Here is a 57010-nt window from a genome sequence, read left to right as displayed (position 1 = left end):
GCGTCGTGACGCTCGAGGCGGTGGACGGTCGAACCCGGATGACCACCGTGTCCAGCTTCGAGAGCCTGGACCAGCTGGAGAAGATGATCGAGATGGGCATGGAAGAGGGCATCAAGGAGGCAATGGGCCAGATCGACTCGATTCTCGAGCGGTCATCGGTCGAGGCTGATCGCTGATTCACCCCCTGATTGGTTCTGATCGCTGCCCGCGGTTGGGGCACTCCCAGCGGCACTCGCCCTGCACAGGGCGGGTGCCGCTGCCGTTTCGCACATAGCCAGGGTTTACTGACGTCCCCGGTGGTGGCGTAGCAGGCTGGTAGCGGAGGTGTTGGGATGCTGGCGAAGGACAGTCTGGGACGTAGGGGAGAGGCGCTGGCCGCGTCCTACCTTGAGGGCACCGGTCTGCAGTTGGTGGACCACAACTGGCGGTGTCCGCTGGGGGAGATTGATCTGGTGGCGATCGAGGGTTCGGTGCTGGTGGTGGTTGAGGTGAAGACCCGGTCTTCACTGAACTTTGGCCACCCGTTGGAGGGCATCAGCGCGGTCAAGCTTCGGAGGCTTTATCTTCTCGGGTCGCTGTGGGCTGAAGCCCATAAGTTGCGGTTCTCGGAGATCCGGGTGGATGCGGTGGCGGTGCTCGACGACGGCACCGGCGAACCGCAGCTGGAGTACCTCAGGGCGGTGAGCTGATGCCGCTGGGACGCACCTATGCGGTGTCGTTGGTGGGCCTGAACGGCTACATCGTCGAGGTGGAAGCCGACATCGGCCAGACCCTGCCGGCCTTCGTGATCCTGGGGCTGCCGGACGCGTCACTGAACGAGGCCCGGGAGCGGATCAGGGCCGCCGCGCGGAACGCGGGGCTACCCCTGAGCCGCCGGAAGATCACCGTGAACCTCATCCCGGCGTCCCTGCACAAGCGGGGCTCAAGCTTCGATCTGGCGATCGTGATGGCGGCGCTGGCAGCGGCCGGCGACGTGCGCGGCTGTGAAGACACCGTGTTCATCGCCGAGGTGGGACTTGACGGCAGACTCCGTCCAGTCAGCGGAGTGCTGCCCGCGGTGATGGCTGGAGTGAAAGCCGGACATACCCGGTTTGTGGTCGCAGCCGGAAACGAGGGTGAGGCGGCGCTGGTGCCCCAGGCGACGGTGAAGGCCTTCGCCAGCCTGGCCGAAGTCTTCATCGCCTTTGGTGCGGACCCAGCCAAGGTCACCCTCCCGGACTCCGCACCCGATCCCGTTCCGGCGCCCAGCACCACTGCGCGCGGTATCCCAGCGGCACCGAAGGACATGGCCGACATCGCCGGACAACCCACTGCCAGGTTCGCCGTGGAGATCGCGGCCGCCGGTGCCCACCACATGATGATGGTCGGCCCGCCGGGCGCCGGGAAGACAATGCTGGTCGAGCGCATGCCCGGGATACTCCCTGACCTCACGGACGAGGAAGCCATCGAGGTGACAGCCATCCACTCTCTCGGAAGGGTGCTCTCCTGCAAGGGTCTACAGCGCAGGCCCCCCTTTGAAAGCCCACACCACACGTCGTCTACCGCAGCGATCATCGGCGGGGGCAGTGGAATACCACGGCCCGGCTCCGCCTCACGGGCCCACCGAGGCGTCCTCTTCCTCGACGAGTCCAGCAATGGAAAGTGCACCTCCTTCTTGAAGGAGGTCACTGATGAACACCAGCACGAAGAAGCCGGGACCGAACGCGCGGCCGGGCCGGGCAACGCGGGCGGTGGTCTATCCCGCGTTTACTCAGACGGGTCCGGAGACGCTTGCCGAGGGCACACGGCCGATCTACCTGTACCTACGTCTGTCGAAGTATCACAAGGACAAGGCAGACGCGATAGAGCGCCAGCGACTCGATCTGACTCGAAAGCTCGCTCAGGACGGGGGCTGGACAGTGCTGGGCGAGTACATCGACAACGACTCAGCAAGTTCTTCCGCGGCGAAGAACCGCAAGGGATGGCGCCAACTCAACCAGGACATCCAGGCAAGGAAGGTGCCGGCGGTGGCGTTCTGGAAGCTGGATCGCACGAACCGGATCGCGGCCAAGTGCATCGAGTGGATCGGAGAATGCCAGCGCGCGGGCGTTTACTTGGTTTCGCACCAGGACAGCGCGGATGAATTGAATACCGCGACCGCCGGGGCGAAGCTGGTGACCGGGATCAAGGCCCTTCTCGCAGAGGTTGAGACCGATTCGATGAGTGAGCGGCAGCTCGCAGCGAAACGCCATCTTGCGGAGGCGGGATTCCATCACGGTGGCACGGTGCCGCTGGGGTGGATGGCCGGTCCGCGGGTAGTAGATGAGTTCGGGCGCTCGGGAGTGCGCCTGGTACCACACCCGATCGAGTATCCGGCCTTGCAGGCTGCGGTTGACATGGTGTTGGCAGGCAAGAGCCTGGTGCAGATTGTCCGCCACTGGAGTGAGCACTACGGGATCACCACCGCGACCGGGGGACCGGTCTATGAGGCGACGGTCTACCGGTCGCTGGTCTCACCCCGGATGATCGGGTATCGGATGCGCCAGGTGCCTGAACATCAGCGTGGGGTCAAGCTCGACCTGCTGGACTACATCGCGCGTGACGCCTCGGGCGCGCCGGTGATCGGTCAGGAGCCGGTGTGCGATCGGGCGACGTGGTTGCGGGTGCGGCGGCTGCTGGAGGAGGCGAAGACGTCGCGGACGCGGCGACCGTGGGGATCGCATGAGTGGCTCCTGACCGGTCTGTTGCACTGCCAATGCGGGGAGAGGCTGTACGGGCATCAGAAGTACCGCAGACGTGCGTCAGGCGAGCACGTAGAGGCGTTCGCGTACCGGTGCCAGGCCAACCGCCTCCGGGGTCCGGGGAACTGCTCGGGAGGGTGCACGATCGATGCGGTCAAGGGTGAGGCTTTCGTGCTGGGCTGGTTCTTCTCTCAGATCACCGACGACGCGCTCGCGCAGGCGCGTGCTCGACGCCGCGCGGCACGCTCAGACGTCGGCATCAACGACGTGCTCTCTCAGCTCGACGAGGCCAAGGCTGAGCGTGACGCGCTGCTGTCGAAGCAGGGTATCGGCGAATATCGGGGTGGGATGGTGACGGTGCTGTTGTCGCTCATCGAGCACGCGCAGCGGCGGGTGGATGTCCTCCAGCGTCGTCTCGACGCGATGGAGCTTGAAGAGTTCCCCATCGAGGACGGCCCGGCTCTGATCGCGTCGTGGAAGGAGTGGGCGATCCCGGAGAAGCGTGCATACCTGCGGCGGATGATCCACCGGATTGATGCGCTGCCGGGTAAGGCGGCGACCGAGGAACGATTGACGATCATTCCGGTCGGGTGAGGGCATCGGTCACGAGCGCGGCGTCGAGCATCGTCGCGATCTGCTCGATCACGTCCTGTGATGCGGGTTGGGTGGCGCGCCGGTGAGTGCCGGCGCACCACCCGGCCGCGAACGCGCCATACGAGGGCTCGGAGACGACCTGGGCAACCTCGTCGACGGGCGGACAGCCCGGTTCGCAGCTCATCGGTTGTCCCTGGCAAGCGTGGCGTAGAACTCCTCCTCGACCTGCTGGCGCCGTGCGACATCTGCCCTGACGAACTCCACGAACTCCGAGTCCCGGTCCGCGATCAGGGTTTCTTCGACCGGTTCGGCCGGTTGCTCGCCGGGCCAGGAGGTCTGCCGGGTTGGGCGGTCACGGTCCAGCCGGGTGCCGGAAGCGGCGACCCATTCGCGGAGCCGGTTGCGGGTGTCGGCGAAGTCGCGGTGCCAGCCGCTGGGCGCGGACCCGTTCTGGTCGGGGTCGTAGGCGCACAGCCAGTGGATGTGCAGCGCAGACAGCTCCCACACCAGCTCCTGATGGTGGTGCCAGAACGGCGGCACCACGGCGGCGGGCAGGCCGTAGGTGTGGCGGAGCCAGCTCACCCACCGGTCCAGTTCGGCCCACTCCTCCTCGGCCTCCTCGTCGGTGAGCAGATTCCAGTTGACCGGGTGTGGTGGTTCGGCGATCAGGCCGGTGTCTACCTGTGGGCGCTCGTCGTCGTCGTCCTCATCAAGCTGCTGCGGCTCTGGCTCGTCGAAGTCGGGAACGTCATCGGTGGTGTCCATGACCGGGCTCCTCACATCCCGATCGCTGGCTCGCTGCTCGGCGACGGCCGGTGTGCGCTCACGTGTTCAGGCGCGGACCGATCGACGGGCTTTCGGGTAGGGGTGTCCTGTTCGACGATGGCTTGGGTGCGTCGTGTGCGGTCCACCTCGTAGGTGGTGCGGGCGAGGTCGTGACCGATCTTCTTGGCGACGAACTCCTCGACGTCGGTGCTCTGCCCGTCGCGCTCCGTCTTGTAGGGGTGGATGTAACCCTCGGCGACGAAGTTGTCGCCCTTGGCGAACCGCTCGTGGGCTCGCTCGGCGGTGGCGCGGAAGGCTACGAGGTCGTGGAACGTTGGCTCCAGTCGAGTGAAGGTCCCGTCGCCCTCCCGGCGGAAGTGCTCCTGTCCGATCCGCGCGTAAAACCTCGGCTCACCCTTGGATGTGTAGTTGAGCTGCGGATCGGACGCAATGAAACCTGAGACGGACTGCTGAGTGTGGATAACCATCTGGCTCTCCTCCTGACATTCGTGGCGACCGCCCGTGCGGGGTCGCTCGTATGAGAGAGGTGCACAGCGAAGCCCACGGGCTTTGGTCAGGAATCGACTGGACGTTCCAGCCGCGCTTCGATCTCGGCGCGGTCTTCTTTGAGCTGCGTGGCGTCAGGGCGCGAGGGCCAGGCGCGCAGGTCGGTGATGATCGGTGGCGCGGAGCGCAGCAGGGTGACGCCGGTGCCGAACGGCAGTGTTCTGATCCGGTCGGGTGGGAGGATTGGGACGCGGCGGATGGAGCGTTGGTTGGAGCGGGTGCCGTGGTCGCCGAGGGTCACACTGTCGGTGTACTCGTCGCGCTCGCCCATGAGCGTGGAGAGGTCTTGGAGGTCGCGGGAGTTGGAGGCGCCGCCGAGGATGACCTTGACGATGCTGGCGTCCCAGATCGCGCCGGCGGCGTTGTCTGACCACTTGTCCCGTGCTTGGGCCAGTGACTGGAGGACGGGCAGCGTGGTGATCCCGGTGCCGCCGCCCTCAGCCATCAGCGTCGGCAGGGACGGGAGGGGTGCGAGGTTTCCGATCTCGTCCAGGGCGAGCAGCAGGGGCGGGTCGAGCCGGGCACCGGGCGAGCGGGCGGCCAGACGCCGGGCGGTCTCGATGAGGTCTTCGACGAACGCGGCCACCAGCGCGGCGGATGCGCCGGCTCCGGCGCCGGTGGCGAGGAGGTAGAGGGTGCCGCGTTCTTGGATGAAGGTTTCGGGGTCGAACGCTTCGCCGGGTCCGGGTGAGACGGCGTCGAGGACGCGGGGGTCGGCGAGGGCTCCGAGGGCGAGGGCGACGCCCTGCCAGATGCTGTCGCGGGTCTTGGGGTCGGAGTCGATCATCGCGCCGAGTGAGTCCGCCCACCCGGTGGCCGCCTGAGCGCTGTTGGTGAGGATCGCGGCGGCCTCGGCGGCAGCGGTGGGGTCGAGGGTCCAGCGGAATAGCTCGGACGGTGGCCGGTGGTCGAGGGCTGCGGCATGCAGGAGTGCTTGGAGGGCGGTGCGGGTTTTGCCTTCCCAGAATCCGCCGGATTCCACTCCGCCGGCCGAGAGTCCGGTGCCGGCTGCGAGCCCGGTGGCGCGGATCATCGCGGTCAGCGGGTCCTCACAGCCGCGGATCGGTGACCAGCGCATGCCTGCGGGGATGCCGTCGGTGAGGTGCTGGGGGTCGAACAGGGCCACCGGGCGTCCGTCACGCTCCCGGGCGCGGAGGGTGGCGGTGAGGTTGTCTGGGCGGGTGCTGGTGGTGACGACGGCCCCGGGCGCATCGAGGATGGCGTTGATGACCACGTGGAGGCCTTTGCCAGACCGTGGGGGTCCGATGAGCAGGATTGAATCCTCTACACTCGCCCACACGTCCTGGCCCTTGGAGGTGCCGATCCGGTAGCCCACATCACCAGGGGCCGGGCAGTCGAGGGATGGACGGAGAGTCGCGGCTCGGCGCAGCAGCGCTTTGGCTGAGGCGCTCTGGTTTACCTCGTGGGCGGTGGCGGTGCCGGCCAGGCGTCGCGGGTCCGTGTCGACCTTGCGGGAGTAGCGGCACAGCCCGACCCACACCCAGGCCCCTGCGGCGGTGAGGCCGGCGAGCAGGATCGCGGTGACGATCCAGTACGCGACCGGGCTGAGGCCGTGGGCGTCGAGCGCTGTGGCGGGGTCGTCCGGGTTGAGCAGGACCGCGAGTCCGGAGGCGGGGCCGGCGGAGGGTTGGGGTGTGCCGGTGAGGAACGCAGCCACGCTTCCTGCGGCGCGGAGGATGAGTGCGACGCCGAACATCCCGACCAGTCCGATGAGGGCGGCGTTGGTCAGCTCGTCGCCGAAGGAACCTGCCTGGCGCTGCTGGGGCGCGTTCACGGCAGCCGCCGGACATGGACGGTGCCGGAGATGCGCCCGAGCAGCACCACCTCACGGGTGCCGTCACGCAGCAGGGGGGAGATTTGGGTCTTGTCGAGGAGGGTGCGGGCATGGCCGGTGCCGGTGGCATCGGTGTGGGAGACGATGACCGCGACGGCGACGTCCTCACCGGGCACGAACCCGTCCCCGGTCACCTCGACCAGTTCCGGCGTGCGCGCCTTCGTGTCGTGCTTGCCGCGTTGCTTCTCCGGGTCGGCCTCGGGCGGCTTGGGCGGGGTGCGTCGGCCGGAGTGGATGATGTCGGTGAACACGCTCCCGTCGGTCTCACGGACTTCGATGCGCACCGCGGTTGTCCGGTCCTCGGTGATGGCATCCAGCAGGACTCCGAAGGACCTCCGCGTCCAAGCCTGTCCATCGGCCGGTGGAAGGAAGGGACTCCCGTCCACAGTGACGTCCAGTACCCCGGCCTCAGCGACGGTGACGACTGCGTGCGGCAGCATGATCGGGGTCTGCGCGGGTTCCCGCCAGGTCGAGCGGCGTGGGCGTTTGCGGTTCATCACTTCACCCCCTGAATGAGCCTGGAGCTGGTGTCGAACAGGTCCAGTTCAGCGGGATGCAGTTGGTGTTGGGTCACGAAGGCCCTGTCCTTGATCCGCCATAGTCCTTGCCCGACACCCAGCGAGGGGAGAAGTTTTTGTTCGGTGCCGGTGAGCCCGAGGGCCTGGGCGGTGGGGCCGAGCTGATCGGATTCCTGTCGGTACACGATCCTGGTCTCGGCATTGGCCAGTAGCGAGTTCGCCAGGGATCGCATGGCGGAACCGGCGTCGCCAACGTTGTCGAGGTCGGAGAGCTTGTGGAAGATCAGCATGTTCGCGATCCCGTAATGCCGCGCCAGCCGCCAGTGAGCGTCCATCCGTCGCAGTAGTGCCGGGTGGGACATGAGCCGCCACGCCTCGTCATAGATCACCCACCGTTGCCCACCGTTGGGGTCCAACAACGCGGATTCCATCCATGCGCTGGAGCACGTCATCAGCACCGAGATCAGGGTGCTGTTCTCGGTGACGCGGGACAGGTCCAGGCTGATCATCGGCAGGGACGGGTCGAACGTCACCGTGGACGGGCCATCGAACAGTCCGGCGAGGTCGCCGGCGACCAGGCGGCGCAGGGCATGGCCGACGAGCCGTCCGTCTTCGGCCAACCGGTCGTCGGCGCCCGCGTTCGGGTTGAGGATGCGGTCGACGACCATCGGCAGGATCGGCACGGTGTTCTCCCGCACCGTCTCGGTCAGGGCAAGGTCGATCGCGGTGTGCTCCAATGGCGTCAACCCCCGAGTCAGGACCGTCTCAGCCAGTGACCCGATGAGGTCACGGCGGCGGGACCCGACCGTGATCGCCCACTGTTCATTCGACAGACCGGAGGGCCGGTGGCCCTCGTCAAGCGGGTTCAGACGTGTGTTGAGTCCGTGGCCGAGGACGATCGCCCTCCCACCGACCGCCTTCGCGACCGCCGTGTGCTCACCCTTCGGATCACCCGGGACGTAGACCCGCCGCCCGAACGGAAGACTGCGCGTGTAGAGCGACTTCGCCAGGGACGACTTGCCAGAGCCGACGATCCCGGCCAGGACGACGTTCGGTGCGGTGATGATCCCGCGGGCGTAGAGCACCCAGGGGTCGTACACGAACGAGCCGCCGGAGTAGAGGTCTTGGCCGACGAATACCCCGTCGGCGCCGAGTCCTCCTTCGGCGACGAACGGATACGCCCCCGCTAACGTGGCAGAGGTGTCCTGATGCCGAGGTAGCCGGAACCTGCCGGGGGTGCGCAGCGCTGCCGGTCCGGGTTCACCCGCGGCCGGCAGATAGGTGGTGGCGCGTCGTTCGGCGCGCTCGGCATCAGCCTTTGCCCGCGCTGCGGCGTTGTCGGTGCGCCGTTGTTCGGCTCGGAGGCGGGCGGCGGCCTGCAGGCGCTGCTTGCGGAGCCGCCGGCGCTCGGAGGCCGGCGCGACCAGCACGGAGGTGTGCAGCCGCTCGCTCTCGGTCACAGCGACAGCCCCCGCCCAACAGATGTGGTCGAGCGGGCAGGACCGGCGAACCAGTCCTTCTCCGCCCCCGGCGATGTCTGCCCCGACTGCGGCAGGGGTAACTTTCGATCCGCGGCGGGGAGGGGGTTGGTGGCCTCGCGGCTGGGCGCCGTGGTCGCGCCGGTCAGAGACGGGTCGGGCGGGACCAGGTGGACGCGCAGCAGGCTCACGTGCCCCATCGCCGCGTTCGACGTGAGGGTGTAATCGCCCTCGACCACCACGTGGTCGAGGGGTCCCGCCGGGGGCTCGTCGTAGACGTACCCGTTCTCCAACGCGGCGGCGGTGGTCTCGTCCCCGTAGTCGAAACCCTTCAAGTGCTCGATCGCCGTGGCCGTGCCGTCGCGGTCGATCAGATCGAGTACCTCGTCAGCATCCTCGCCTTGGAGGAACACCACAGAGACCCATCGCCGCGCGGCAGTCTCACTCAGTGGCTCTTCTGTAAGGTCGGGTTCCGGGTGCCAGGCGATCCTGCCCGAATGACCGAACGCCGCATCGAGCCGGTCATGCACCTGATCCAGCAGGGTGCCGGCCTGGTGCAACTCGTCCGCTGCGGTCAGGGCACTGTCCGCCCCGGCGGGGTGGTCACCGTGATCGTCGTGGGCACGGTCACGGTAGGTCAGATGTGCGTTCGCGAGCTGGTCGAGCACCTGCCGAAGCGACCGCACCACGGCGGTCATATCACCGAACACGGCGTACGTGTCGGCGGGATTGTCGAAGGTCCGGCTCGCGTGGGCCAGGCCGCGCAGCGCTTCTGATGCCTCGGCGGCATCGGCGAGTGGATCGTGGAACGTGGGCATGACCGGCCTCCCGTGGAACGCGAGTGAGTCCCCGGATTCGGGGTCACAGGTCAGGTGCGCGCAACGACACAACGGGGCCCAGCGGGCTTGTCAGATGTGGCGGCAGAGCGGGAGCGCGGCAGCGGTGAATGCGGTGGCCTGTTGACCGACGAGCAGCCTGGTCTCGCAGGAAGTTTGGATCGCGGCTTGTTCGATGGCGGCGACGGCGGCTTCCAGCTCGTCGATGGTGGGGGCGGAGACGCTGATGAGGCCGGTGTAGCGCAGCACGCCGTGGCCGGCGGTCACGTCGGCTTCCTGCTGGAGGACGTCATGGTATTCGGCGGTGAGAGCGGCGTCTTCGATCTGCCCGATCTTCGCCCGCTGGGCGGCGTCGCTGATGTGCTCGACCTTCTTCTTCCTGATGTCGCGTGCGGCTTGGTCGGAGCGCATCGGGGTGCACAGGAGCGTGAACGAGCGTTGGACGCCGGTGGACAGCAGCACCGGGGACAGAAAGCCGGGGTAGACCATCGATCGCGGCCACTCGCTGATCCACAGCGTCGCGTGGTGGGCGGAGTCGGTACGTAGCCTTGCCCAGGACTCGTTGACTGCGACGGGGCCGGCGGTTGCGAGGTTCTGCCCCAGCTCACCGTGGCGTTCCAAGGTTGCTGCGATCGCTGGGTCGTACGCGCTGCGGAGGATGACGGCGATCTGTCCGGGGGTGAGCCAGCCGGAGGGGGTGAGGTCGGCGGAGCGGAGGGCTGAGGTGAGGGTGGACATCTCTTGGCGCAGGACGGCGGCGGCGCCGCGCAGGCCGCCGCCGGCGGTTCTGATCTGCCGGGCGGCGTTCTTCATGTCCAGTGACAGTGACAGGGTGGAGGCGTGCCGTTCCCCGGCGGGGCCGGCACGGTCGATGAGTTCGGCGTAGGTGGTCGCGGCCCAGGAGTCATCGGAGATCCCGTGGGAGGCCCACCATTCGGCGAGCCCGGTACCCGAGTCCGGCAGCGTGCGCTCCAGCACCTGGAGGGTCGCGATCCGGCCGGAGCGGCACACGGTGGCCAGGACGCGACCCCAGGAGGTGACGCGGCGTTCCTGCTCGCCCGGGTCCAGCAGCACGAACGCGGGGTGGGCGACCTCGCACACCACGGTCAAGGTCTGCTGGTGGGGGTCGTGAATCATCCCGGCGCCGGTTTCGGGGTCGGTGTATTCACGCAGCCGGGCTGTATCGCCGGGCAGGGCGAGGGTCCCGACAGGCCGCGGTGTCACCACGCGTCGCCGGTACAAGAGCTGCCCGCCGGTGGAACGCCAGAGCCACCAGAATGCGACGGGTAGCCATTCGATGGCGGGGCGTCCTGCGATGGGTGTCCAGGTCAGGGCGGCGGCGAGCACCCAGACGGGTGCGGTGTAGGCGAGCAGGATGCCGCCGCCGGCGTAGAGCGCGGCAATGATCGAGAGGACACCGGTCGCCAGGGTGATGATCTGGGACAGTGACAGGCCCAGGAGCACTCCTCGGCGGGTGAGGCGGGAGAACTTCACCGGCGCCAGCTCTAAGGACGCCATGCGCTCATTTTTCGTCGTCATGGGCTCACTGCCTCCCGGTCGGTTTCGGCGCCGGTGGGGGGGTCTGCTTCGGCGCGGACGGCGTCCTGGGTTCCGGTGTGGACGGCGGGGGCGCCTGTGCCGGCGGGGGTGTGCTGCCGGTCTGGGAGGCGGAGTCTGCGGCGGTCTCGCCTTGGCCGCCGAGGGCGGTACCGGCTTTGGGTCCGGCGGAGGCGACGTCCTTGGCGACCTTTGCGCCGATCACCGTCGCTGCGGCCGGACCTACCGCCGCAGCACCCGCACCCGCACCCGCACTCGCTCCGGTTCCTGCGCCGGCTCCGGCGGAGCTGCGGCCTGCGGCGGCGGTCTTCCCTCCGCCCGATTCGGCAGCACCACCAGGTGCCTGGGGTGCCGGGTTTTTCGGTGGGGGCGGGTTCTTCCCACCCCCATCCCCGCCGCCGTTGTTGTCGCCGTCGAGGACCTTCTTCGGCTCGCCGCCCTGCGGCTTGGATGGTGTGGGGATGGGCCGGTTGAGGGAGTTCTTCGCGTCCTGCTCGGATCCGATCGCGTGGTACATGTCGAAGCCCACAAACGACAGGAACTTGTAGGTCAGGTAGGGAGCGAAGGCGGCCATCGCCATCAGCACGATCCCGGCGATCGGATCAGCGACCGAGGACAGGTCCGCATCGATCGGCGCGCTGACTTGGGTAATGGCGACGAGGAACATGACGACCAGGACGAGTTTGGAGACGATCAGGGCGATGATGAACATCGCCCACTTGCTGATCCACCCTTTCGTGGCATCCCATGACGCACCGGAGAACGCCAGAGGGGCGAGGACGATCGCGACCAGGAGGAGTGCTTTGCGGACGAGGAGGGAGAGCCAGACGATCGCGGCGGCGGCGATGGCGAGGCCGGCGAGGAAGATCGTGATGATCGCCCCGACACCGGGGGCGGCGATGTTGATCCCGACCAGGCCCGCGGCGAGCAGGGTGATCTTGTCGCCCATCGACTCGGTGGTCTCGCCGGCGGCTTGGATGATCCCGATGCAGAGCTGATCGACGATCTCCAACAGCAACGCGGTCAGGGTGATGACCACGAATGATCCGAGGACGGATTTCGCGAGTCCGAGGGCGGCGCGGGAGAGGGCGGTGGGGTCACGGCGGATGAGTCCGGTGATGAGTTGGAGGCAGAAGAAGATCAGCATCACGAACACGGCGATGCCGAACAAGATGTTGTAGACGGCCACGTACTCCGGCCTGGTGACGTCCACGAGGGTGGTGGTGTCGAACACCGTCCAGACGGCCTCGAACAGCCAGCCCGCGGCGGCGCCCATCGCGGAGGCAAGCCAGTCGAACGGTGCCGAGACCAGGGTGGCGGCGGCTTCGCCGGCCACGTCGCACACGGACGAGATGATGGGGACATCGCACACGCCCACCGCAATCACTCCTCACATATAGGTGTCGAGTTGGTGGGTGGGGTCAGACCTGCTGGCCGACGTTCCAGAAGAAGTTGATGAGCGTCACCGACGCTCCGCAGATCACCGCGGCACCGCAGGACACGAGGACGCCGACCTTTCCCCGGCCGGCGAGGTGGGGGTTGGAGGAGTTGGCGCCGAAGCCCCACACGATCGCCGAGATGATCAGCGCCAGAACGGACAGGATCAGGCCGACGGTCATGACGGCGCCGACGATGGTGCGCAGCTGGGCGATCCCGGGCAGGCCGTCGCTGTTGGGGTCGATGGTGATGTCCATCGGCATGAGCGCGGGCAGAGCGGTGATGAGATCGAGCACGGTGGGTCTCCTGACGAACGAACTCCGCCTCTGAGGTGGAGAACATGGATGGGTTCGTCGGTCAGGTGCACGGGCCGTCCCCGCGGCCCCGGGAAAGCGACAGTTCCGGGATGCGGGCGGTGTGGCGTCAGAGTTGTTGGCCGAGGTCGATGAGCCAGTTCATCCACGCGACCCCGCCGCCGGCCAAAACGGTGGCCCCGAGGGCGGTCCAGGCGCCGATGCGTGCCTTGGTCGCTGCGGCATGGTTGCCGTTGGCGGTGGCGATTGCCCAGATGATGGCGCAGACGATCAGCATGAGCACGGCGGTGATGAGCACGAAGGTCAGCAGCGCGCCGACTACTTCGCGCAGGTCGCCAATGCCGCTCAGGCCTTCAAAGTCGGGGAACACGTCCATGGTCTTCAGCTCCTTGCCCGGACGGTGACGTGGAGGTGGTCGATGTGCCTGGTGGTGATATCGGTGCCGTGGGTGTAGTCGCGCCATCCTTCGGCGTCGCGGGTCAGGGACCAGATCTTGTCCTGCCAGATCAGATATTCGACGCCGAGGGTCTCGGCGTGCTCTTTCATCCAGTTGGTGACCTGCCATCCGGCCTCGAGTTGCGAGGTGGTGGGGTGTTGGCCGATGGTGTTGCGAATGTGAGATCGCATGCCCGGCCCAGGGTGTGTTCTGAGACGTTGCCGGGCCGCGGCGAGTAGCAGGCCCACGAGGTCTCGGGGAACGCTGCGGTGGCCTGGTTGTGGAGGTGCAGGAGGCGGGCGGTGATTCGCCCGTCGCTGGTGGGGTCGTCGACCATCCGGTCCGGGCCGCCGTCGAGCGGGTCCGGCTCGTCGCCGGGTGCTCCGGTGTCGGCATCGCAGCCGGTGGGGGCGCCAGTGGCGGGCTTTGGCAGATCGGCGGCCTCGTGGGCGTTGAGCCAGGCGGCGGGGTCGGTGTGCTCGCCGTTGGTGCCGCCGTTGCGGACCTCGAAGTGCAGGTGCGGGCCGGTGGAGTTGCCGGAGGAGCCGACATCGCCGATGTGCTGTCCGGCGGTCACGGTGTCGCCGGCGGTGACGTGGATGCCGGTCTCCCACATGTGCGCATACGCCGTCGCCACGACCGCTCCGTCGATGTGGTGTTCGATGACGATGAGTCCGCCGTCACTGCTGGAGAACTCCGCGACGGTCACGGTGCCGTCTGCTGCGGCGAGGATGGGGGTGTCGTCCGGGGCGGCGAAGTCGGTGCCGGTGTGGAACGAGTTCTCCCCGGTGATCGGGTGGGCCCGGGGTCCGTAGTCCGAGGAGGGCGCCCAGGTGTCCTCCGGCAGCAGGAACACGACCCGCGACGACTCTACCGGGACCGTCTTCACGACCGGCACCACAGTGCCGTCGACGGTTGTAGTGCCCGTGGCGCCGGTGGTGGTCGTGGTGGTGAGGGTGGTCAGGATGGTCTCGGCCACGGGCTCGTAGTTGCGATACCGGTCGGGATAGGCGGACACCTCGACGGCCTGGGCTGCTTCGCCCTTGTCCATGGACTTCCAGCCGGGGATATCCAACAGGCCTCTGGGGCTGGGGTAGTTGGGGCCTTCTGGTCCGCCGAAGAACGCCCGCGCCTGGTAGGTCGGGTCCATGAGGTCGGTGACCGTGCCCCACCCGGACTGCGGCCGCATCTGGAACAGGCCCAGGCTGTCGTGGTCGGAGCCGTCGCCGTCGTTGGGGTAGTCCGCGGATTCGGGGTAGGTGCCCGTGTTGGTGAGTTGCCGCAGGGTGGATTCGGTGAGGGCCGCCATCAGCGCGATCTGGAGTCCGTCCCGGGTGACGCCGTCGATGCGCGTGCCGGTCTCGATGATCGTCGCCGCGTGGGTGAGCTGCCGGTTGTTGAGGGTGAAGGTCTCGCCGTTCGCGGTGGTTACGGTCAACGACTCGGGGACGTCGCCGATCGTGATGGCGTTCCCGGCGACGGTGCACGCGGCGGTGGAGGCGGGATTCATCAGCAACCCGATCCCGACCGGCGCGAACGACGGGCCGAGCAGGACCAGGGTGAGGGCGGCAGTCGCGAGCTTCTTCACGATCGACCCCGGGGCCTTATCGCAAGGGGTTGTCGAGCTGGGACAGCCGCAGCAGATGACAGGTGTCATAGGCTGGGCCGCAGCCGATGAACACCGTGAACGCCACCGCATGTTCGGAGGCGACTGGTTCGTCGTTCCACAGGCCTGTGCGGTGGCGGGTGCCCTCGATCGTGTAGGCGGTCGTGCCGTCGGCGAGCTGCCCCGGTTGCGCCTGAGCGACGGCGGTGTCCCATGCGTCGGGGACGAACAGGGTGTCGATGGTGAGGTGCTGGGTCGTGGCGTACTGGCGCAGCTCGACCCATGCCTCCCGGGTGGGCAGGTAGGTGGCGATGTCGGAGGCGAGCCCCGCCTGCTCGGCACCGGTGGGGTCGCCGACGGCGAGGAGAACCGACGTGTAGTCCAGGGGCATGAACCCGGATGCGGTGTCCCACCCGAACAGGGCGGTCGCGACGTTGCGGGCGAAGGACTCTGGGTCATCCGACCCGGCGACGACCGGCAGACGCGGCGTCACGGTCTGGACCGGGATGGCGGGTGTCGTGACCACTGGCCCAGACCCGACACCACTTTCGGTGTCGGTGCTGGTGGGTGGTCCGGTGATGAGGCCGTAGCCGCTGACTACGGCCAGGACGAGGACTGCCGCGAGGGCGGCGAGCACGGCGATCCGCCGGCGACGGATACGAGGGTCGGCGAGGTCGGGTGTCTTCATGCCTGTAGGTGCACGACCGTACCCAGTCCTCGCCGCGGAGGGATCAGAGGGCGCGCAGGCGACCCCGGACAGGCCCGGGCTCGCCGGTCTGTCGGTCGCGGGCGGCACGCAGCTCCTCCGCGAACCGGCCCGTCCCGGCGGCAGTGGTCAGGAAGGATTCGATCTGTTCGTCGCTGAGTTCGGTCGCGAGCTGGCCGGCGTCGTAGTGGGTCCACCAGTCGACCAGCTCGCCCCAGGTGAGCACGAACGCCCGCACCGGATACCGCACCGGCTCGCCAGCGTCATCCGCGGACGGGACTGGCCGGGGTGCGCGCTTCTTCGTCTGGGTGTTCTTGACGCGGGCGAGCGCGTCGGCGGCGAGCTGGTGCAGGTCCGCCTCGCGCTGTCCCTGGGCGGTGGCGACGGCGGTACGGACTGCTTCGTAGATCGGGTGCACCGGGGCGCCGGCGTCGATACGTGCCAACTCGGCGGTTACATGTGCGCGGAGTTCGGTTGGTTGGGCGGGGTCGTCGGCGATCTGCTCCAGGTAGCTGATCTTGTCGAGGGTTTTGTAGGAGGCCCCGCCGGGGATCATCGCTGCTGCCTGTTCGCGGGTCTTGCCGTGCGGCCCGGGTGACGGGGGTGGAAATTTTCCACCCCCGTCACCTCCGGGCTGGTGTTCGCTGCTGAACCGGGTCGCGGCTTCCCGGCCGGCGGCGTCCTCGGCCATCAGCGTCTTCAGCTCCCGGTAGAGAACGGCCGCCTCGGTCTGGGTCAGCGGCTTGTGGAGCACGTTGTCGTCTTGTTCGGCGAGGAGGTGTCCGAGTCGGTCGGAGATCCCGGAGCGGACCCACACGTTGACCTTCTTCCACCCGAGCCGTGTGATGGCCGCCAGCCGGCGTGCGCCGCAGACGAGTACGCCGTCGGGGGTGATGGTGATGGGTTGCAGGAGCCCCTCGCGGTCGATGGAGGCGGCGAGTTGTTCGATGTCGCCCAGATCGGTGCGGTGCCGGCGTCCGACACGGATCGAGGCGACCGTGCGCTCCAGCTCGATGAACCCCGCTGGCGCGCTCACCGAGACCCACCCCGGTCATGTTCGCGCGGTGCTGCGAGGCAGACGGTGAGGGTGAGGTCGTCGTCGCGCAGCAGCATAGGCAGGTTCTCGCCGATCAGCAGCCGCAGCAGCACACCCCGCCCGGCTGTGGTGGCGGCGTAGGCGGGGTGGGGATTGCCCAGCAACGCCTTCAGCAGGGCTGTCCAGGAGGCGCGGGGGAGGTCGAGGAGGGCTCGGGCGTGCTTGTCGCGTCGCAGCGCGTCGTAGGTGGCCTGGCGGGTGCCGGTCCGGGTCAGCGCCCCGCAGACATGCTCAATCCCGGCCCGCGCCGTCGCTGGCGGCCAGTCCAGCAGGGTGAAGAACGCGATGGCGTCCTCGACTACCGCCGACGCCGTGGTGCGCGCCCCTGCGGAGTCCTCCTTCTCGTCCTCGTCCTGGTTCTTGTCGTGCCTGGTGGGAATGGGGTCGGTGACCTGGAATGCCGGGTCGTAGTCGGTCAGGGGGTTGTCGCGGTCGCTGAAGCGTTCGGGGTCGTGGAACGCCGACACGTGCGGGCGCCGTGCCTGATGCACTGAGCAGAGCAGACCTTGGGCGCGTTCCTCGAAAATGCAGGTGATCCGCACCGCATGGGTCACCACCGCCCACGGGTCGACCGCCGTGCGGGCGGCCTGGGTGCGCATCACGTCGAACGCTGCGGACGCGGCCTCCCACGGGTCCAGCCCGTGCTTGTGCGCCAAGGGGGCGTACTTCTCGGCCACGAACACCATCAGCTCCGCCCCGGCCGGGTCGTGCTGCCACGCGCCCGGTCCTGCGGTATGGAGCCGGCGCAGCAGGATTCGTAGGCCCTCACTGGTCGTGAAGTCCCCGGCGCTCTCAGTCGTCTGGCCGGTGGTGGCGTGTGCGTTCTCGGTCATGGTCAGGGCACCTCCTGACAGATAGGTGCGCAGGCGTCCCCCTGCAGTCGCCATGGGCGACGTGCCGGTGCTGGGGACGCGCATCGTCAGCTCACCCCAGCCCGATCCCCGAGCGAGTCACCCACGACTGCGGCCCACCCGTTCGTCCGAACTCCGGCACCGACGGCAGACGCCTAGCCCGCTCGCTCACGGCCGTCTGCACGGTAGTGACCCCGCGGCTTCCCGCACGGACCGCCCGGCCCGGGAGGTGGCGGGAGCGGCGGGCCAGCTCGACCTCAAAGTCGATACCCCGACCCGCCACCGCGGCGCCGTGACGAGCGATCAGGTCCGTGGGCCGCACCCATTCCGCACCCCGCACACGTCTCGCGCATGCCCCTGTCTGTGACGTAGCGCTGCCCGGACGGCGGACGACGTTTGCGGCCTGCACCGCCTCCGGCGTCTCGGTCCTCTGGACAGGCTCCGCCGTCGCCCGGGTCGTGTCCGGCTCGGGTGCCTGACGGCGCTCGTGTGGCTGGGTTGGATCGGTGCTCATGGGTTCTCTGCCTCCGCGGTGTCGCTGCGCTCGGTGTCGGTGTCTGTGTGCGCGGTGTCATCGGGAAGGTGCGTGCTGGTGAACCACCGGCCCACCGTCGAGGGATGCACCTGGAGCTCGCGGGCGATCTTCTTGTTCGACCAGCCCCGCCCACACAGCTCCCGTGCGCGGTCCCTCCGATCCGTGCCCGCGGCATCCCTCGGACGGCGCGGTGTCTCCTTGATCGACGGGGGCCGTTTCAGCGGCATGCTTTTGATGGGCGACGACGTCGGAGCGACGAGGCTTCGTTGCGCAGGTACGGCGATGGAGGCCTCGGTCGGCTTTTCCGAGGATGAACGCTCGCCGGTGGCGGGGACGGGTCGGGTGAGGATGACGGTCAGGTGGGTGATCGCCAGCAGCACGACCGGTGGCACTGCGGCCACGGCCGCGGCCAGCACGCCCGGCACATCGGCATCGGCGGCGACGACGGCGTGGATCGCGTTCGCGGTCACCGACACCGCGGCCCCACCGGCCAGCAACGCCCACGGATACCACGCCGACCTTTGCCCGGCCAGGGCGACGACGGCGACAGTGGCGACCACGATGATCCCGTCCACGATCAGCGGCCACGCCCACGCCTGCCCCTGACCGATCCCGGACCGGGCGGCCAGGTCCGCCAAGGCTGTGAAACTGAGCCAGAACGCCCCGGCGGCGATGAACACCGTCCCGGCACCGGCCGTCACCACAGCCCGGCGCCGACTGGCCCTCCTGTCGCGGATGGATGTAGTCATCCCAGCCCCCGCACACTCGACGATCGTGAAACGGCAGGGTCTCTGGCAAACCAGTCGTCCGTAGCTGCCGGTGAAGGGTCCCGGACCGTGGGCGAGGTGGAGTTCTCCCTGGTGGGGTGGGCGGCACGGTAGGCGGAGTGGACGGTCGCTGTGATCTCCCGCTCATCCAGCCCCGCATCGGAAGCAGCAGCGCTCAGCACGTCGAGGGCGTCGGAGGCCGGGACGCCGTTCTCCGCGAGGCGGCATGCGGCCCAGAACAGGCCACGGTTCCGCTCACCCTCTCCGCGGCCTGCGACCCACGCCGCCAACCGCGACATATCCGCCTGTCTTTGCAGACCTTGGTTTTCCGGCGGGCGAGGTGCCGGGCGCGGGTCGAGGAAGTCCCGCAGCCGATCTGAGTCCAGCACTGAGGAAGTTCCGGCGTTGACCCGCCGCACCCGGTATCCGGCGACAGCACCAGTGGTGGATACCTCGGAGGGTGGGAGGAGGATGTATCCGCCGTCGCCACGGAAGTCGATCCCGGCGCGCGCCGCCTGCCAAGACCGCTGATCCTGACGAGGCGTGGCCGGGTAATAGGCGTGCATCCCACCCGACGGGGTGGACACAAGGAACTGCCACCCCTCCGCCAGCCCCGCACGGGAAGCGCGCAAGAACCCGCGGAACCCATCGACGGGGCCGTGGACATCGACATCAACCACGACGAAACCAGAGGGCGCGCCGGTCGGGACGCCGATGTTTGCCCCCGGATGCTCACCCCACCAGGCCTCCACCTGATCGGGGTCGGCGGCCGCGTCGTGGAAGCCGTGCTCGGTGAGTGGGCGCTTGCCACCAGGCACGCACGGGAACACCGGCACCCCTGAACGAGCCAACTCCCGGGCCGCAGCGGACAACGGCCACCGGCCGGACGCCCGCGTCAACGCACCGGAGAAGACGCCGGGGACACCATCACAGCTGCTGCCCGTGCGTCGACATAGCAGGGACGTGCCGCGGACCGGTCCCCGATGGCTGCGGCATCGCATGTGCCGGCGCTGACAGCTCGCGAGCGGCCAAAGGTCGTTCCGTCGGGTCGCGGTGCGGTGTCTCATAGTCCAGGCCCGGCGGAGTGCCGTCGCCGACCTGGGCGCTGTCGAGCTGGTCGAGGATCGCCAGGGCGGTCTTGCGGACCCGCTCACCGGTGGTCTTCACGATCTCGACCGGTTCCTTGCCATCGACCCTGGCCGCCCACGTCGACACGTACGGGATCGTGTAACCACTGGTGTCCAGGCCGTGGGCGGCGCCGAGCATCAGCGCGACCGACTCCGCCTCGACCTCACCGATCCCACGATGTTGACGCGCTTCGGGTTGATCGGGTCCGTGCATGAGCACGTGGCCGAGTTCGTGAGCGAGGGTCTTCACCTGCGCGGCGGGGTCCATATCCTCCCGCACCGCCACCGTCTTCGCGCCGTAGTCGGTCATCCCGTTCGCCGCATGGATGGATGCCCCGTCCGGGACGCGAAGCAGGCGGAATCCCGCGGCATGCACCTGGGCGGCGAGTCCTTCCCAGAGCCCCGCGGGAGCTTCACCTTCGAGCAGTATTGGCGCCGGAGGGGAGGGGAGGGGATCGCCTGCAGTCTGGGAAGCGTCCCACACGTACGCGGGCCGCACGCCAATCATCTTCGACCGAGCAACCTCGCCCGGCTTGGGCTTCTCGGACCGGTTCAGTCGTCGCCACGACGCCGGATCGGACGGATTAGCCGATGCGAACCGGCCGGTTACCGGCGCGAGGATCTGGTACCCCGGCTGCCCCTTCTGCACCTGACGGCCCAGCTGCTGCCACTGCTTGTACCCGGCGACGTACGTCGGCATAGGCGAGGGCACCAGTTTGGCGTCGAAAGCCGCGCAGTGCTGAACCCAGATCAGCAATGTGTTGTTGAACGACCGAGAGCGGAACCGTGCGGCGAACGCCAACGCGCGTGCCCAATCATCACCAGAGACCAGTTGTGCGACGGCGTCCGTCAACTTCTCGTGCAGCTCGTCGAGCTTCGCCTCCTGCGCAGCTCGGCCTTCCTCCATCGATGCCATCATTGGGTCTCCTCTCCGGCGGGCCACGGCACTCGTGTGCGTGGCGGTACACCGTTGAGGTGAGCCGGGAGACCCAACGGATCGTGACGGACGACGGGACTGGACCGTTTCCACAGCCATGATCAAGCCGCCAGCGCACTGGACATGAGCACGCAGTCGGAGGGTTGTGTTCGAGCCGGGCAGCATTCACCTCCCGGGTTGGAAGCGCGGCGACAGCGGCGCTTTTTGACAGAGCCGTTCCCCTCGAAGCCCGCCGTTGAGCATGCTCAAAATGCTTGAGGGTTCCGTTCTAACACCCCCGTTGAGCATGCGCAACCCCTTGATTTGAGCATGCCCAACGGTTATATTGAGCATTCTCAACACTCCGCTCGGGGGCAGCCGAACGACGATGCCTTTGCCTGACCCGAGGGGAAGGGTGATCAAACGAAAATGACAGATGAGGACAACACAGCGGCGCAGGACCTCGCGAAGCGTCTGCGGCTCCTGCTGGATGTCGCGATCGCCGAGTCGGGTTCCGAACCGACCTACTCGCAGATCGCGGCCTACCTCGATCAGCGCGGAACTAGTCTGTCGAGGTCACGGTGGACCTACATGGTGAACGGCCACAGGTTTGTGCAGGACGCTGCGGTCTTCGAGGGATTGGCAGCATTCTTCGACGTGGATGCGGCCTTCCTGGCCGGGGAGGGCGACGCGCCTATTCCGGCTAAAGTGAGTGCGCAGCTGGATCTCGTGCGCTCGATGCGGGCGGCCAAGGTGAAGTCGTACGCGGCACGCACGCTGGGGGATATATCACCGAAAGCGCTCCAGGCGATCAGCAGGTTCTTGGACGAAGAAATGACGCACACCTGAGCAGTGACGGCGCCGCTCCGCACGGAGCCGGCATCGGCACATGCTCCCGGAGTGAGAGCGAAAGCACTTTGAACATCGAACAGACCGTGTCGACGGCCGTAGCGAGCCTCGCGCTGGACAGCACTTTTACGTTCGATGAATTGTGCCAAGCGATGCAGAATCATAGGCAGCGCAAGCTCCGCGTCGTCGAACTAGCGGATCTCGGCGACCACGACGGAATCTGCGCGCTGTGGCTGATCATGGACTCCGAAGACCTTGTTCTCCACGCTCGCAGTGACTCGTTCCTGCACCGCCAGCAGTTCGTCCTCCACGAGTTCGCCCATATGCTCCTTGGCCACGGCCAGGGCGACGAATGCGCGGTTGACGACGTCTTGCTCCCCGACATCCCAGCACACACCCGCGGGCGCTTACTCAGACGGCAAGATCCCAATTCTGACAGCGAGATCGCGGCGGAGTCCGTGGCCGATCGGCTCGCCGCTGCGATCCGAGCATCGGCCTTCGCTGAGTCCCGCTATTCGGAGATTTTCGGGTGATCCAGACCCTTGTCGCGGTACTCATGTGGGTGCTCGTCGTGAGTCTTCTCATCCTGCGGCGCAGACGCACGGACCGCAGCCTCACGTACGCCGCACTCACCATTTCCGTCGCGATGACCCTCAACGTGGACCCGATCTACAGCACCGTCGATGCGGCCCTTGGCGCGACAAACATCGCAACACTTCTTGCCGATGGCGCGTTGATGATTGGGCTCTTTTTCCTCGGCCGGGGGATCATGAAGGCCGGAGAGTATCGACCAAGACTGGTGCGTACCGCCCTGGGACTTCCCGCGCTCCTCATCTCACTTGTCGGGGTTGGGTCTGCTTTTCTGCTCATTGACCGAGGGGCGACGACGACGACCTTCATGAGCGACCTCGGAGCACAGCCAGCGGCGGCCACTTACTCGATGATTGGCTTCACGTACTGCGGAATCGTGGTCGCAGCGATGATGATCCTCGCGGGACGTCAATATCGCCTCCGCAATGATGGGGCTCAGCGCATTCCCGCCGGCTTGCTGCTTCTTGGATCGATTTTTGGAGTCGCACTGTGCCTGGTCGTTCTGATCATGGACGTCGCGCACGTCGTTGGCAATCTCGATTTAATGGATGCCGTCGCCGCGGCATACGGGCCTCTCTATTTGCTGACGTTCGTCTTCCTGTGCACTGGTTTGGCAGGGCAATCAGCCGTCCGCTACGTGCGAGACCGTTCACGGGGCGTGAGAACTGGTGCGCTGGTGAACGAGCTGGAGCCGATCTGGCGTCGGGCGACGCTCGTTCGCCCGGGGTTGAGCCAGACGCACTCTTCGGCCGCCAACATGGAGGACCCGGAGACGCGCCTTCATCGAGTGATCGTCGAAATCCGCGATGCCATGATTGATCCACGCGTCTCGTTTGAGGTGAGCAGTCACGAGCGCGCACTTCTGGGACGGGCGGAAGACCACCTCCTTGGGCTCGACGGACGGGGCGCGCAGGCAGCCGACGATACTTCAACTCGCCGTGGTTCCGAACGAGGGCACGTATGAAACGCCTTCTCGCCGCGGGAGCGGTGTTATTGACTGCATGCGGGTTAGGTCTCGGTTGGGGCATTGCTCGGCGGTTGACGGCATCCGCAGGGCTGAGGAAATTCGACCTCGTCGTCCGTGACGTGGAGCGCGACGGTGATGGCTGTTTGATCGTCTTGGACCGAACGCGCCAGACAGTGGCGGATGGCATCTACAACCTATGGTTCCAGAATGGCGGCTGGGTTCAACTCTCTGCCGAGGTCCTCGATCGAGGGCGAGGTCGAATCGAACGGCCCGTGACAAGCGCTTCTGCCGGCTTCGCCCTGGCGGCTGGCGATCGTACCTCATGGAGCGGGATTTACTTTGCGAGTCCAACTGATGCTGGCCTTTCCGCCCGAGAAGTCGCGGTTGACACCGCCGTGGGAAGTGCTCCGGCCTGGCTTGTGGAGGGAGAGAGTGACCGCTCGACGTGGGCGATCCACGTTCATGGTCTGGGGAGCACCCGAGCGGGCACATTGCGCGGCGTGCGGGTCGCTTCGGACCTAGGCTACACATCGCTCATCATCACTTATCGAAACGATGGAGAAGGGCCGAAGGCGGGCTCTGGCCGGTCCTCGCTTGGGTTCACGGAAGTCGAGGATGCCGAAGCAGCAGTACATTACGCGATACAACACGGAGCACATCGGATCATTCTCTTCGGATGGTCGATGGGCGCCGCGATTGCGCTGCAACTCGTCGACCGTGCGCGCTACCACGGCATAATCGTGGGGGTTGTGCTGGAGTCTCCGGTGCTCGACTGGGTCGCGGTGATCAACGCGAATTGTATTCGTAGCGGGCTGCCTGCCGCGTCAGGCATCCTTGCTATTCCGTGGCTCACGCTTCCCTCGCTGTCACGCATGACCGGTCTGCCGACGGCCATCCCGCTTCGGGATCTTGATTGGGTCGCACGCGCCGCAGAACTCGCTGTGCCCATGCTGATCATCCACGGGACCCTAGACGACTCCGCCCCGATTCGAGTCTCGCAGGCCGTTCGCGACCTGCGCCCCGACCTCGTTGAGTTCGAAGCCTTCACAGCCGGTCATACACTGTCATGGAACTCCGACCCCGAACGCTGGCAATCGACGGTCACCGCCTGGCTTTTGGCACACGTCAACGCTGACGCCAGGTGAGGTTAGCGTCCCACGGCGCGAAGGGTCGCGCGAGGTCTCCGACGCAAAGACCGCCGAAAACTGCGGCCCTGAAAGCAGAGCTCGCCACGGCCGCTGAACCGGCTACAGCAGCCGAAACCCGGGCAGGACAGGGAGAAGGGGCTGCAGCCAGAGCGCGTGCGGAAGTAGGTACTCTCGCCGTGGACCTCGCCGCAGCGATCATCACCCAAGCAGCGCCAAGATTGGTGAGCATCCAGCTAGAGGACGGCTCGTGATTGCCGTGCATCACGGCAGCCTCTTCTTCGCCCCAGGTGCACCACTAAGGCCCTTCGCGCAGCCCACCGCAGAAGGGCTACCGGCTGGATGAACTGTTGACAACGCCCTTAGTCTGAAAAGACCTGCTTCGCTTTCGGGGGAGTGGACGATACGGAGAAGGGGCTATCTAATGAGATAGCCCCTTCTTTATGCCTGCGAGCCTCCATGAAGGGCCGGGTATGGACGTTACCTGAGTTTCCGGTGTCCGTGACCGACGAGATCGGTCGGACGCTCATCAAGGAGGTACCGGAGCGTTTGAGCGTTCCACGACGCGTAGAACCCCTCTCAGCTAAAGAGGGTCGGGCCGTGCGGGATCTCATCTTGAATTCGCGAAAGGAAGATTTCTGAGGATCGTCTCGGTGCACGGATTGATCATTTAGAGCCCCCGATCTTCGGGTCCTTCGCCCACGTGGGCACCAGACCCCCAGGGGAGGTCTAGCAGACGCCGGGTCAGGTCCACCGTCGGTGTGGGCCTTCTCGACGTAGGTCCGGGGGAGCGTCCTGAACCTGGAAGGAGGTTGGCGGATCGGCTTGGTTCGCTAGCTGTTCCCGTAGTAGGCATCGTTCAGGTCATCCCGGTGCCGCGCCGGGCCGTTGACGTGCTGGTCGGGGACGGGCAGGCGCGTATTCAGCCTGATCGGCTGCTTATCTGACCTCCCCAGTAGGTACCCCTGCCCGGCGATCACTGGGTGACGCGGGGGTGGGGCGACGCCCGGGAGCAGCAGCGCGGCCAGCATGCGCGGCTCTTCGACGCCTTCGGCAACGATCCACCCTCCGGTCTGTTGAATGAAGGTGATGGCGGCCTGCACGGTCGCCTGCGATGAGGGGTCCCGGTCGAGGCGGGCGATGACGTCCCCGTCGATTTTGATGATGTCGAAGCTGATCAGCCTGAGCGCCTGCAGGCCGGCGTTGCTTCGGCCCATGTCGTCGAGGGCAAGCCGAAATCCCTTCTCTTGTGCCTGTCTGAGGGTCCGGATGGACTCGGCATGGTTTAGGCCGGACTGTTCGGTCACTTCCAAGACGACGTCCTGCGGTTCCAGTCCCGCCACGGCGAGCTCGGCGGCCAGCTCATTGAGGTCAAAGCCCGGCAGGGTGTCCGGGTGGACGTTGAGGAAAAGCAGGCCCTCCCACTGCTGGCCGATGACTGAGGCTAGCACCGCCGATCGTGCGAGCCGGTCCAGTGCCGGGGCGACACCGAGGCGTTCGGCCAGTTCGAAGGCCTCGTGAGGTCCGGTGATCTTGGAACCTTCCGGCAGGCGCAGCAGCGCCTCATGGGCCAGGACGACGCCGCGGTGCAAATCCCAGATGGGCTGAAACGCCACGGTGATGGGTCCGCCGGCGACCAGGGCGGTGAGCTCGTCGATTTTTTCGGCACTGACGGTGTGGCCCTGTGCCATCGACGTGAAGGAGACACTCCGATGCCGTCCGAGGCGTTTGGCTTCGTAGAGCGCCGCGTCGCTGCGCTCCCACAGCTCAGTCAGGGTCAGCGGCTCGTCGGAGTTTGAGGCGACACCTGCACTGAAAGATACCCCGGGAAACCGTCCGGACAATGCTGCCCGAACCCGTTCAAGTGCTTCGGTGGCCTGGTTTTCGTCCCTCCCTGGGAGATGACGGCGAACTCGTCGCGCCGAGCCGGAATGGGGTGTCGGAGGGGCAGAGTTCAACGAAGGAGTCGGCAAGGGCCTGCAAGACCCGGTCACCGTGGCTGTGGCCCAGCCGGTCATTGAGTTGTTTGAACCCGTCCAGATCAATAAGGGCAAGACTCACGGCCGTGTTCCTGCGGTCAGCCAGCGCTGCTGCCAGGGACGGCCCGAAGGGGCGCCGTCCGGAAAGCCCTGTCAGGGGGTCAGCGTCGGCCTGTTGCTGTGCCCGCAACTGCCGCCGCTGGAGCGATCGTCCCCCGAACAGATACGACAGGGGCAAAGCGACCATAATGGCTGTCAGCAGACCCATGAGCTTGTTCTGCCCCAAGTCCTTGACCAGTTCCGTGATGATGTCCGCGCGCTGGTCCACCTCCAGGATCAGAGTTCCTTCCGGTGATGAGATCGGCAGCAGGAATTCGTACCTTCCTGTTCCTGTCTCCCCTGCCTCAGCTTCGGTTTGGACAACCGTCCGGCCGGTGGCCAGCACTTCGGTTAGGCGCGACGGGTCCATGTCTTCGGACACATCGCTGTCACCGCCTTCACTTTCTGCAATCAACCCGCCGGCGTCATTAAACAGACGGGACTGCCCCCGGTTTGTGTTGACTCCTTGACCTAGCGAGCTTGGGCTCGTGGAAGGATGTTGACCATGCCCACGGCTTATGGGGCGGAGTTCCGTCAGGATGTTATTGATGTGGCCCGGAAGGGCGAGGCTCCTTTGGCGCAGATAGCAAAGGATTTTGGGCTCTAACGCTGCGTCCGCCAGTTATCAAAATCGACCGGGACTTGATCCACGATGTTGATCGGGATGAAGCCAAACGCGCGTTGATCGAGATGCTGGGGACCTTCGCCAGCCGAGTCGACGCCTGGATCCTCGCCGAGGGAGTCGAAACCCCGGAGGAGCTCGACACCTTGGCCGGTCTCGGGGTTCCGCTGGTGCAGGGCTATTATCTGGGCCGGCCGGCAGCGCCTTGGCACCGGTCACCGACGAGGCAGCGCTGCGGCTGGCATCACGGGAAAGATCCGCCCGGTCGATTAGCCTGCGCGGGATCGTCGAACCGGCAGGAACCGTGCACAGCGTCGCCAAAGCCGTCCAGGCATTCTGCAGCGACCCGCGGCTACACCACGTGGTGTTGCTGGATAGCGTTACGCGCCGGCCCGTGTGCGTTGTGACCGCCGAAGCGGCAGCGCTTGGGGTGGTGACTGAGGGGGTGAGAGCGAACCTGGACACACCGGTGGACCAGATCCTGACACGATGCATGACCAGGAACGAGGGGGAGCGCTTCGACCCGATCCTCGTCACCGACAACGCGGGACGATTCGCGGGGATCGCCCGCATGGAACGCCTGATCACCGCCCTCGCCGTAGCGTACGAGTCCGGGCACCCGGAAGCGGCACCCACGAACTGAACTCCTTAACGTTAACGGCGGTTTCAACCGCCGGACCACGTCATGCCCTATTGGGGCTCGTCATGCCTCCGGAGCCTGGGGTGCCGGGGGTGTGTCGGTGGTGCGCTCGAGCCAGCGTACTTTCCTGTTCACATCTCACCGCCGCTCCGGTGGTTCCTGCCCGGCTCTTACCGCCGGCTCTGGGGGAGTGGGTCCCATCAGGGCTACGTTCCGCGCTGATCAGTCGGCCGAGGGTTGTTGGGGCCCCCAACTTCGCTCAACAACCCTCGGGACTATCACCGCGGATCATTTGATCGGTGGTGTGCACAGATAGTAGGCGCACGCTTCATTTTTGACCAGCGCGAGGATTCATCGCTGGTGGAACGATTACTTGCTCTGGGATACCAGTGCAGGACCTGATCCGTGATTCGATTGATGATGAAGGTTGGGGCCGCACATCATCTGCGGACGGGGGAGGACAAGGGTTCCCTTGTTCCCCTTCGGTTTGTCTTAGGGGCCGGGCTGCATGCGTTACTTTCAGCTAGGCGCACGATGTTTATTAGTGCGGCCCGCAGGGCAGGGTTGGTCAGCCCGTTGGGAATATGTTCGCTGGCTTCGCTGTGTTCTATTTCCCTGAGTACTTTCCGACCCGCTGTTGTGAGGCCTACACGCCAGACGCGCCGATCCGCGTCGTCCCTGGCACGTTCCACCAACGCGCCGTGTGATTCCAGGCGATCGATGATTTTGCCGATTGTTTGGGTCTGCACGTGAACCAGTCGTGCGAGCTTCACCTGTGTCAGGGGTTTGTGTGCTCGGAGGGCCTTCAAAGTGACTACACCGGCTTGCGTGATGCCGCTCAACCGTAGGCGTCCGTTCTCTCGGTTCTCATTCAATCGGGCCGCAGTGGTCAGAAGACGGACAGTTGGCCATTCACTCATGTCCATAACGAGGTACCCTTCGTTTCCGGGGCGCGATATACGGTCGGTTTTGAATCTCGTGGCCGGGTGTTCGGTGTCCTGCAAGGGGGGTGCGAGGTTCCCCAGGAACGGTGCTTGTGGCTTTTGGGTCGGCGTTCTCGAGTCCTTGCCTTGTGGCATCCGGAGCCCGTCGAGTCCTTCGGGCACTACCAGGTTCTGACCTCGACCCGGCTGATCTACAGGCACTATCAGAGCGGTCCCGTGCGGTGATCACCGGACGCGGCGGTGAAATTGAACCAGCCCACGAAACGCGAAAAGACTCCCTGCCCGGAGGTTAGCGGCCTTCAGGGGTGCCGGCGTCTACTCTTCTACCCTTGCAGATTGTCCGCTGAAGCGACCGTTCAACCTTGAGGTCAGGGTGATCCTGCCGGTCCCGATCAGGTGTCAGCCGGGCGGGCGACTGTGCAGCGCATCACGCAACAGTGGCAGGAGTTCGTCCCCATCAGCGCCGCGAACGACAGGGATTGCGTTGATGGAGTCTGCGTCCTGATCACCCCCGGCCCGCTCGGTCGGTCGCACCTCACGCAATGCGATAGCCGCCACATGGTCCGGGTGGTCCCTCGCCAGGTCGCTGTAAAGGGTGGGGTCATGTTCGCCGTTATCGCCAACGAGGACCCATGTGACATGAGGCATGTCCTGGATGAGACGGGCGAGGGAGGACGATTTGTGTTCCTGACCATCGCGGAACCAACGGTGCGGGGTGATGCCCCAGTCGGTCATCAGGACTGCGCCGGCCGGGAAGTCGTGCCGTTCGAGGAAGCGGGACACCGGACCCACGAAGTTCCACGGGCCATTGCTCAGATACACCACCCCGGGATGGTCCTGACCCTCAACAGCGGTCCGGAGTAGGCGCGCCATGCCAGGCACCGAGCGCCTAGTTGAACTGGAACCGCGCAGGGTGCGCCAGGCCGCCCGGGCAGGATGGGAGATACCGGTGACCCACACGGTGTCGTCGATGTCGCAGACCACACCGCGCACCGGTTCACCGCTCATCACGTGCACGGTCGCAGGAACCTGCGCACGGCCGTCCACGTGCAGGGAAGCTTCAGTGCTGCCCGGCTCTAGGGGACTGTCCAACGATAACCGGGAATCGATGATACCGGCGGAGTCGCTGGTGACCGTGGCCGTGACACCACCAAGCTCGATCCTCACATCGACTCCAGGACTCTCCAGGGTGAGCAGGCGACGCCAACCGGAGATACCAGGCCGGGCAGCAGGATCCACCGACGCCGGTGCGAGGACGACCCGGCCCAGCACGCGGGCATGGTCGGCGCTGGCGTAACCCGAATACGGAATCACCGCGGGCGTCCACCCCTGACGGGCCGCCCGGCGCGCCAGCCGGTTCCGGATTCCTTGTTCCGTGCGATAGGCGGCCGTGACCGCAGCTTGACGGAACCGGCTCGACTGGGGATCACGTGAGGACATCAATACACGGTACCCGTAGAGCCACGAGTCCGGTCGACGCTCAGCCCCGATTCAAGCGATGCCCGGTATATACGACGTGGACCTACAGGAGGAGCGCCGCGCTTTCCTCTGATAGGCACCAAGACGATTCGGACCGTGAAGGGATCAGGGCATAACAGATGGCAGGCACTCGGGGCCTAACGACCGTTGTGGCCAACTCGCCCACCTTGGTTTGCGGCGGCCGTGGAAGTGGGGGGAGCTGCCTGGCCGTTTCTATGCGCATGGTCTTTCAGTGTGTTTAGCTGGGCCAATCAGTTTTCGCCGATTGCACCAGTGAAGTCGACCGCAAGGAGAACGTCATGGGCTTGGACGACAAGATCGGAAACGCCGCTGAGAAGCTTGGCGGCAAGGGCAAGGAAGCGACCGGGGACGCCACCGGCGATAACGAGCTGAAGGCCGAAGGCAAGGGCGATCAGGCCAAGGGAGATCTGAAGCAGGCAGGCGAAAAGGTCAAGGACGCCTTCAAGAAGGATTAGATCCACCAACTTTCTGTATGCCATGAAGAAGGGGCGAACCTAAAACAGAACTGCTCCCCGGAAGTTGGACTGAGAAATTCAGTTCCGACTTCCGGGGAGCAGTTTTATGTATGCAAGTAGTTCGTTATCAGTAGATCAGCGCGAGGCCGCTGTAGCGTGGTTCGAGAAGGGCATCGCAGATCGGGCAGCGGCCAGCCTGCTGGGCGTCTCTCGTCGCCCGGTCGGGCGTCTGTATCGGCGATGGAAGATTCATGGCCGAGGAGCGCTGGTGACCAAGCCGACCAAGCAGTCCTACCCGTTTGAGTTTAAGCGCGCGTTGGTCGAGCGGGTCCTTGCTGGTGAGGATGCCCAGGCACTCGCCGCGGAGGCAGGGCTGTCCTCACCTGAACTGGTGAAAACGTGGGTCCGTAAGTATCGGCTTGAGGGTGCGGACGCGTTGCGGGCGAAGCCGAAGGGCAGACCCAAGAAACCCGATGGTCCGCCGCCGCCGGAGGTGTCCGAGCTGGAGCGATTGCGGCGGGAGAACGAACGGTTGCGGGCAGAGGTGGCGTACCTGGGAAAATTGCGGGCCTTGAGGGCGCAGGAACGACGGTGAAGGCCCAGACCATCATCGCCCTCAAGGCTGACTTTCCTCTGCCGGTTCGGCTGCAGGTGACCGGTCTTGCCCGGTCCACGTTCTTCTATCACCCCAGGCGCGCCTCCAAGCACCCGATCGGAACGCGTCGCTAAAGGCCTCGATCGCGGAGATCTTCACCAAGAACCACGGCCGGTACGGGCACCGCCGGATCCATACCGAACTGGTCAAGCACGGGCGGACGGTCGCGAAGAAAACCGTGCTCAAGCTGATGCGTTCGCAGCAGTTAGTCTGCAAGGTGCGCAGGAAGAAGCGTTACAACTCCTACCGGGGCGAGCAGTGCAAGATCGCCCCGAACGTACTGAACCGGGAGTTCCACGCCGATGCCCCGAACCAGAAATGGGTGACGGACGTGACCGAGTTCAGTGTTGGTGACCGGAAGCTCTACCTCTCACCGGTCATGGACCTCTTCGACCGGCAAATCATCTCCTACACGGTGGGCCAAACATTCACCGACCCGCGCCTCGCGGCGGCCGTCGTGGACCGGCTGACCTTCCGCGGCCACATCATCAACACCGGCACCGATTCCTACCGGCTAAAAACCACCCAGCAGACCATCAACAAGTCCCGGCAAAACTGACCGGAACACCAACAGGGTGGGGCCAAACCAAACGGCGAACCCGGGGCCAAATCAACTTGCTATTCCCACCCCAAACCTGGAACTGACCAACGCCTCACTACGCGATGCTCTGGTAACGCTCGAGCCGGGCCAACAACCGCTCGTCCATTCGGATCAGGGCTTCCAGTACCAGCACCTCTCCTGGCGGCGTATGCTTCAGAACGCCGACGCGACCCAATCGATGTCACGTAAGGCAAACTGCTACGACAACGCGGTGATGGAGAACTTCTTCGGGCACCTCAAGGAAGAACTCTTCCACCGCATCCGAGTCCTCAGCACAGACGCACTGACCGCCGCACTGCACGACTACATCCACTGGTACAACACCGAAAGGATCTCGACAAAGCTAAAGGGCCTGAGCCCGGTGCAATACCGTGCTCAGGCCCTAGTCGCCTAGCCTCTTACTAAACCAGTCCAACTATCGGGGACCAGTTCACACAGGTTCGCCCCTTCTTCATGGCATATCGCCAGCGGTTGGGGGATCAGGTGGTGGAGGTGGCGTCCCGGACCTCTCCGACGAGCTCTTCGATGATGTCCTCGAGGAAGAGCATACCGGTGGTGTGTCCTTCGGCGTTGAAGACCCGGGCAACGTGGGCGCCGGTGCGACGCATGGTCGCCAGCGCGTCCTCGAGTTCGCTATCCCGGTAGGCGGAGGCCAGTCGGCGGATCCTCTTGGTAGGTACCGGGCGGGTGAACTTCTCCGGCGCGGTGAGGTCCATGACGTCCTTCAAATGCAGGTAGCCGGTCGGCTCACCGTCCGGGTTGGTGAGGATGTACCGGGAGTACCCGTGCTCACTCACCGCCGCCTGCAGGTCAGCCGGCGTTGCATCCTCCGGCAGGAGGATCATGTCCGTGATCGGCACTTCGACATCAGCGACCGTCTTGGTGGTGAATTCGAAGGCCGCGGTGAGCGTGCCGCTTTCATCCGAGAACAACCCTTCCCTGGTGGACTGCTCCACAATGGTGGCGACCTCATCGAGGGTGTAGGCGCTGGTGGCTTCGTCTTTCGGTTCGACCTTGAACAGCCGCAGGATCCCGTTAGCGATCCCGTTCAACGCCCAGATGACCGGTTTGACGATCTTCGAGACCATTACCAGCGGGGGTGCCAGCAGCAGTGCTGCCTTGGTGGGGACGGAGAAGGAGATGTTCTTGGGCACCATCTCCCCGAGCACGACGTGCAGGAAGGTCACCAGCAGCAGTGCGATCACAAACGCAAGGATGCCGACCGCTTCGGGCGAGAGGGGCGTGTAGGCCAGCGGGTATTCGAGCAGGTGGTGGATTGCCGGTTCGGAGACATTCAGGATCACCAGCGAGCACACGGTGATGCCGAGCTGGCTGGTTGCCAGCATGAGCGTGGCGTGCTCCATGGCCCACAGGGTGGTTTTGGCGGCTTTGCTGCCGGCGTCGGCCTTGGGTTCGATCTGGGACCGGCGCGCGGAGATCACAGCGAACTCAGCCCCGACGAAGAACGCGTTCACCGCGAGCAGGACGACGAGCCAGATGATGCCGGGTAGGTACTCGCTCATGTCAGGTCCTTGGTGAGCTCATCGATCACACGGTCATGGGGGCTCTCAGGTGATTTCTCGGGATCGGACGGGGTGTACCGGAGGCGTTCGACGTGGGTTCCCAGGACGCGTTCGACGCGCAGGATTCCGTCCTCGACGGTGACCTCGTCGCCGAGTTCGGGGATGCGGTCCAGCTGGTCGGTGACGAACCCGGCGAGGGTGTCATACTCCTCACCGTCCGGGACCTTGATGCCCGTGCGGTCGGCAAGCTCGTCGGGGCGCAGCGACGCGTCGAAGCTGATGGACCTCCCGGTACGGACGACGCCGACCTGGGTGCGGTCGTGCTCATCCTCCAATTCGCCGACGATTTCCTCGACCAGGTCCTCCAGGGTGACGATGCCGGCTGTTCCACCGTGCTCATCGGATACCACCGCGACCTGCAGGCCCTGCGTGCGGAGCACACCGAGCAGGGAGTCCACGCCCATGGATTCCGGGACCCGGAGTGGTTTGATCATCAGGTCCGTCGCCGCAACGTGGCTTCGCTGCTCCAGGGATACCGCGAAGGCCTGCTTCACGTGCAGTACGCCCAGGACGTCATCGGAGTCCCGGCCGATCACGGGGAACCGGGAGTATCCGGTCTGGATGGCGACGTCCACGATCTCTTCTGCGGTGGCCGATGAGGGGACGGTTTTCATGCGCACCCTGGGGGTCATCACGTCCGCGGCCGTGTGGTCCGAGAAACGCAGCGTGCGGTGCAACAGCTCGGCGTGATCGGCGTCCAACCGGCCCTCAAGGGCGGAGCGGCGGACCAGGGAGCTCAGTTCCTCGGCGCTGCGGGCACCGGAGAGCTCTTCCTTCGGTTCGATTCCGAAGGACCGGATGATCTTGTTCGCGGTGTTGTTGAACAGCAGGATCACCGGTTTGAGCACCGTGGTGAAAAGGGTTTGGAACGGCACCACGAACTTGGCTGTCTGCCGGGGCAGGGCCAGGGCGAAGTTCTTGGGCACCAGCTCTCCGATCACCATGGCGAACACGGTTGCGATGAAAATCCCCACCACCGCCCCTACTCCGGGCACGATGCCCTCAGGTAGGCCGATCCCGAGCAGCGGTTCGCGCAGCAGTGAGCTGATCGCAGGTTCGAAGGTGTACCCGGTCAGCAGCGTCGTCAGGGTGATACCCAGCTGCGCACTGGACAGGTGCGTTGAAGTGATCTTCAACGCGTTAATGGTCGGTTTCAGGCGCTTCTCACCGCGGGCCTGACGGGCCTCCAGATCGCCGCGGTCCAGGTTGACCAGGGCGAACTCGGAGGCAACGAACATACCGGTTCCGACCGTGAGGATCAGGCCGATACCGATCATGATCCACTCATACATGGTGTCGCCCCTCTCCACTGGCAACCAGAACACCGGTGTTCAGTACGTAGAGGGGCAAGGGTTTATGTGAGGGAGGGTCATCCATGGTGCCAAACAGTCTACCGAACGTCCCCACGCCTTGACGAAAGGCTAGCCCAGCCCGGCGGGCTACTGATGTCCGTCATCGTTGGTGATCCGGCCAGTGACGGGCTTGCGGGAGAGGTGGACGGCACCAGACTCCGCCCCCCGGGCGGTTGCCGCGGCTACGGCGTCGTGGTCGTCGGCTTGGTGTAGGCGTGGCGCAGGTACACGGGCTCGATAGGCTCACCGCTGCGCTTCTCCTGACGCCGCTTCGCCGCCAGGTTCAGTGCCTCCACGGCGATGGCGAAGGCCATCGGACTATAGATGAGGGTCTTGTCGATTTTCACTTCGAACGCGTCCGCGATCAGGAACACACCGATCAGCACCAGTAACGCCAGCGCGAGCATCTTCACGGTGGGGTGCCGGTTGACGAAGGCGAAGATGTGCTTCGCTGAGAACAAATGATTATTGTGAAGGAGGACAGGACCGCGACAAGCGGAGACTTCCTGACCAGCGGTGTGACTTGGATGAGTGGAGTCGGGTCCGTCGTGTTGTCGAGCCGGCTTGGGGAATCGCGCCGGTAGGGTCTGCGGTATGGGAAGAGGAGTTGTAGTGCTGTTTGCTGTGCTGTCGGCCGTGATGTTGGCCGGATGCGGGATCAGCATTCCGGCGGATCCAGAAGGCACCCTCGATCGGGTCAGCGGGGGCACGATGCGTGTCGGAGTGTCTGAGAATGGGCGCTGGGTCGAGCTCGATGACGGAACGGGGCCGCGGGGCGTGGAACCGGATTTAGTGCGTGAGTATGCGGATCGGATCGACGCCGAGGTGGAATGGGTGGAAGGCGCAGAGCATGAGCTGATGGACCAGCTGAAGCATGGCCAACTGGATTTGGTGATTGCCGGCCTGTCTGACAAGACTCCTTGGCACAGCCATGGGAGCATCACCAAACCATACGCGGAGACCCGCGATGAGCGTGGTGAAACCGTCAAACACGTGATGGCGGCCCCGCTCGGGGAGAACGCTTTCGTGTTCAGCGTCGAACAGTTCCTGCTGACGAAGAAGGTTGCGCTGTGACCGAGAACCGGAAGGCGCGCTTCGGTCACACCGAACTTCCTCCTGAACAGGCTGCGGCGTTGCGGAAGGCCGTGAAGTTCGAATGGATCACCATTGTCTTTCTCGCGGTCACCACCTTCGTGGTCTTTCTTGTTCTCGGTAATTCACAGGCCATGAAAGCGGCCTGGATTGAGGATCTGCTGTCCTTCCTGCCGCCTATCGCGTTCCTCGTAGCGGTGCGCATCATCCGGCGGGTTCCGGACGAGAGGCACCCGTACGGCCATCACCGTGCCGTGGGCGTCGCGCATTTGGTGGCTGCCGTGGCATTGACGGTGATGGGCGGGTTCCTGGTGGTGGATTCAGGCATGGGCCTGATCACCGCCGAACATCCCAGCATCGGCGGTGTAGAAGTCTTCGGGCAGGTCATCTGGCTTGGCTGGCTCATGATCGGCATCATGTTGTTGACGGCCGCTCCGCCGGTCTACCTGGGTCATGTGAAGATGAAGCTGGCCAGCAAGCTCCACGATAAGGTTCTGTACGCCGACGCGGACATGAACAAAGCGGACTGGATGACGGCCGTCGCCGCCGCCGTGGGCGTGGCAGGCATCGGCATTGGGCTGTGGTGGGCTGACTACGCCGCCGCGCTGCTGATATCAGTGAGTATTCTGCACGACGGTGTCAAGAACCTTCGCGCCGCTATCGGCGGCTTAACAGACGCCCGGGCCATGACGTACGACGATGCCGAGCCCCACCCCCTCACATCAGAGGTGGACGAGTATCTGCGCCGCCTGGATTGGGTCGACGATGCACGGTCGCGCACCCGGGATGAAGGCCATGTCTTCCACATCGAGTCCTTCGTGGTGCCTGCAGGCAAACGGACGCCCACCATCAAACAAATAGAACAGGCCCGCGAAGGCTGCGTGCAGCTTGACTGGAAGGTTCAGGACATGATTATTGTGCTCGTGGGTGAGCTTCCCGACGAGTTCCTTCCGGGCCTGGAGACAGCCGGCGCAGAGAAGTCCTAACCAATAGGGTTCCCGGTCGTACGAAACTCTTACAAAGACTAAAGAGCCGGTCACGGTTTGGCCTAACCGGAGGAAGACGCGAAAGCATCGTAAACCCGTCGCGTGTCGATGCCGTTTCAGGCCACCTAGAGTGACGATTGGCGGCCTAAGTCGGGACGGGCACCTTGAGAACTCCGGGCCTCCTTCAGCCCGGTCTGAAAAGGTCAGGCTTCTAGGCTTCCGTGACTACCCGTTGTACCTTTATACCGAAGGGGAGTCGAGTCGCCCCTTCGGTATCGTTTCCGATTACCGTCTGACCGCACGGCGAGTTACTTGCAAAGGCCCGTCATGCTTAAACTAGCCTCAGCGTCGAACCTCCACTCGAATGAACTGGTATCCCTCCACTCCAAGCCCGCGCAGTGACCGGTGCTTCAGCTTCTTCCGACTACCGGATCATCCCTTCATCTCGCTTCTCTTGAAGCAGCCCGACATGACCTCGTGCGAACCGTGCTCAGTGCTTTAGACGTATGCAAAGAGGCAGAGTCTCACACTGCCCGACGCCTACTGAGCGCGGCGGTCGCCGACCTTACATACCTAGATAACATGCTCCATGAGGTCCGCAACCCAGTCACGCCGAGTCCAAGCTCATGACGTATAGCAGCAGAATCAGCCCCGCGGAGCCGTTCCCGAAAAACCTGCGTGAACTGGATGACCAAGCACTACATGTGCTCAACAGTAAGCTTCATCGGGAGTTGGACGCCGAGTACCGTCGCGGTGCTGCAGAACCAGAGACCGAGTTCAGGAGCGAAGAAGTGAATCTGGAGCTGGACTGGCGTGAAAGCCAAAGCACGATCTCGGATCGAAACGCTCGTCTGCGTTCCTGATCAGCGCAGCACCAGGTGAAGTTTTACCGGAGGCTCAGGTCTAGCCGGTGATCTCGCGTCACTCGACGTCGACGATGAGCGGCATGCGGTCGCTGTGCTCAGCCAGTCCTCTTGTGGGCCATTGATCTCATGGGTAACCCGGACATAGCGCAGATCCCATGTAACCCATCGATGCCACCCATTCCCTCTGCCTTTCTCCTTCGGCGGGATAACGTATGGGTTGTTATCGGCCTTCCCATGGTCCTCGGCACACACTATGCAGTGAAGTGGCCGCCCCGCTTCGGTTTATACATGTAACCGCCCGGCAGGTTCGGTGTAGGAATCGAGGGGGATGCTCGGGCAGGCGCCAGTGCTGGCGGGCCGGCGTTGAGGGGGAACGCTCTCCATCGACCGATTATTGCGCTGGAACTAGGCTGTGCACGCCCGCCGCTCGCTCAAGGTGTGAATCCCAGTGTTGGTGACGTGGTGGGTGTGTGCACGCGGTCAGGCTGGTTCCTGCTGTCCAGGTGTGTGCGGGCGAGCAGCGAAGCGGGGGAGCTTTGCGCCGTGCACAGGTGGGCAGGAGGCCGCTGACATGGTCGAGCCAGAGGGGGCAGTTCATGGCTCACCGTCATTGACTCGTGACCATCTGCGGTGGGAACGATTGGTTGAGTAGTGAATGATTTGAGCGGTGATCAGCCCATTGTGGACCACGTAGCTTTCTGCACAATCGATAATCTTCACGGGACCATCTGAGTCGGTCCGGAACAGCATTCCTACGTCCGCCTGTGTAATGAGTCGGACATGGGTGTAGGAAGCGTCCTCGGCGCCGGAACGCCATCGTTTGGCTAAGTAACGGACTCCGTCATGGCCGCGATGTATTCCCTTTGTAGAGAGGAGCATCACGTCAGACGCGTAGTTCAGGCGCAAGTCCCACTCCAGGTCACCGTACTTGCGGTACGCCAGATGTGACCGCAGCACCTCATTCGTGGTCCGCGGTGTCCCCATCTGGAGTTCCCTTCCGTAGACGGCCCCGTCGATCGGCTATTCTCCAGCCATACCATGCCACGGTGGAAGGGGGGCTTGTCGCTCAGGACTTTTACCTTTCTTCTTCCAACCGTTATCCAGATACTCGACCAGGAAGCATGCTGATCAAAGAAGAGGGAAGAAGCTGAGATGCCTGGATCAGCTTGCGCCCACTCCCGGCTGACGTAATAGGCCGTTATCGGCGTTTCTTCGGATTCAGCACTATCGATTCGGAGGCGGTAACCAGCTATCGCCTAAATTTGCTGGCAAGAATTGATGAGTAGGACCCACTCCCGTATGGGGCAATGCAATGAGGTGAGTCCCTGATGTAGCTTCGTCCTGTTGCAGGTGAAGGCCTAGAAGATTGACGAGCGTCGCAGCGACGGCCACGAGGTCTGCGGCGCATCCATGGAAAGTGGGTGTCGAGCATCCTCGCGTTGGAATCAGTTCCTCGTCACCTTCTGCATCCCGCCAAAGCGGGTGATAGAGCTCCAATGAGCCGTCGGAAAGGACGGAAAGACCGGCCCGTTTATCAATCTCCGAAAGACTAAGCTTGGGACTGCTGAAGGTTTAATTGACACTTCGCCTGTGAGGATTTGATCCTTGCGGTGGAAGGATGTTCATCATGCCCAAAGCCTTTCCCGAAGAGTTCCGCCGCGATGTCGTAGCGGTTACCCGCAGGGGAGAAGCGCCCATCACGCAGATTGCCAAGGACTTCGGTGTCTCGCCCGCCGCCCTTCACCGCTGGCTGAAGATCGCCGACAAAGAAGGCGGCGTGAAGTCCGGGGCGGTGTCCGATGACTCCGCGAAGCTGCGGGAGGCCAACAAACGGATCCGGCTCCTGGAACAGGAAGCCGAAGTCATGCGCCGTGCTGTGGCCTATCTGTCCCGGGACATCAATCCAAAAAAATGATGTACCCGCTGGTTCGCGAGCTGGCTGCCAAGGACGCCCCGATCAGGGTCCCCGTGGTAGTGTCCTGCCGGGTACTGAATTTCTCCAGACAGGCCTACTACCAGTGGGCCGCCAACCCAGTCCCCGCTCGGGACTGGGAAGAAGCCCACCTGATCAACACCGCCATCGATCACCACCACGACGATCCGGCCTTAGGATACCGGTTCATCGCCGATGAGATCAACGCCGCGCGTTGACTCATCAAAGATGCCCGCGTAGCTGCTATCGAAGAATCATTTGGTAATGCCCGCGTAGCGGCGCGTCTGCCGGGGTGGCAACCGTCGCCCCGGCACTGTGAGCCATGGAGCTTTCGATGAGCGAACGCAAGGCCGTCACGAAGACTACTGCCCTCCGATATGCCCGGTCGGATCGAGCGGCGAAGAAGGTGATCCTGGATGAGTTATGTGCCCTGACCAGTTGGCATCGTGATCATGCGCGTAAGGCGCTGCGGCAGGCCCTGGTGCTCAAGCAGGTCAAGCGCAGGCCGCCCAGGGTCCCGCTCTATGGGGAAGACGTGATCGAGGCGCTGCGGTTCTGCTGGGCCGTTCAGGGCACCCTGTGCGGGCGGCTGCTGGCAGCAGCGCTGCCGGACCTGGTTCCGCGGCTGCTCCGGTTTAAGGAGCTGACGATTGAGGACGGGACGGCGGCGTTGCTGCTGAAGATCGCCCCTGCCACCATCGACCGCCGGCTCAAGGCAGACCGGGGGAAACTCGACCCAAGAGGCCGTTCCCACACCAAGCCCGGAACACTGCTCAAGGACTCCATCCCGATGCGGACGTGGGCCGAATGGGACGATGCGGTGCCCGGCTTTGTTGAGATCGATCTGGTCGGCCACGAAGGCGGCAATTCCAAAGGTGAGTTCTGCTTCACCCTGACAATCACTGACATTTGTACGGGGTGGACCGAGACCCGGTCGGTGAAGAACAAGGCCCAGAAATGGGTGTTCGCCGCGATCAAGGAAGCGACCGCGGCGTTCCCGTTTCCGATCATCGGGATCGATTCGGACAACGGGAGCGAGTTCATCAATTGGGAGCTGCTGCGGTGGTGTGAACAGGGACAACTGACGTTCACCAGATCCAGGTCCGGGAACAAAAATGACGGCGCCCACGTGGAACAAAAGAACTGGCATGTGGTCCGGCAAACCGTCGGATACCACCGCTACGACACGGCGGCTGAGCTGGACTTGCTGAACCGGATCTGGGCATTGCAAGGGCAGCTGACCAACCACTTTGGGCCCCAGCAGAAATTCGTCAAGAAGATCCGAACCGGCGCAAAGATCACCAAGAAGTACGATCTGCCGGCGACACCGTACGAGCGGGTCTTGGCCGACGAAGGAACGGTCCGGAAACTCGTGAAGACCAGGTTGAAGCGGGAGAACAAGCCTTTGAACCCGGCGGCAATCCAACGTCAGGTTCAAGCCCTCTGCGCTGACCTGCTCACACTGACTACAGCGAAGCAGGGCCCAAAAAGCCAACCAACCATCCGGGCATTATCAAATGATTCCACGATCAAAGCTACGCGGGCATCTTGACATGATTCCTCGGGCGCCGGTCCAAGGCCTGGGGCAAGTGAACGCCGGATCTGGCGGCTGTGCTCTCAGAACGGCATCCTGTCGGTGATCCACCGTCGGCGCCGCTCAGGGCTCAAGGCCGGCCCTCCGGTCCACGATGACCTCATCGAACGGGACTTCAGCGCCACGGCACCAAATTGGAAGTGGCTGACGGACATCACCGAGCACCACACTGAGGAGGGCAAGCTGTACCTGTGCGCCATCAAGGACCTGCACTAGAACCGGATCGTCGGGTATTCCATGGACGGACGGATGAAAGCATCTCTGGCCGTCGCCGCCCTGGACCATGCCGTGGCCCTTAGGAAACCGGCGGACATGGTGGTCCACTCCGACAGGGGTCCCAGTTCAGATCCAGAAAGTTCGTCCTGGCTTTGAACACCTACGGGCTGCACGGATCGATGGGCCCGGTAGGGGCATGCGGTGACAATGCCGCGTGTCAGCGATGGAATCGTTCTTCTCCTTGCTTCAAAAGAACGTCCTGAACCGCAAACGGTGGGAGACCCGGGCCGAACTCCGGCTCGCCATCACGACCTGGATCGAGCGCAGCTACCACCGAAAGCGCCGTCAGCGAGCCCTCGGACGGCTGACACCCATCGAGTTTGAGACAATAAAAAACGCGGCCCCAGCCGCGTAAGAAAATATCAACCCCAGCTGTCAATTAAACCTTCAGCAATCCCGTCCACCTCCCGAAGGCGGTTTAACGGGTGCCCGGCACACCACTCGGTCCAGCGAGTCCGTACTCGCCGACCACCTGCAGCTTGTCAGGAATGCTGGTACCGCCAGGCGGGGATGCTTCCAGGAACTACGAGAGCGTCCAGCGGAACTGTCTCGTACTTTTGTCTTGCATCGCATGCCTTACGAGACCTGAAGTCCTCAGTCCAGCTGCAAGCAGCCATCGAAACCGCAGTGTCCCGATCTCAGGAATTGAGCGAGTGAATTCTGCCGAAATCGGCGGCGCTCAGGCCGGCGATGCTCCTCGAGCATGTTCGAAGACCAGATTCGTTTGTGTGCCCGCGACAGCAGGATTGGAGGACAAATGCTGCAGAACAAACCGTCTGATGTGATCGGTATCGCGAGCTGTTATGTGGATCAGGAAGTCATCGGCTCCGCCCAGTACAAAGATTTGCGATATCTCAGGAAGTTGTCGAAGCTCTTCCCCAAAAGTGGTCATCAGGTGCCGCGCCCCCGGGCGGAGTCTGACACTGACCAGAGCCTGCAGCGGCATCCCCAGCGATTCGGCATCCACATCAACGGTGAACCGCTGAATCACCCCTGCTTGTTTGAGGGCTCTGAGACGCAATAAGCAGGTCGACGGGGCAATCCTCAGCGCATCCGCCAGCGACTGATTGGTCCTCCGAGAGTTCTCAACCAGCAAGGCGAGCAACTTCAAATCCGTCGAGTCCAGTTCAGGGCGCAGTTTCTTCGGCTCAGTCACCTATTTCAATCTTCCTGTCGAAGTTTCGCTACTTACTCTCACCCTCTTCCGAAGATTGCTCATAGTTTAGCTGAAGAGCTCCAATAATCTGCCAGTCTTAGCCAACAGTAAGCCATCCTGCGAAAGGCAGACCATGATCATCGCAGTGCCCAAAGAAGTAAAAAACAACGAGTTCCGCGTAGCCATCACTGCATCTGGTGTCCAGGAATTCCGCGCCAACGGTCACGATGTCCTCGTTCAAACCCGAGCCGGTATTGGATCAGGCATCAGCGACCAGGAATACGCTGCGGCAGGAGCCGAGCTTGTAGATAACGCTGACGATCTGTGGGCCCGCGCTGATATGGTCCTCAAGGTCAAAGAACCTGTAGCAGCCGAATATCACCGCTTCCGCGAGGGCCTAATCCTCTTCACCTACCTGCACCTGGCAGCTGAACCTGAATTGACCCGGGCCCTGATCGAAGCTGGGGTGACTGCCATCGCTTACGAAACGGTGCAGACGGCCACACGGGCACTGCCCCTGCTGGCACCGATGTCCGAAGTCGCCGGACGCCTTGCGGTGCAGGTGGGCGCCACCTCGCTGATGGCCCCCGAAGGAGGTAAGGGCGTGCTGATCGGCGGTGTGCCAGGTGTTCGGCCCGCGAAGGTAGTAGTACTGGGCGCCGGTGTTGCCGGCACGAACGCAGCGGCGATGGCCTTGGGTCTCGGAGCCGACATCACCATCCTCGATATCAACATCAACCGTCTGCGTGAACTCGACGCGCTGTACCAGGGCCGGCTCAAGACCGTGGCCTCCAACAGCTACGAAATCGAAAAGTCCGTCATCGAGGCTGATCTCGTCATCGGTTCCGTTCTAATCCCAGGATCGAAAGCGCCGAAGCTAGTCACCAACGAACTCGTATCCCGCATGAAGCCCGGCTCCGTGTTGGTCGACATCGCCGTTGATCAGGGAGGATGCTTCGAGGACAGCAAGCCCACCACACACGAGACACCTACCTTCACGGTCCACGACACCTTGTTCTACTGCGTTGCCAACATGCCCGGAGCGGTTCCAAACACCTCGACATACGCACTCACAAACGTCACCCTGCGCTACGCCCTCGCTCTGGCAAACCGCGGTGTCCGTGGTGCCATCGAAGCCGATCCCTCTCTTGAAGGAGGCCTCAATGTTGTTGCTAGAAAGATCACCCATCAGTCCGTGAGCGACGCCCATGGTCTCGAACTCGCGGCTTGGAAAGATCTTCTTCCGGCCTGATTGACTGCCGCCTGGGACAAATCAAAGCGCAGAATCAATCCTTCGCAGCCACCTCCACTAGTAGGGTCAAAACGACGGTGATCGACTGTTCAACGCACCGGCGCTCCTTCACCTCCCGTGTCGCAGTTCGCGGCAGACATAGTAAGAGCATGGACTTTGAAAACGTCGCCGGCGGTTATCTCAGCAAGGAATGGTGGTCTCAACCGGTCAACGCACCACCACTTGGCTGTATGAGTGGGTGGAGGTGCGTGTGGAGCTCACGACGGAGCAGCAGCAGGCAATCTGGGAAGGGTGGCGGGACGGTGAAAGTTCCGCCTGGTTGGGGCAACCGGCGCATATGATCCAGAACTCCCTCCGAGGTCACGGGGGGCATCAAGCTGCAGTTTCCTCGCCGGAACCATCAGCACCACTTAAGCCTTCAAGACGGCTCCAAGTGGTCCAAAACTTGACACTACAACACTAAACATATTGTTCACGCTACGCACTAAAGTTCGGTGAGTGAACACCGAATGTTGTGCCAACGCCAGTCAACCGGAGCTGATATGAAACAGGCTTATATCTACGATGCTGTCCGTACCCCCTTTGGGAAGTTCGGCGGAGGGCTGGCGGGAGTTCGGTCCGACGACCTTGCAGCACACGTTGTGCGCGAATCGGTAGGCCGTGTCCCGAAGCTGGACCCTGCGCAGGTCGATGAGGTGATTCTGGGCAATGCCAACGGCGCTGGGGAGGAAAACCGGAATGTTGCCCGGATGGCCACTCTGCTCGCGGGGCTTCCCACCTCGATCCCCGGCACCACGGTGAACCGTCTCTGTGGCTCGAGTTTGGACGCCGCGATTATCGGGTCGCGGCAGATCAATGCAGGAGATGCTGATGTGGTGCTGATCGGTGGGGTTGAATCTATGAGCCGTGCGCCGTGGGTGCTGCCCAAGACAGAAAAGCCCTACCCCGCGGGGAACCAAATGCTTGTTTCCACTACCCTGGGCTGGCGCCTAGTTAACCCTGCTATGGCCGCCGAATGGACAGTTTCTCTGGGCGAGGCCACCGAACAGTTGCGGCAAAAGTACAACATCACCAGGGAGCGCCAGGACGCTTTCGCTGCCCGCTCGCACCGGCTGGCCGACGCCGCCTGGAGCAAAGGTTTCTTCGATGATCTGGTCACCTTTGTTCCGGGCACCGACGTCACTCGTGACGAATCCATCCGTCCCGGCAGCACCGTGGAGAAGCTAACCGCCCTCAACACGGTTTTCCGGCCGGCAGGGGAGGGATCTTCCGCCGGCACCGTCACCGCGGGAAATGCCTCGCCTCTGAATGACGGGGCATCGGCGGCGTTCCTCGGCAGCGAGGGTGCCGCAGAGAAATTCGGCTTGCCCCCGATTGCCCGTATCGCAGGCCGCGGTGCCGCCGGTACCGATCCGCAGTACTTCGGGTTCGCCCCGGTGGAAGCCGCCAACCGCGCACTGGATAAGGCCGGGATCGGCTGGGACCAGGTCGGCGCCATCGAACTCAATGAGGCCTTCGCGGCACAGTCCTTGGCCTGCATTGATGCTTGGAAAATCGATCCGGATATCGTTAATCGCCACGGTGGCGCGGTGGCGATCGGTCATCCGCTGGGTGCGTCCGGTACCCGGATCCTCGGTACCCTGGCCCGCAGCCTGCAGTTCACCGGGGAGCGCTGGGGCGTCGCCGCCATCTGTATCGGCGTCGGACAGGGACTCGCCGTCGTGCTCGAGAACGTCTCCGCCTGAAACGGAACACACCAAGGGAGAACAGCAGTGCTTACTATTACCCGGACGTGGACCAAACAGTTGCTGGGATCCACGACGGCGCCACTGTCCTGATCGACAGGCTCCATAACGCCGGATAGCCGGTGGAACTCATCGAAGCGCTGTTGCGCCGGGGTCCGGGCAACCTGACCGTTGTCAACAACGATGCTGGCAACGGACGGTCCGCGCTGGCCGCACTGATCGGCGCGGGACGGGTAACCAAGATGGTTTGTTCATCTCCACGCCAGTCGGACTCGCAACTGTTCGCACCAAATACCGGGCGGGGGAAATTGAGCTGAAATTGGCCCCACAGGGCAACTTCGCTGAACGGATCCGTACCACTGAAGCCGGAATCGGTGGGTTCCTCACCCCGCCGGGTACGGAACCATCCTCGCCGAGGGGAAGGAACCTGCGTCATGGACGGCAGAAGATATGTAATGAAAGTCCTATCCACCTTGACTTTTTCCTGATCAAGGCCCTGAAGGCGGACAGGTTCGGCAATCTCATTTGCTGCAAGGATGCGGGTAACTTCGGCCCAATTATGGCTTCGACTGCCTGCCAAGCACATCGGCGCACCGGACGCCTTTCCCGCCGTGGGGCGGGTTTGGACCTCGCCACCGGCGCCATCGGGTCGCAATCGCGGAGGCAGGGCATCGCGTGCCGGCGTAGTATTCTCGAGACCGTCCTGGCCGCGACGCCGATTTTCGGCCCGAGCAGGTCGGGGCCCTGCCGGTGCTTGGTCCGGGCAGCCAGGACCTTCTGCTCGACCTCGGGCGCGGTCCGGGTAGGCATCGTGTGCGGCCGTGAGGACCGAGTCTCCAGGCCTCTCGCCCTCGACCTCGTAACGGACGATCCAGGTCCTGGCGCACTTGCGGGAAATTTCCATCGCCGCGGCGATGTGGGCCTGCTTCCATCCGGCCTGATGCCGCTCGACGATCAGCCTGCGGCCATGGACAGTTAGACGGGCATTACGGTGGAACACGAGAACCTCCGAGTTGAAGTGGGCCTTAGACAAGCCACATCACACTCGGAGGTTCTCCCTCGTTCAACCAGACTCGCCGCCCTGAGTATTTGATGCCTTGAGAGCCACTCAATCTTGCGCTTCAGAGCCACCGATCGTGCGGAAGAGAGCCAGTGGTGGTGTGCTTGGGAGCCACTGGCCCTCGACCTCATCGTTAGGCGCTGGCCAGGGCGGTCTGCTCCCTCATGTTGTAGGTACCGGTGTCGACCCAGGTGGTGTTGTGGATGATGCGGGTCCATGATGGCGTCGGCGTGGACGCCGGCGCCGAGGCGGTGATGCCAGTCCTTCTGCTGATACTGGGTGCAGAACACCGTCGACGTCTCGCCGTAACGGCGCTCCATCAACTCCAGCAACATCGTCCGCATCGATTCCGTCGGCCGATCAAGTAACCACTCGTCGATGACGAGCAGGGTGAAGGTAGCGTATTTCCGGAGGAACTTGCCGGCGCCGCCGGGGGTGTCTTGAGCTGCGACCCAGGCCTCTTCGAGGTCGGGCATCCGAACATAATGGGCGCGGATCCGATGTTCGCAGGCGCGTTTCGCGATCGCGCAGCCCAGATACGACTTCCCCGACCCGGTGAACCCCTGGAAGACGACGTTCTGCTGCCGAGTGACGAACAAGCAGGTCCCGAGTTGGGTCAGGAGCTGCCGGTTGAGGCCGCGCTCGTCGAGCAGGTCGATGCGCCGCAGGCCCGCGTTGGGGTAACGAAGCCCCGCCCGTCGGATCAGCCCGTCCACTTTCGAGTGCATGAAGGTGGAGTAGGCGTCGTCGACGACCAGGCGGACCCGTTCCTCGAACGACAAGCTGATGCTGAGGGTGTCGTCTTGGAGGTCGATGGCCTCCACCAGCTCGCCGGCGTTCATCTCGCGGAGCTTGCGTTTGGTCTCCCCATCCAGGACGCTCGTCGGGTGCCTCCGGCGTAGTAGGCGCCGCCGCGAACATAACCGCCATCATCCGGCTCGGGCTCGGGGGTGTGCCCGGTTTTGTCCTGTCCGGTGTCGAGGATCGGCCGCAGGTGCGCATAGCGGGGTGAGCGGATCGGGCCCCGCAGCGCCAGCGCGCAGGCCGCTTCGAGGCGTGCCGGGGAGAATCGGCGCGACAGTTTCAGCACCGCCAGCGCCGCGTCGAAGCCAGCCTCATCGATGAACACGGTCTCGAAGATCTTGGCTGTCACTGCCGCCGTCGCAGGTCCGACCCGCGCCGCCCACTCCTCGATCCGGCCCCGGTCCCAGGCCTCGAAGCTGCGCCCCTCGGGCAGGTTCGCCTCGTTCGTCCGATACTGGTTGCTGGCCGTGGCCGGCAGCAGCAAATGGCTGGTCAGGCGCTCGTCACGCCGGTAAACCTCCAGCATCGTCTCCGTCACGCGCAAGTCAACGAGGGCGCCGATATGGCTGAAAGGGACGGAATAGAAGTTCTTCGCCCAAACCACGTGAGCGTTGGGGTTCACCTTGCGTTTATAGACCCACGTGCTGATCTCGAATGGGGCCGCCGGCAGCCCCTGCAACAACGGCTTCTCCTCCGCGGTGAACACACTGAGGCGTGACCGGTCACGTTTCTGGAACGGCTCCCGGTTATAGGCATCGATCTGTTCCCGGATCCGCAGGCGCAGCTGCGCCAGCGACGTAAACTGCTCGTGCCGGAGGCCGGCGATGACCCAGGTCGCGACATGGGAAACCGTGTTCTCGGCACCACTCTTGTCTCGAGGGTGGCGAACTTTGCCCGGGAGGACCGCGGCCGAGTAGTGCGCCGCCATCTTCCGGTAAGCGTCGTTGAGCACGACCTCGCCCTCCTTCGGGTGGGAAATCACCCCGGTCTTCAAATTGTCCGGGGCCAGGCGCGGGACGCTGCCACCGAAGAACGCGAACATCGCCGTGTGGGCGCGCAGCCACGACTCCTGCTTCATGTCCAGGCTCGCTTCCACGAACGCATACCGGCTGAACGGCAGGCACGCGACGAACAAATACACCCTCGACAGCTCACCCGTCGTCGAATCCAACAGCTGCATCGTGGGTCCGGACCAGTCGACCTCGATACTGCGGCCGGCCTTGTGCCCGACCCTTGACGTCGCCCCCGAGACGGCGGCGTGTTCGCCATAGAGGCGACAGAACCGGTCATAGCTCATCGTTGCCTGCGCCATTGACGCTGCGTCGACATACTCCTGGTGCAACAGCTTCAACGTCACCCCGACCCGGGCCAACTCAGCGTGAACCCGGGGCCAGTCCGGCTGCGCGAAGGCGCTCTCATGAACGCCGCGGCCGGGGAACACGGCCGCATACACCTCGGCTTCCGACCGCTCCGCGACGTCATCCCAGACGACGCCCAGCCGGTCCGCTGCAATCGAGCACCGCCTGGACGCTATTGCGTGCGATGTGCGCCGAGGCGATCGACCTGCCTGACAAACCCTGATTTCGTAACTGCAAGACAAGTTTCGCCTTGATCTTCCGTACCATTACCGGTACTCCTCCCACCACGTGGCCATCACATGGTGGGAGGAGCTTTTCAGGTGGCTCTCAACCACACCAATCGTGGCTCTAAACGACACGTCCGTGATCTGGGCAGGTGGCTCTGAAGCGCACGACAGGTGGCTCCCTTGGAAGCCAATATTCAGCTACCAACGTCTTGGCCGGGTACAGCTAGGCGCTAAGCGGTCACAGCACCGGGCAGCTGGCACACCGATTGCGATGCGCTCTCTCATTGCAGATCGATTACCTACCTCTGAAAGCGGAGACGCCTGTGATCTCTCGGCCCACGATCAAGGACTGAATGAAGTCGGTTCCCTCATACGTATGGACGACCTCCATGTCCGTGAGGTGACGAGCAACGTGATACTCGAGCAGCAGACCGTTCCCACCGAGCAGATCCCGTGCATCGCGGCACAGCTGGCGTCCCTTGTCGCAAGTGAACATCTTTGCGAGCGACGCCTGCTCGTTGCTCAGACGCCCCTCGTTTTGAAGCGCGCCAGCTCGGAAGCAGACAAGCTGCATTGCTGTGAGATCGGCGAGCATGTTGGCGAGCTTGTTCTGAACGAGCTGATGGTGCGAGATTGGGCTGCCAAACTGGACGCGCTCCGACGTGTACTGCACAGCGGCTTCGTACGCGGCGGTTGCGTGCCCCAGCGCTTCCCATGCCACGGTACTGCGCGTACGGTTCAGCACCGCTCCAACGTCGCGGAAGGACTGCGACTTCTCGAGTTTGTTCTCGACCGGAATCCGCAGGTCTTTGAAGGTGATCTGTGCCTGCTGGATTGCCCGTTTGGCGATCTTCCCTTGAATGGCCTCAGCTTGGTACTCCTCGGGGTAGCTGCCGTCCCGGTTCTTCTCCAGCATGAATGCCTTGACCCTGTCGTCTGCAGTGTCGCGCGCCCAGATGATCACGAGATCGGCGACGTGACCAAGGCCGATCCAGCGCTTGGAGCCATTGAGGACATAGTGGTCACCCTCGAGGCGCGCGCTGGATTCGAGCGCGACGGAGTCTGAGCCGTGGTCCGGCTCGGTGAGGGCGAATGCCCCGAGTTTCTCGAGCCGCGCCATCTGCGGCAGCCAGCGATGTTTCTGCCCTTCGCTGCCCAGGAGGTCGATCGTCCCCATCGCGAGGCCGGAGTGCACCGCATTGAAGGTGTTCACACTGCCATCGCCACGCGAGAGTTCCATGGCGACGAGGCCCGCTTGCAACCTGGTCAGACCTGCGCAGCCGAACCCTTCGATTGCGGAGCCGATGATTCCGAGCTCTCCGAGCTTGGGAAGGATTTGGTACGGGAAGTCGGCCTGTTCCCAGTAATCGTTGATCACCGGGGTGACCTCAGAATCCACGAACGCACGGATCTTCACCACGAGGGCGCGGTCCTCATCGCTGAGGTAGTCGGCGACCTCATAGAAGTCCGCCTTCACGTTCGAACTGATGAGTCCCTTCATGCTGTTGCTTCCTCTACTGAGATCGAAGAGAAAGCCGGTGAGCCTGCCAGCCAGCGCCGAATAAGGTGCGTATCCTCGCCAAGCGCGGGCGGCGCCTTGTCGTAGGTCGCCGGGGTCTGCGAAAAAGTGATGGGGTTGCGGATGCCGGGAGTGGAATGGGTGTCTGAGCCTGCCCGGATGATCGGCTCCAAGCCGATTCGCTCGGCGAATTGTATGCCACCCGCGACGTCCCGGATAGGTGCGCACGGAATACCTGCCGTTGTGAGACGCTCGAACCAGTCGGACGCGGTCGCTCGCGAGAGCGCCGACTCGAGCAGGGGGCGCAGTTCTAGCCTATTCCGGCTGCGGTCAGGCGCCAGCGCGAATCGGGGATCTTCCGTGAGTTCTGGCATTCCGAGCTCCCGGCAGAGCACCCGGAATTGCCGGTCATTGCCGATCGCCAGAACGATGTCTCCCTCGCCGGTCGCTATAGGCTCATAGGGATAAATGCTGGGATGCTCGTTACCCATGCGACTCGGCACGACACCGGCGATGGCGTAGGCACCGGTCTGGTTCACGAGGCCCGAGAGCGCCGAACTCATTAGGTTGACCTCGACCCGCTGTCCTTCACCGGTCACCTGCCGGTGGTTGAGTGCGGCGAGGATGCCAATGCAAGCATGCATTCCGGTGAAAACGTCGACGACTGCGACGCCAGCCCGGAAAGGTTCGGTTTCCGGACTACCTGTGAGGCTCATTAGTCCCGAGGCTGCCTGGACAAGCAAATCATAGCCAGGAAGGTGTGCCCCACCCGCTGTGCCGAAACCCGTGATCGAGGCGAAGATCACTGACGGGTTGCTGACGCAGACACTCTCATAGTCCAGTCCGTACTTTTCGAGGCCGGCAGGCTTGAAGTTCTCGATGACGATGTCTGCTCGCACCGCAAGTTCCCGCGCAACATCGAGGTCTTCCGCATTGTTGAAGTCGAGCTTGACGGAGAATTTGTTCCGATTGACGGAGAGGTAATACGTCGACTGTCCTTCAAAGACCGGTGGCATCCACATTCGAGTTTCATCACCAGTTGGGCTTTCCACCTTGATAACGGTGGCTCCCATATCGGCGAGGATCATGGTGCAGTAAGGTCCTGCCAGCACACGTCCGAAGTCTGCGACGACCACTCCGCTCAGTGGGCCTCGCCCGGAACGGGTGAATGCTTCCTCAAGTATGCTGCGATCTCGCACTTTCTACCTCGATACTGTTTCTCGTTGTGCTGCGTGAGTAATCTTCATCCTGGCAGTCGTATTACTGCGAGTCAAATACTAATAAGCGCGGCATTGATACATATGAGTTATATATCGGCTGCTTCGGTTCTACTGACTTTGTACTTGATCGGAATAAAACTGTTTGTATATATGCACCGTTTGCTATTATTCGGGTATGGAAATCCAGGATCTTCGAACTTTCGTGGCAGTTGCCGAGGAGCTTCACTTTGGCCGCGCGGCAGAACGGCTTCACCTTGCCCAGCCGCCGGTCAGCCGCACGATCAAGTCTCTGGAGAAGGAACTTGGGGTCGAGTTGTTCAGCCGCACCACAAGGTCCGTGACAATCACAGTGGCAGGCCAGGCACTACTTGGGCCCGCCAGACGCATCCTAAACGAGGTCAAACGCGCTGCACACGACGTATACGCAGCTCAAGATGGGTCCTTGGGTTGTGTGAGCATTGCATTCGCCGGCGCATCGACAGAGGTACTCGTAGGTCGACTCTCCCGAGCCGCGAAGATCAAATACCCGAACTTAACCCTTGAGCTCGCCAGCCAAAACTTTGCGCAACCAGCAATTAATCGCTTAATCGACAACGAAGCTGACATTTCGATAGGTCGTTGGGACTATCTCCCGGCCGGCATCAGGTCACGTGTCCTCATCAAGGAGCAGTTGGTTGTTGCCGTTCCAACCACCCACCCCTTGGCCAGCTCAGAGTCCGCAGCTATGAAAGAGTTCGCCACCGACTATTTCGTAACTCTGCCCCCGCATCCGGGCTCAGTACTGACTGACCGACTGATCCGACTCAGCCATGCCGCAGGCTTCGACCCGCTTGTCGCACAAGTCGCGCCGGACACGTGGACCGCACTTGCTCTCGTTGCAGCAGAAGTCGGCGTTCACCTGACTATCTCTTCGGTCGCCACCAACACTCACAATCAGGAATTTTCATTTTTGCCAATTGCCAACCCATTCGAAGACGTGTTGCTGCGTATGGCCTGGCGGGAGGATTCACACAACCCCGCACTCGCAACTATCCTCGAACTTGCTGAGGAAGCGCTCTGACTAGCACTCCTCACCAGCCAGCGGACGCCCCAACGAAATCCGCCTTTGCGACCCACTTCATATTCTGGTTCTCTCAGGTCAAGAGTTAACCAAACCGTAGGCACCCCCGCGCAGCGATTCTTGCCAATGGATTCGAGAACGCCGAGCCTCTCCAGCGAGCGGTCAACTGGTGAGCCCGTCATCATGGATGAGATGCTGTCGTAATTGATCCCAGGAAACGGTCACCGCTTGCCCGACAGCTAGCTTCGAGGCTTCACTCATTGTGAGCTTTGCAATGCCCGGAGTCCCGTCGCCGAATTCCATGTATACGGTGACATTGGATCCGGTGAATACGATTTCCCGTACTGCGGCTTCGAACCCATCCGTGTTCGTGTCCGTCTTCGGTGCGATGGAGATTGCCTCAGGGCGTACGATCATCACGTTCGCGTCGGTTTTCTCCAGTTCCTCACGCGTTAGGTACGCACTTCCCGCTGGGGAAATGAATGTTGAGGTCTCGACATCGATCTTCCCACTGAATACGTTGGAGTCGCCTAGGAACCGTCCGACGAAAAGGGAGGAAGGTCGATAGTAGAGATCCTCGGGGGTCCCGATTTGCTCGATACGGCCATCGTTGAACACAGCGATGCGATCAGAGAGCACGAGCGCCTCCTCCTGATCGTGCGTCACGAAGACGAATGTCATTCCCAGCTCGCGATGAATCCTCGCTAGTTCCCGCTGCATTTCGCTTCGGAGATTCTTATCTAGTGCGCCAAGAGGCTCATCCATCAGCAATGCGCGGGGATCAAATACGATCGCTCGTGCGAATGCGACACGCTGCTGCTGGCCGCCCGAGAGCTCCTTCGGGAGCCGGTCGGCATAAGGGTCGAGCCGAACGAGCGCCAAAGCACGGGTGACTTTCTCTCGGATCTGGCTCTTATCCATCTTGCGCTGCCGCAGAGGGTAGGCGACATTGTCGAACACCGACATGTGCGGGAACAGCAAGTAGTTTTGGAATACCACGCCGAGGTCTCTACGATGCGGTTTGAGGCCATCGATTTGGTTGCCTCCGATGCTCACCGTCCCGGATGAAGGGTTGACGAAACCTGCGATTAGCGAAAGCAAAGTAGTTTTCCCTGATCCGCTCGGGCCCAAAAAGGACATGAACTCGCCGGGTTGGATCTCTAGGGAGACGTCGTTGAGCGCCAGCGCGGTGGAAGATGGGTACTGCATCGTCACGTTGCTGACGGTGATCGCCTGCTCATGCTCGAGCTTTTGCATCAGTTGCTGATTCACTTTCTCTTATTGCGTCCAGGCACGACCTGGACCAGTACGACCAAAATCGTGGTCACCAGGATGACGAGGGTCGCCGCAGCAGAGACTGTCGGGTCGATCTCGGTCGCGATTGCGTTGTACATATTGACGGGGAGGGTCTCCAAGTTGGGGGTCTGCAGGAATAGCGAGACCACCGACTCATCGAATGAGGTGACAAACGCCAGGACAAACCCGCTGACAACTCCAGGGAGGATGAGCGGCAGAGTGACCGTGAGGAACGCGCGAACGGGTCCTGCGCCGAGAGATGACGCCGCGGTGGTGAGACCGGGATTGTATCCGCTCAGGCTAGAGGAGACGGAAGTGATTACGAACGGCAGGGCCAGCATGGTATGGGCCGCGACGAACCCGAACAGGCTTCCGACGAGCTGCCATCGCAAAAACACAGCATAAATTGCGACAGCGAAGATCACGCCCGGAACGATCATGGGGGCCATGTACAGGCCCGAGAGGAAGCCACTGAACTTGGGTGACATCCTTGCGATCGAGACTGCTGCGAGAGTGCCGAGCACGGTCGCCAGTACCGCAGTCAGAATGCCGACCTGCAGCGATGTGAAGAGCGAATCCGTCCACTTCGCCGAGGTGAAGAAGTTCTCGTACCAGCGCAGTGAGAAGCCCTTTGGTGGGAACGAGAAGTTTCGCGCGTCCGAAAAGGACATGGGGATCACGATTAGCACCGGCAGGATCAGAAGCGCCATCACGACGACGTTCCATGCCCGCAACCAAATCGGGAGATTTGGCTGGCGGCGTGCCCGTAAAGAGACGCTATTATGCTTCACAGTCATGCGGCACCTCGCTTCATGAGCGGATTGGCCTGCCGAACGAGCCAGTTCAAAACACCGAGGATGATCAGCGTGACGACGAGCAGAAGCATCCCCGCGGCACCGGCCCCGGGGAAGTCGAGCAACTTCTGTACCCGAGTGGCGATGATCTGCGATAGTAGCGCCTGATCGGGCGAACCCAAGAGCGCAGGGGTGATGTAGAAACCGAGAGCCACCACAAAAACCAGGGAGAAACCGCTCATCACGCCGGACAGGCTGAGTGGCATGTAAATCCGGGCAAAGGACGCAACCGGCTTTGCTCCGAGGCTCCCTGCAGCCCGCAGGAGGCCGCGGTCGATGGTGCTCATCTGGGTATAGAGCGGGAGCACCATAAACGGCAGCATGACCTGCGTCATGGCAATTGCGACTCCGCCCCATGTGTTAAGCAGGACAACGCCGTTGATCCCCAGGGCTTGGAAGAACTGATCGATCAACCCACCGCGGCTCTCCAAGATGAACCATGCGAAAGTCCGGGCAATGATATTTACCCAGAATGGCAGCATGACCATAGTCATCATGACCGTCCGCCACCCCGGCGAGACGACAGTCATCGAATATGCATATGGATAGCCGATGATGAGAGTTGCCAGACCAACAATGAGCCCAACTGCGATCGTGCGCAGCATCACTGTCACAGTAACGCCGTCGGTGAGCAGACTGAGGTAGTGGCCGAATCCGATCTCTGGGCTAGTGAATGAGAGCCAGACGATCAGGGTAATCGGGTAGACAAAGAACACACCCAGGGCGATGAGAGCCGGAATCGCGAGACCTCCGGCACTCACCCCGCCCGTGCGAAACCGCGACTTGGAAGATCCTGGGATGCTCAAAATCTGAGCGGTCATGATTAGCCGATCTGCCAGGCAGTGTACTGCTCGGTTACCTGCTTGAGGTTCTCTCCCCACCAGGCTCCGTCGAAGTAGATTGCGCGACCACGCTGGTCCAGGTCCGCGAAGATGACTGCCTGCCCTTGGAACTCGTCGAAGTCAGGATCGGCATCGGCGACAATGGCGCCTCGACCAGTCAACTCTGAGGCTTTGGCCTGACGGTCGGAGTCGAGCGTCGACTGCAGGAACCCGAATGCTTTGTCTGCGCTCTTGGAGCCCTTCGGCACTGCGAGCTGATCTGCCGACACGACGGTCGCGTCCCACACCGCTGACCAGTCGCCGCCGTCGCGGAGGAGGTAGCCGAAGCGGGACTCAGGGGTCAGCGCCATATCGACCGAGCCATCCAGCATCGACTGCCCCAACTGACCATAGCTTTCGGCAAACACCAGGGATTCGCGAATCGAATCGTATTTCGCAAGCGCTCGGTCGATATCCAGCGGATACAAATCATCAGGATTCACGCCGTCTGCAAGGAGTGCGAGCTCCATCATTCCAGTGTCGAACTCCGGGGGAAGCAGTCGCTTCCCGGGGAACTTCTCGAAATCGAAGAAGTCGGCAATAGTACTGGGTTTCTCACCTGAATAGGTCTCATTGTTGGAAACGAACATGAGTTGCGAGAAGTAGAAAGGAATGCTGCAGTCGGTGCCAGTGGCGCCCTCCGCAAACTTTGTGCCCTCGGTCAGCTCCGGAGGCAACTCTTCAAGGAGCGTCCCGCAGTGCTGATTCGCTCCAGCCGGGGTCATAATGACGCTATCCCAAGTCACGTTTTCGGATTCGACCATCGCCTGCAGCTTGGCAAGGTCGATCGGCGAGTCGCTCTGGACAGTAACGTCGTTGTCCTCGGTGAAAGGATCGCCGAATGATTCGAGCTGGTATTCCTGTGTCTCCCCGCCATAGCCGACGAAGACGATATTGCCTGATGTGCCGTTGCTGTCTGCACTCCCCGATGAGCCGCAACCCGTACTAGTAATCAGTAGTCCTGCGATTCCGGCCATCGCGAGGACAACCTTGGTTCCTTGCACATTCCTTGTTGTCATCTGTATCCCTTTTCCTTGATTGGGGCCCGCATCGATGAGGGCCTGATTGATATGTGGAGAAGCTCGACGAACCACATAGGTCGGGCTATGTTCGTTAGCCCCGATTTTTCACGGTGGCCGGTGAGGGCCGCTGGTTCGTGCCGGCGGAT

The 57010-nt window shown here is 63.5% G+C and carries 52 protein-coding genes and 9 pseudogenes (1 of these 61 cut by a window edge); 26 read left to right on the top strand and 35 right to left on the bottom strand.

What is annotated here, in order from left to right; genetic code table 11:
- The 4 genes and pseudogenes from HMI57_RS10590 to HMI57_RS10575 form a co-directional block, all read left to right on the top strand.
- Positions 1-176: the 3' end of an SRPBCC domain-containing protein gene (locus HMI57_RS10590; protein ID WP_171585989.1), read on the top strand. 331 nt of this gene lie to the left of the window's left edge; the window shows 176 of its 507 coding nt (coding positions 332-507); the start codon falls outside the window, past its left edge; its stop codon occupies positions 174-176.
- Between the two features lie 156 nt (positions 177-332).
- A complete protein-coding gene (locus HMI57_RS10585; RefSeq protein ID WP_171585988.1) occupies positions 333-689 on the top strand; it encodes a YraN family protein in 357 nt (118 codons plus the stop codon).
- A pseudogene (locus HMI57_RS10580) lies at positions 689-1630 on the top strand (ATP-binding protein); the annotation flags it as partial. The gene HMI57_RS10585 and the pseudogene HMI57_RS10580, both read left to right, overlap by 1 nt.
- 40 nt (positions 1631-1670) lie before the next feature.
- Positions 1671-3314: a recombinase family protein gene (locus tag HMI57_RS10575; protein ID WP_171585987.1), complete on the top strand. Its 1644-nt coding sequence runs from the start codon at positions 1671-1673 to the stop codon at positions 3312-3314.
- Here the strand turns inward: HMI57_RS10575 and HMI57_RS10570 are convergent.
- The 19 genes and pseudogenes from HMI57_RS10570 to HMI57_RS10480 all read right to left on the bottom strand — a co-directional run bounded on the left by HMI57_RS10570 (position 3298) and on the right by HMI57_RS10480 (position 20684).
- Entirely contained in the window at positions 3298-3498 is a 201-nt protein-coding gene (locus HMI57_RS10570; protein ID WP_171585986.1) for a hypothetical protein, read from the bottom strand. The two genes, HMI57_RS10575 and HMI57_RS10570, sit on opposite strands and share 17 nt — an antisense overlap.
- Positions 3495-4079 (bottom strand): hypothetical protein, encoded by a 585-nt coding sequence (locus tag HMI57_RS10565; RefSeq protein ID WP_171585985.1) that lies wholly within the window; start codon positions 4077-4079, stop codon positions 3495-3497. The genes HMI57_RS10570 and HMI57_RS10565 overlap by 4 nt, the downstream gene beginning before the upstream one ends.
- A gap of 11 nt (positions 4080-4090) precedes the next feature.
- A complete protein-coding gene (locus HMI57_RS10560) occupies positions 4091-4567 on the bottom strand; it encodes a single-stranded DNA-binding protein (RefSeq protein WP_171585984.1) in 477 nt (158 codons plus the stop codon).
- An 86-nt stretch (positions 4568-4653) separates the two neighbouring features.
- Positions 4654-6441: a TraM recognition domain-containing protein gene (locus HMI57_RS10555; RefSeq protein WP_171585983.1), complete on the bottom strand. Its 1788-nt coding sequence runs from the start codon at positions 6439-6441 to the stop codon at positions 4654-4656.
- Complete coding sequence (locus tag HMI57_RS10550) at positions 6438-6998, bottom strand: hypothetical protein (protein ID WP_171585982.1); 561 nt, start codon at positions 6996-6998, stop codon at positions 6438-6440. Before HMI57_RS10550 ends, HMI57_RS10555 begins: the two co-directional genes overlap by 4 nt.
- Positions 6998-8479 carry an ATP-binding protein gene (locus HMI57_RS10545; protein WP_171585981.1) on the bottom strand — a complete coding sequence of 494 codons (1482 nt, stop codon included), beginning with the start codon at positions 8477-8479 and terminating at the stop codon, positions 6998-7000. The genes HMI57_RS10550 and HMI57_RS10545 overlap by 1 nt, the downstream gene beginning before the upstream one ends.
- A complete protein-coding gene (locus HMI57_RS10540) occupies positions 8476-9315 on the bottom strand; it encodes a hypothetical protein (RefSeq protein ID WP_171585980.1) in 840 nt (279 codons plus the stop codon). The genes HMI57_RS10545 and HMI57_RS10540 overlap by 4 nt, the downstream gene beginning before the upstream one ends.
- A 90-nt stretch (positions 9316-9405) precedes the next feature.
- Positions 9406-10872, bottom strand: a complete 1467-nt coding sequence (locus HMI57_RS10535; RefSeq protein WP_171585979.1) for an SCO6880 family protein — start codon at positions 10870-10872, stop codon at positions 9406-9408.
- A gap of 4 nt (positions 10873-10876) precedes the next feature.
- Positions 10877-12268 (bottom strand): conjugal transfer protein TrbL, encoded by a 1392-nt coding sequence (locus tag HMI57_RS10530; RefSeq protein ID WP_171585978.1) that lies wholly within the window; start codon positions 12266-12268, stop codon positions 10877-10879.
- A 43-nt stretch (positions 12269-12311) separates the two neighbouring features.
- Positions 12312-12623: a DUF6112 family protein gene (locus HMI57_RS10525; RefSeq protein ID WP_171585977.1), complete on the bottom strand. Its 312-nt coding sequence runs from the start codon at positions 12621-12623 to the stop codon at positions 12312-12314.
- A gap of 127 nt (positions 12624-12750) precedes the next feature.
- Positions 12751-13017 carry a DUF6112 family protein gene (locus tag HMI57_RS10520; RefSeq protein WP_171585976.1) on the bottom strand — a complete coding sequence of 89 codons (267 nt, stop codon included), beginning with the start codon at positions 13015-13017 and terminating at the stop codon, positions 12751-12753.
- A 5-nt stretch (positions 13018-13022) separates the two neighbouring features.
- Positions 13023-14668: pseudogene (locus HMI57_RS10515) on the bottom strand (M23 family metallopeptidase).
- Positions 14669-14681: 13 nt separating this feature from the next.
- Entirely contained in the window at positions 14682-15371 is a 690-nt protein-coding gene (locus tag HMI57_RS10510) for a hypothetical protein (RefSeq protein ID WP_171585975.1), read from the bottom strand.
- A gap of 43 nt (positions 15372-15414) precedes the next feature.
- Positions 15415-16425: a ParB N-terminal domain-containing protein gene (locus HMI57_RS10505; RefSeq protein WP_171585974.1), complete on the bottom strand. Its 1011-nt coding sequence runs from the start codon at positions 16423-16425 to the stop codon at positions 15415-15417.
- Positions 16422-17318, bottom strand: coding sequence for a hypothetical protein (locus tag HMI57_RS10500; RefSeq protein ID WP_171585973.1), 897 nt, complete (start codon positions 17316-17318; stop codon positions 16422-16424). The genes HMI57_RS10505 and HMI57_RS10500 overlap by 4 nt, the downstream gene beginning before the upstream one ends.
- Positions 17319-17409: 91 nt before the next feature.
- The gene (locus HMI57_RS10495) at positions 17410-17850 is read right to left on the bottom strand and encodes a hypothetical protein (protein ID WP_171585972.1); all 441 of its coding nucleotides are present in this window, start codon (positions 17848-17850) and stop codon (positions 17410-17412) included.
- Positions 17847-18620, bottom strand: a complete 774-nt coding sequence (locus tag HMI57_RS10490) for a DUF2637 domain-containing protein (protein WP_171585971.1) — start codon at positions 18618-18620, stop codon at positions 17847-17849. The genes HMI57_RS10495 and HMI57_RS10490 overlap by 4 nt, the downstream gene beginning before the upstream one ends.
- Entirely contained in the window at positions 18617-19510 is an 894-nt protein-coding gene (locus HMI57_RS10485) for a bifunctional DNA primase/polymerase (RefSeq protein WP_228721064.1), read from the bottom strand. The genes HMI57_RS10490 and HMI57_RS10485 overlap by 4 nt, the downstream gene beginning before the upstream one ends.
- A gap of 55 nt (positions 19511-19565) precedes the next feature.
- The gene (locus HMI57_RS10480) at positions 19566-20684 is read right to left on the bottom strand and encodes an ArdC-like ssDNA-binding domain-containing protein (RefSeq protein WP_171585969.1); all 1119 of its coding nucleotides are present in this window, start codon (positions 20682-20684) and stop codon (positions 19566-19568) included.
- A 426-nt stretch (positions 20685-21110) separates the two neighbouring features.
- Between HMI57_RS10480 and HMI57_RS10475 the strand changes: the two genes are divergently transcribed.
- The 4 genes from HMI57_RS10475 (at position 21111) to HMI57_RS10460 (ending at position 24233) form a co-directional block, all read left to right on the top strand.
- Positions 21111-21530 (top strand): hypothetical protein, encoded by a 420-nt coding sequence (locus HMI57_RS10475; protein WP_171585968.1) that lies wholly within the window; start codon positions 21111-21113, stop codon positions 21528-21530.
- A gap of 152 nt (positions 21531-21682) precedes the next feature.
- Positions 21683-22063: a hypothetical protein gene (locus HMI57_RS10470; RefSeq protein WP_228721056.1), complete on the top strand. Its 381-nt coding sequence runs from the start codon at positions 21683-21685 to the stop codon at positions 22061-22063.
- Entirely contained in the window at positions 22060-23085 is a 1026-nt protein-coding gene (locus HMI57_RS10465) for a DUF6545 domain-containing protein (protein ID WP_171585966.1), read from the top strand. The genes HMI57_RS10470 and HMI57_RS10465 overlap by 4 nt, the downstream gene beginning before the upstream one ends.
- Positions 23082-24233, top strand: coding sequence for an alpha/beta fold hydrolase (locus tag HMI57_RS10460; protein WP_228721055.1), 1152 nt, complete (start codon positions 23082-23084; stop codon positions 24231-24233). The genes HMI57_RS10465 and HMI57_RS10460 overlap by 4 nt, the downstream gene beginning before the upstream one ends.
- A gap of 833 nt (positions 24234-25066) precedes the next feature.
- Here the strand turns inward: HMI57_RS10460 and HMI57_RS10455 are convergent.
- Positions 25067-26077 carry a GGDEF domain-containing phosphodiesterase gene (locus tag HMI57_RS10455; RefSeq protein ID WP_171585965.1) on the bottom strand — a complete coding sequence of 337 codons (1011 nt, stop codon included), beginning with the start codon at positions 26075-26077 and terminating at the stop codon, positions 25067-25069.
- A gap of 16 nt (positions 26078-26093) precedes the next feature.
- Positions 26094-26693 carry a GGDEF domain-containing protein gene (locus tag HMI57_RS19545; protein ID WP_171585964.1) on the bottom strand — a complete coding sequence of 200 codons (600 nt, stop codon included), beginning with the start codon at positions 26691-26693 and terminating at the stop codon, positions 26094-26096.
- A 260-nt stretch (positions 26694-26953) separates the two neighbouring features.
- Here HMI57_RS19545 and HMI57_RS19380 point away from each other — a divergent pair.
- Positions 26954-27070, top strand: a pseudogene (locus tag HMI57_RS19380) (EAL domain-containing protein); the annotation flags it as partial.
- Positions 27071-27138: 68 nt separating this feature from the next.
- Complete coding sequence (locus tag HMI57_RS10445; protein WP_228721054.1) at positions 27139-27576, top strand: hypothetical protein; 438 nt, start codon at positions 27139-27141, stop codon at positions 27574-27576.
- Between the two features lie 1340 nt (positions 27577-28916).
- Here HMI57_RS10445 and HMI57_RS10435 read toward each other — a convergent pair.
- Positions 28917-29957 (bottom strand): phosphatase domain-containing protein, encoded by a 1041-nt coding sequence (locus HMI57_RS10435; RefSeq protein WP_171585962.1) that lies wholly within the window; start codon positions 29955-29957, stop codon positions 28917-28919.
- A 338-nt stretch (positions 29958-30295) separates the two neighbouring features.
- Here HMI57_RS10435 and HMI57_RS10430 point away from each other — a divergent pair, with 338 nt between their 5' ends.
- From HMI57_RS10430 to HMI57_RS10410, 5 genes and pseudogenes are all read left to right on the top strand, one after another.
- Positions 30296-30472, top strand: a complete 177-nt coding sequence (locus tag HMI57_RS10430; RefSeq protein ID WP_171585961.1) for a CsbD family protein — start codon at positions 30296-30298, stop codon at positions 30470-30472.
- Between the two features lie 268 nt (positions 30473-30740).
- Complete coding sequence (locus tag HMI57_RS10425) at positions 30741-31067, top strand: helix-turn-helix domain-containing protein (protein WP_171585960.1); 327 nt, start codon at positions 30741-30743, stop codon at positions 31065-31067.
- Entirely contained in the window at positions 31064-31201 is a 138-nt protein-coding gene (locus HMI57_RS10420; protein WP_171585959.1) for a hypothetical protein, read from the top strand. The genes HMI57_RS10425 and HMI57_RS10420 overlap by 4 nt, the downstream gene beginning before the upstream one ends.
- Before the next feature lie 143 nt (positions 31202-31344).
- A complete protein-coding gene (locus HMI57_RS19540; protein WP_346655189.1) occupies positions 31345-31686 on the top strand; it encodes a DDE-type integrase/transposase/recombinase in 342 nt (113 codons plus the stop codon).
- A 133-nt stretch (positions 31687-31819) separates the two neighbouring features.
- Positions 31820-32122, top strand: a pseudogene (locus HMI57_RS10410) (IS3 family transposase); the annotation flags it as partial.
- 85 nt (positions 32123-32207) lie between these two features.
- Here the strand turns inward: HMI57_RS10410 and HMI57_RS10405 are convergent.
- The 3 genes from HMI57_RS10405 to HMI57_RS10395 form a co-directional block, all read right to left on the bottom strand.
- Positions 32208-33251 (bottom strand): hemolysin family protein, encoded by a 1044-nt coding sequence (locus HMI57_RS10405; protein WP_171585957.1) that lies wholly within the window; start codon positions 33249-33251, stop codon positions 32208-32210.
- The gene (locus tag HMI57_RS10400; RefSeq protein WP_171585956.1) at positions 33248-34603 is read right to left on the bottom strand and encodes a hemolysin family protein; all 1356 of its coding nucleotides are present in this window, start codon (positions 34601-34603) and stop codon (positions 33248-33250) included. Before HMI57_RS10400 ends, HMI57_RS10405 begins: the two co-directional genes overlap by 4 nt.
- 242 nt (positions 34604-34845) lie before the next feature.
- Positions 34846-35124: a hypothetical protein gene (locus tag HMI57_RS10395; RefSeq protein ID WP_216607347.1), complete on the bottom strand. Its 279-nt coding sequence runs from the start codon at positions 35122-35124 to the stop codon at positions 34846-34848.
- Between the two features lie 151 nt (positions 35125-35275).
- On the opposite strand from HMI57_RS10395, the gene HMI57_RS10390 reads away from it, so the two are divergent.
- The 6 genes and pseudogenes from HMI57_RS10390 to HMI57_RS18850 all read left to right on the top strand — a co-directional run.
- Complete coding sequence (locus HMI57_RS10390) at positions 35276-35737, top strand: transporter substrate-binding domain-containing protein (RefSeq protein WP_346655188.1); 462 nt, start codon at positions 35276-35278, stop codon at positions 35735-35737.
- Positions 35734-36741 carry a cation transporter gene (locus HMI57_RS10385; RefSeq protein ID WP_171585954.1) on the top strand — a complete coding sequence of 336 codons (1008 nt, stop codon included), beginning with the start codon at positions 35734-35736 and terminating at the stop codon, positions 36739-36741. Before HMI57_RS10390 ends, HMI57_RS10385 begins: the two co-directional genes overlap by 4 nt.
- Before the next feature lie 626 nt (positions 36742-37367).
- Positions 37368-37604, top strand: a complete 237-nt coding sequence (locus HMI57_RS10380) for a hypothetical protein (RefSeq protein WP_171585953.1) — start codon at positions 37368-37370, stop codon at positions 37602-37604.
- Between the two features lie 1630 nt (positions 37605-39234).
- Positions 39235-39749 (top strand): annotated as a pseudogene (locus tag HMI57_RS19105) (transposase); the annotation flags it as partial.
- Positions 39750-39874: 125 nt separating this feature from the next.
- Positions 39875-41092: a DDE-type integrase/transposase/recombinase gene (locus HMI57_RS10365; RefSeq protein WP_171585950.1), complete on the top strand. Its 1218-nt coding sequence runs from the start codon at positions 39875-39877 to the stop codon at positions 41090-41092.
- Between the two features lie 33 nt (positions 41093-41125).
- A pseudogene (locus HMI57_RS18850) lies at positions 41126-41765 on the top strand (IS3 family transposase); the annotation flags it as partial.
- A 324-nt stretch (positions 41766-42089) separates the two neighbouring features.
- Here the strand turns inward: HMI57_RS18850 and HMI57_RS10350 are convergent.
- Complete coding sequence (locus HMI57_RS10350) at positions 42090-42566, bottom strand: Lrp/AsnC ligand binding domain-containing protein (protein WP_171585947.1); 477 nt, start codon at positions 42564-42566, stop codon at positions 42090-42092.
- 133 nt (positions 42567-42699) lie between these two features.
- On the opposite strand from HMI57_RS10350, the gene ald reads away from it, so the two are divergent.
- The 4 genes and pseudogenes from ald to HMI57_RS19370 form a co-directional block, all read left to right on the top strand.
- Entirely contained in the window at positions 42700-43818 is a 1119-nt protein-coding gene (ald, locus tag HMI57_RS10345) for an alanine dehydrogenase (protein WP_171585946.1), read from the top strand.
- 542 nt (positions 43819-44360) lie between these two features.
- Positions 44361-45563: a thiolase family protein gene (locus HMI57_RS10340; protein WP_171585945.1), complete on the top strand. Its 1203-nt coding sequence runs from the start codon at positions 44361-44363 to the stop codon at positions 45561-45563.
- Between the two features lie 122 nt (positions 45564-45685).
- A complete protein-coding gene (locus tag HMI57_RS19375; RefSeq protein ID WP_346655187.1) occupies positions 45686-45880 on the top strand; it encodes a CoA-transferase in 195 nt (64 codons plus the stop codon).
- Positions 45811-46071: pseudogene (locus HMI57_RS19370) on the top strand (CoA-transferase); the annotation flags it as partial. The gene HMI57_RS19375 and the pseudogene HMI57_RS19370, both read left to right, overlap by 70 nt.
- Before the next feature lie 134 nt (positions 46072-46205).
- On the opposite strand, the pseudogene HMI57_RS19100 reads toward HMI57_RS19370, so the two are convergent.
- From HMI57_RS19100 to HMI57_RS10310, 5 genes and pseudogenes are all read right to left on the bottom strand, one after another.
- A pseudogene (locus HMI57_RS19100) lies at positions 46206-46563 on the bottom strand (leucine zipper domain-containing protein); the annotation flags it as partial.
- On the bottom strand, positions 46539-47465 hold the full coding sequence (locus HMI57_RS10325) for an ATP-binding protein (protein ID WP_276568908.1): 927 nt from the start codon (positions 47463-47465) through the stop codon (positions 46539-46541). The pseudogene HMI57_RS19100 and the gene HMI57_RS10325, both read right to left, overlap by 25 nt.
- Positions 47462-49052, bottom strand: a pseudogene (gene istA / locus HMI57_RS10320) (IS21 family transposase). Before istA ends, HMI57_RS10325 begins: the two are co-directional and overlap by 4 nt.
- A 255-nt stretch (positions 49053-49307) precedes the next feature.
- On the bottom strand, positions 49308-50513 hold the full coding sequence (locus HMI57_RS10315; RefSeq protein WP_171585944.1) for an acyl-CoA dehydrogenase family protein: 1206 nt from the start codon (positions 50511-50513) through the stop codon (positions 49308-49310).
- On the bottom strand, positions 50510-51667 hold the full coding sequence (locus tag HMI57_RS10310; protein WP_346655186.1) for a CoA transferase: 1158 nt from the start codon (positions 51665-51667) through the stop codon (positions 50510-50512). The genes HMI57_RS10315 and HMI57_RS10310 overlap by 4 nt, the downstream gene beginning before the upstream one ends.
- 259 nt (positions 51668-51926) lie before the next feature.
- Between HMI57_RS10310 and HMI57_RS10305 the strand changes: the two genes are divergently transcribed.
- A complete protein-coding gene (locus tag HMI57_RS10305) occupies positions 51927-52811 on the top strand; it encodes a LysR substrate-binding domain-containing protein (protein ID WP_171585942.1) in 885 nt (294 codons plus the stop codon).
- Between the two features lie 162 nt (positions 52812-52973).
- On the opposite strand, the gene HMI57_RS10300 is transcribed toward HMI57_RS10305, so the two are convergent.
- The 4 genes from HMI57_RS10300 to HMI57_RS10285 form a co-directional block, all read right to left on the bottom strand.
- The gene (locus HMI57_RS10300) at positions 52974-54083 is read right to left on the bottom strand and encodes an ABC transporter ATP-binding protein (RefSeq protein WP_216607345.1); all 1110 of its coding nucleotides are present in this window, start codon (positions 54081-54083) and stop codon (positions 52974-52976) included.
- Positions 54080-54817, bottom strand: coding sequence for an ABC transporter permease (locus tag HMI57_RS10295; RefSeq protein WP_228721052.1), 738 nt, complete (start codon positions 54815-54817; stop codon positions 54080-54082). Before HMI57_RS10295 ends, HMI57_RS10300 begins: the two co-directional genes overlap by 4 nt.
- Before the next feature lie 83 nt (positions 54818-54900).
- Entirely contained in the window at positions 54901-55782 is an 882-nt protein-coding gene (locus HMI57_RS10290; protein ID WP_171585940.1) for an ABC transporter permease, read from the bottom strand.
- A 2-nt stretch (positions 55783-55784) separates the two neighbouring features.
- On the bottom strand, positions 55785-56819 hold the full coding sequence (locus HMI57_RS10285) for an extracellular solute-binding protein (RefSeq protein ID WP_171585939.1): 1035 nt from the start codon (positions 56817-56819) through the stop codon (positions 55785-55787).
- Positions 56820-57010 lie beyond the last annotated feature (191 nt).

Source organism: Arthrobacter sp. 260 (assembly GCF_013116745.1).
Classification (GTDB): Bacteria; Actinomycetota; Actinomycetes; order Actinomycetales; family Micrococcaceae; genus Arthrobacter_D.
Note: the sequence above shows the minus strand (reverse complement) of the source record. Positions and strands in the feature narration are given on the sequence as shown.

Bases quoted from the DNA above. Each gene is read 5' to 3' on its own strand.
- HMI57_RS10585 (WP_171585988.1), top strand. From the start codon at position 333: ATGCTGGCGAAGGACAGTCTGGGACGTAGGGGAGAGGCGCTGGCCGCG.
- HMI57_RS10575 (WP_171585987.1), top strand. From the start codon at position 1,671: ATGAACACCAGCACGAAGAAGCCGGGACCGAACGCGCGGCCGGGCCGG.
- HMI57_RS10570 (WP_171585986.1), bottom strand. From the start codon at position 3,498: ATGAGCTGCGAACCGGGCTGTCCGCCCGTCGACGAGGTTGCCCAGGTC.
- HMI57_RS10565 (WP_171585985.1), bottom strand. From the start codon at position 4,079: ATGGACACCACCGATGACGTTCCCGACTTCGACGAGCCAGAGCCGCAG.
- HMI57_RS10560 (WP_171585984.1), bottom strand. From the start codon at position 4,567: ATGGTTATCCACACTCAGCAGTCCGTCTCAGGTTTCATTGCGTCCGAT.
- HMI57_RS10550 (WP_171585982.1), bottom strand. From the start codon at position 6,998: ATGAACCGCAAACGCCCACGCCGCTCGACCTGGCGGGAACCCGCGCAG.
- HMI57_RS10540 (WP_171585980.1), bottom strand. From the start codon at position 9,315: ATGCCCACGTTCCACGATCCACTCGCCGATGCCGCCGAGGCATCAGAA.
- HMI57_RS10535 (WP_171585979.1), bottom strand. From the start codon at position 10,872: ATGACGACGAAAAATGAGCGCATGGCGTCCTTAGAGCTGGCGCCGGTG.
- HMI57_RS10520 (WP_171585976.1), bottom strand. From the start codon at position 13,017: ATGGACGTGTTCCCCGACTTTGAAGGCCTGAGCGGCATTGGCGACCTG.
- HMI57_RS10510 (WP_171585975.1), bottom strand. From the start codon at position 15,371: ATGAAGACACCCGACCTCGCCGACCCTCGTATCCGTCGCCGGCGGATC.
- HMI57_RS10500 (WP_171585973.1), bottom strand. From the start codon at position 17,318: ATGACCGAGAACGCACACGCCACCACCGGCCAGACGACTGAGAGCGCC.
- HMI57_RS10495 (WP_171585972.1), bottom strand. From the start codon at position 17,850: ATGAGCACCGATCCAACCCAGCCACACGAGCGCCGTCAGGCACCCGAG.
- HMI57_RS10490 (WP_171585971.1), bottom strand. From the start codon at position 18,620: ATGACTACATCCATCCGCGACAGGAGGGCCAGTCGGCGCCGGGCTGTG.
- HMI57_RS10480 (WP_171585969.1), bottom strand. From the start codon at position 20,684: ATGATGGCATCGATGGAGGAAGGCCGAGCTGCGCAGGAGGCGAAGCTC.
- HMI57_RS10475 (WP_171585968.1), top strand. From the start codon at position 21,111: ATGACAGATGAGGACAACACAGCGGCGCAGGACCTCGCGAAGCGTCTG.
- HMI57_RS10470 (WP_228721056.1), top strand. From the start codon at position 21,683: ATGCAGAATCATAGGCAGCGCAAGCTCCGCGTCGTCGAACTAGCGGAT.
- HMI57_RS10460 (WP_228721055.1), top strand. From the start codon at position 23,082: ATGAAACGCCTTCTCGCCGCGGGAGCGGTGTTATTGACTGCATGCGGG.
- HMI57_RS10435 (WP_171585962.1), bottom strand. From the start codon at position 29,957: ATGTCCTCACGTGATCCCCAGTCGAGCCGGTTCCGTCAAGCTGCGGTC.
- HMI57_RS10430 (WP_171585961.1), top strand. From the start codon at position 30,296: ATGGGCTTGGACGACAAGATCGGAAACGCCGCTGAGAAGCTTGGCGGC.
- HMI57_RS10405 (WP_171585957.1), bottom strand. From the start codon at position 33,251: ATGAGCGAGTACCTACCCGGCATCATCTGGCTCGTCGTCCTGCTCGCG.
- HMI57_RS10400 (WP_171585956.1), bottom strand. From the start codon at position 34,603: ATGTATGAGTGGATCATGATCGGTATCGGCCTGATCCTCACGGTCGGA.
- HMI57_RS10380 (WP_171585953.1), top strand. From the start codon at position 37,368: ATGACGTATAGCAGCAGAATCAGCCCCGCGGAGCCGTTCCCGAAAAAC.
- HMI57_RS10365 (WP_171585950.1), top strand. From the start codon at position 39,875: ATGAGCGAACGCAAGGCCGTCACGAAGACTACTGCCCTCCGATATGCC.
- ald (WP_171585946.1), top strand. From the start codon at position 42,700: ATGATCATCGCAGTGCCCAAAGAAGTAAAAAACAACGAGTTCCGCGTA.
- HMI57_RS10340 (WP_171585945.1), top strand. From the start codon at position 44,361: ATGAAACAGGCTTATATCTACGATGCTGTCCGTACCCCCTTTGGGAAG.
- HMI57_RS10325 (WP_276568908.1), bottom strand. From the start codon at position 47,465: ATGAACGCCGGCGAGCTGGTGGAGGCCATCGACCTCCAAGACGACACC.
- HMI57_RS10315 (WP_171585944.1), bottom strand. From the start codon at position 50,513: ATGAAGGGACTCATCAGTTCGAACGTGAAGGCGGACTTCTATGAGGTC.
- HMI57_RS10305 (WP_171585942.1), top strand. From the start codon at position 51,927: ATGGAAATCCAGGATCTTCGAACTTTCGTGGCAGTTGCCGAGGAGCTT.
- HMI57_RS10295 (WP_228721052.1), bottom strand. From the start codon at position 54,817: ATGGCGCTTCTGATCCTGCCGGTGCTAATCGTGATCCCCATGTCCTTT.
- HMI57_RS10290 (WP_171585940.1), bottom strand. From the start codon at position 55,782: ATGACCGCTCAGATTTTGAGCATCCCAGGATCTTCCAAGTCGCGGTTT.
- HMI57_RS10285 (WP_171585939.1), bottom strand. From the start codon at position 56,819: ATGGCCGGAATCGCAGGACTACTGATTACTAGTACGGGTTGCGGCTCA.